This is a genomic window from Pseudonocardia sp. NPDC046786 (assembly GCF_040645415.1).
In the GTDB taxonomy this organism is placed as follows: Bacteria; Actinomycetota; Actinomycetes; order Mycobacteriales; family Pseudonocardiaceae; genus Pseudonocardia; species Pseudonocardia kongjuensis.
In genome coordinates this window covers 57,672-115,342 of sequence record NZ_JBEYYF010000007.1, presented here as the reverse complement: position 1 = coordinate 115,342, position 57,671 = coordinate 57,672, and the positions used below count along the sequence as shown (strand labels likewise).

Genomic DNA, 57,671 nt, shown 5'->3' with positions numbered 1-57,671 from the left:
CGGTGCCCGGCGGAATGCCGCTGTCCGGGTCGCCCTCGTCCGGGTCGTAGATGAACCCGCAGGGCTCGCAGACCCACTGCCGGGTCTCCGCAGCGGCCTCCGCCGCGCCGACGCTCACGCCGACGCCGCCGGATCCCGGGTCTCGCCCGGCCGGGGTCTCGCCCGGTGGCCGGGGACGGGTGGTGGCGGGTGCACGGCGGCATCCTCGAGCGTCGTCATATGACTCCCACGGCTCCATCGCCTCGTCGCGACGCGCACGACCCGTCGCACAAGGAAGGGGTCGTCGCCTTTCTCAGGGAGCCATACCCCGCGGTCCGATCGCAAGGGGAAGTCGAAACACGTGTTTCGCCCTCGGCGGGCCCGGCCACGTGCGAGGCTCGTGACCATGGCCGATCCCGTCCCACCCGGCACGGACGACCCGGCACCGGTGACCGTCGGGCCGTACCGGCTCGGGAAGCTGCTCGGCTCCGGTGCCTCGGGGCGGGTGCACGCCGCCGTCGACGGCCGGGGGCGCGAGGTCGCGGTGAAGATCGTCCGCCGGGAGCGCGCGACCGAGCCGGGATTCCGCACCCGGTTCCGCCGCGAGATCGGGGCGGCCCGCCGGATGCCCGCCCGCTACACCGCCCCCGTCGTCGACGCCGATCCGGACGGCGACCCGCCCTGGGTGGCCACTGCACTGCTGCGCGGGCCGACCCTGGACCGGCGGATCCGGGACGGCGGCCCGCTGCGCGGCCGCGAGCTGACCCGGCTCGCGACCGGGCTGCTCCGGGCGCTGGTCGCGATGCACCGGAGCGGGCTGGTGCACCGCGACCTGAAACCGGCGAACGTCGTGCTCACCCCGCGCGGGCCGATGGTCGTCGACTTCGGTATCGCGCACACGCCGGGCGACACCCGGATGACCCGGACCGGGGGCACCCTCGGCACGCCGGCGTACCTGGCGCCGGAGCAGGTGGACGGCACGGTGCCGGAGCCGGGCCCGGCCGCCGACGTCCATGCGTTCGGCGCAGTCCTCGTGTTCGCCGCGACCGGCGCCCCGCCCTACCCCGGCGACACGGTCCCGGCGGTGTTCTACCGGCTGCTCCACGGCACCCCCGACCTGGGGGCGACGCCGGAGCCACTGCGTGCGGTCGCGGCGGCGTGTCTGCGCCGCGATCCGGCCGAGCGGCCGTCCGCGACGGCGCTGCTCGCGCGGGTCCGGCGCCGCGGGCGGGCCGTCGCGGTGGCGGTCGCGGCGGCCGTCGCGGTCGCGGTGGGTGTCCCGGCGGTCGTGCTGCTGCGCCCGGACGGTCCCGCCACGGCTCCGGATCCGGTCCCGGCCGCGGAGCGGGCGGACGTCCCCGGGGCCGGGCCGGCCGCCACCGCACCGGGCCCGCCGCCGACCACCGTGGGGCCGGTGGTGGACCTGGGGCACCGGGCGGACCGGGTGGTGGCCGCCGCGGGACGGATCCACGTCGCCGATCCCGACGGGCGTGCGGTGACTGTGCTCGACCCGGCGGGTGCGGTGTTGGGCCGGGCCGACGTGGGCGGGTTCCCGGCGGCGCTCGCCGTGGCCCCGGACGGCCGCCGGCTCTACGTCGCGTTGAGCAGCACGCCGACCCGGGTCGTCGCGGTCGACACGCAGAGCCTGACGGTCACCGCGAGCGCCGAGATCGGCACCGGCGCCGGCGCGGAGATCGTGTGGTCGCCGGACGTCGTCGCCGGGCCGGACGCGGTGGTCGTCACCGATCCGCGGTCGTCCACGGTGACGGCGCTCGATCCGGCAACGCTCCGCCCGCTCGGCACGGCCGAGCCTGCCACCCGCCCGGTCGCGGCGGACGCCGCGGGCGACGCGATCGTGGTCGCCGGGTCGGATCCCGCGGGTGGCAGCCGGATCGAGACGGTGCGCCCGCCGTGGACGGCCGCCGCGACCGTCGTCCCGGGACCGGACGACGTCCTGGACCTGGTGGCGCTGCCCGGTGGTGCCGTCGTGCCGGCCGTCGCCGGGACCGCGGACGGGGTGCCCGGGCTGCGGTTGCTCGGGCCGGACGGCACGGTCCGGGCGACCCGCGCCGACGTACCGGCGTCACGGCTGGCCGCGGCACCGGGACTGGTGTACGCGCTGGACGCCTCGACCGGCACGGTGACGGTGCTGGACGCGGGCACCCTCGCGACGGTCGCCGAGATCCCGGGTGCCGGTGCCGCCGCCGATCTCGCCGTCGCACCGGACGGGCGGGCGCTCTACCTGACGGCGGGGCGGACGCTGCGGATCGTCACGGCTCAGTAGACCCGGTAGGACGCCCTGGCCACCGCCATGCCGTGGCCGGTGGTGGTGTTGCGGCACTCCACCCCGGTCGTCCGGCTCACGCAGGTGATCTCGTCGCTGCGCAGCACCCGGTCGAACTCCAGCACCGGCAGCGTCGGATCGGCGATCGTGTCGCCGACGCAGGTCAGCTCGCCGGGGGCGGCGCCGGCGAGCCGGGTCCCGGTGCCGTACGCCTGCCGGCAGGACGCCGGGACCGGCGGCACCTCCCAGGTCCGTTCGAGCACGTCGCAGCGCACCTCGAAGGGCTCCAGCGCGCAGGCGATGTTCCCGCTGGGGGAGCGGAACCGCAGCGCACCCGACGGGTCGACGTAGCGGACGTCCTGTGCGGTGTCGACGACGGTCGCACCGGCGAGCAGGTCGGTGGTGTCCCCGGCCGGGGTGGTCGGCGGCGGCCCGGTTGTCGGTTCGGTGGTCGGCGCGGGTGCGGTCGTGCTGGGCTCCGGTCCGGACGCGTCGCCCTCGGCGGCCGGTTCACCGGAGCCCCGCAGCAGCAGCGCCAGGACGACGAGCAGCGCGAGCGCGACGGCGATCCCGCCCGCCACCAGCGGCCACCGGCGCCGGCGCCACGGTTCCGCGGCGGCCGGTGGTGCGCCGAGCAGGGTCGGCGGCGGAGGCGGACCGGCTGCGGCGCCCGACGCCGCGCCGTCGCGCGGGGCGACGGTCCATGGCGGCCCGCCGGCGACCCGGGTGCCGCCCGGCCCGGTCCCCGCGGCGCCGGATCGGGGACCGGGGCCCGGGTCCGGTCCGGCGGTGCCGCCCGGGCCGGGTGGCACCGCGTTCGGCGGGCGGTGCAGCAGCACGGTCCGGTCCTCGCCGGGCGGGCCCGCGGGGGTGCCGCCGGCCAGCAGCTCGGCCGCCCGCTCCGCGGTCGGGCGGGCCGCCGGGTCCTTGTCCAGCAGCGCCCGCAGCACCGGCTCGATCCGGTCCAGGCCGGTCGGCAGGTCCGGCTCGGCGTGCACCACCCGGGACAGCACGGCGGCCGTCCCCCCGCCGCCGAACGGCGTCCGCCCGCTCGTCACGAACACCAGCAGCGACCCGAGCGCGAACAGGTCGGCGGCCGTCCCGGCCCGCGGGGTGCCGGTGATCTGCTCCGGCGACAGGTACTCCGGGGTGCCGATCACCTGCCCGGTCGCGGTGAGCGCCGTCCCGTCGACCGCCCGCGAGATCCCGAAGTCGATCAGCCGCGGGCCGCCGCCGGTGAGCAGCACGTTCGACGGCTTGAGGTCCCGGTGCACCAGGCCCCTGGCGTGCAGGGCGGCCAGCGCCGACGCCAGCCCCACGCCGAGGTCGGCGGCCCGGTCCGGGGACAGGGTGCCGGCGCGGGCGATCTCCTCGTGCAGGGTCGGCGCGTCCAGGAAGGCGGTCGCCAGCCACGGCCGCGGGGCGTCCGGATCGGCGTCCAGGAACGCCGCGGTCCAGCCGGGAGGCGCCTGCGCGGCGAGCGCGACCTCCCGGCGGAACCGGGCCCGGAACCCGTCGGTCTCGACGAGCTCGGGATGCACCAGCTTGATCGCCGCCCGGCGGCCGTCGGGGGCCTCGCCGAGCAGCACCCGGCCCATCCCGCCGGAGCCGAGCACCCCGGTGATCCGGTACCGGCCCACCGTGGGTGGATCGTCTGTTCCGGGCGGGGTCGTCACGATCGTGAGACTAGCCCGCGGTGCCCAGCGCCTCCTGCAGGAAACGGACCTGGAGCAGCAGCAGGTTCTCCGCGACGACCTCCTGCGGCGTCATGTGGGTGACCCCGGACAGCGGCAGCACCTGGTGCGGGCGTCCGGCGGCGAGCAGCGCCGAGGACAGCCGCAGGGTGTGCGCCGCGACGACGTTGTCGTCGGCCAGCCCGTGCACGATCATCAGCGGCCGGTGCGGCGCCCGGTCGGTCGGCGGGGTCGCCGCGTCGTCGATCACCGAGGAGCGCCGGTACGGCTCGCCGCCCGGCAGTCCCAGGTAGCGCTCGGTGTAGTGGGTGTCGTAGAGCGCCCAGTCGGTCACCGGGGCGCCCGCGATCCCGGCGTGGAAGACGTCCGGGCGGCGCAGCACCGCGAGCGCGGCCAGGTACCCGCCGAACGACCAGCCGCGGATCGCGACCCGGGTCAGGTCCAGGTCGGGGTACTCCTGCGCCGCCGCGTGCAGCGCATCGACCTGGTCGGTGAGCACCGGCCCGGCCAGGTCGCCGTGGATCGCCCGCTCGAACTCGGGGCCGCGGCCGGGGGAGCCGCGCCCGTCGGTGACCAGCACCGCGAACCCCCGGTCGGCGAACCAGCGGCTGGTCAGGTGGGCGTTGCGGGACCGGACGACGCGCTGCGAGTGCGGCCCGCCGTAGGGGTCGAGAAGCACCGGCAGCGGGGTGCCCGGGACGTGCCCGGTGGGCAGCAGCACCGCCGTCCGCAGATCCCGCCCGCCGAACGCGTGCAGGGCGACGGCGGGGACCAGCCCGGGATCGGCGGCGTGCCCGGCGACCGGGTGCACGGCGCCGTCCGCGGTGACCAGCTCGGCGTGCGGCGCGACGTCCAGGTCCTGCGAGACGCGGACCAGGGTGCCGCCGGCGACGGTCCCGGAGTGCAGGCCGGTGGTGGGGGACAGCGCGACCGGGGCGGTGCCCGGCGCGGCCGAGTACAGCGCCGTCGAGGTCGGCTCCGGGGACGCCCGGAACAGCACCGTCTCGCCGTCGATCCCGAGGACCTCGCGGACCTGCAGCTCCGGGCCGGTCAGCTCGGTGTCACCGACGACGAGCCGGCGGGCCCCGCCGGTGTCGACCGCCCGGACCAGCGCGCCGGACGCGGTCCGGGCCGGGACGCCCGGCACGTTCTCCACCCACACCGGGTCGGTCTGCGAGTGCAGCGCCGTCGTCGCCCCGGTCCGCGGGTCGACGGCGAGGACGAGCACCTCGCGCTGGTCGCGCGGCTGCACCGAGAGCAGCGGGCCGTGCGCGTCCCACCGGGCGGTCGCCAGGTACTCGTAGCCCGCGGTGTCCCGGGTGACCGGCGTGCGGGCGCCGTCGACGGTGACGATCTCCAGGCCGACGACGGCGTTCGGGGTGCCGGCCGCGGGATACCGCACCTCGGTGGGGACCCGGTCCGGATGCGCCGGGTCGGCGATGTACCAGCGCGCGACCGGCGACTCGTCGACCCGGGCGACCAGCAGCGACCCGCCGTCGGGGGACCACCAGAAGCCGCGGGTGCGGCCCATCTCCTCGGCGGCGGCGAAGTCGGGGAGCCCGTAGGAGACGTCGTGGCTCTCCGGGGTGAGCAGTGCGGTGGTGCTCCCGGCGGCGAGATCGTGCAGGTACAGCGCCCGGTCGGCGACGAACGCGATCCGCCGGCCGGTCGGGTCGATCCGCGGGTCGACGACGGCCTCGATCCCGCCGATGTCGAGCGGCGCGACGTCCGGGGCGCCGGTCAGCGAGACGGTGAAGGGGCGCCCGGAGAGGGCGAACACGGCCCGTTCGACGGCGTCGTCGCAGGTGTAGCCGACCACGCCGCCGGCCTGCTCACGCACCCGTTCCCGGCGCGCCCGCTCCGCGGCGGGCAGGTCCTCCTCGCCGGGCAGGCCCGGGACGTCGGCCGGGTCGACGAGCAGCCGCTCCGCACCGGTGGCGGCGTCGACCGACCACAGGCAGGTCACCGGGTCGGTGCCGGAACGGCTGCGCTGGAACACCGCCCGCGAGCCGTCCGGGGCGACGGTGAAGCCGCGCGGGACGCCGAGGGTGAACCGCCGGGTGCGGGCGTGCAGGCGGGGGAACGAGTCGGTCACGGGGTCCTCTCCGGGGTGTGCACTTCGCGTGGGCGCCGGCCGGCGGCCTCCGCGCAGCCCTGCGCGGCGAGCCGGTCGGCGCGTTCGTTCTCCGGGTGGCCGGAGTGGCCCTTCACCCAGAACCAGGTGACGTCGTGCCCGCGGACGGCGGCGTCCAGCTCGCGCCACAGGTCGTCGTTCTTGACGGGCTCGCCGGCTGCTGTCCGCCAGCCCCGGGTCTTCCACCGCGGCAGCCACTGGGCGATGCCGTTGCGGACGTAGGTGCTGTCGGTGTGCAGGTGCACGACGCTGCGCCGGGTCAGCACGGCCAGTGCCCGGATCGGCGCGGTCAGCTCCATCCGGTTGTTCGTGGTGGTGCCGGGCTCGCCGCCGTAGAGGTCCCGCTCGTGGGTGCCGTAGCGGAGCACCGCGCCCCAGCCGCCCGGACCCGGGTTGGGGACACAGGCACCGTCGGTGAAGATCTCCACGACCACCGTCACGGGCCGCGACGTTATCCCCTCGGTGATCTCCTCAGTAGAGCCGGTACGACGCGCGGGCGACCGTGAACCCGTGCCTGGTGCCGGCGTCCCGGCACTCGACGCCGGTGCGGCGGCTGACGCAGGTGAGGTCGCCGCGGGTCAGGTGGGTGCCGTAGTCGAGCACGGCGTCGCCGGTCGCGCCGGGTGCCGGGTCGCAGCTCGTGCGGGCGCCCGCCGCCCCGCCGACGACCAGCCCGGCGTCGGAGGTGCAGCCCTCGGCCGTCCAGTCCCGGCTGGTGACGTCGCAGCGGGCCTCGCCGGCGCCGATCGAGCAGGCGATGTTGCCCGACGGCGAGCTGAACGCGGCCGGATCGCCGAACCCGGCCGGATCCGCGGGCGTGCTGTCCGCGACGAGATCGGCCGGCACCGCCGCCGGGGCCGCCACCTGCGCTGACCGGGTGGTTCCGGCCTCGTCCGGACCGCCGGCGCCGGTGGTGAGCGCACCGACGACGGCCAGCACCAGGGCCACGACGACCGCGACCGCTGCGACCCGGTGCGGCACCCGCTCCCGGACCGAACCGGCGACCGCGGCGATCCGGCCGGTGTCGACCCTGCCGATGGCGCCGATGGTGCCGAGGGCGCGCCGCCACGCCGGGCGTGCGGGCGGTGCGGTCGGGAACACCGACGGCACCGGGGCCCGGCCCGGGGGCGGGCCCGGTGGTGGGACGGCCTGCCACGGCATCGGCGGGGTGCGCGGGCCGGGGTCGTGCACGGGGCCGGTCAGCTCGACCGTGCCGGGGCCCGCGGTGGCTGGTGCTGCGGTGGCCGCTCCCTGTGCGGCCCCCCGGACGGTGGGCTCCGGTTCCGTCGCCCGTGGCGGGCGGGGCTGCGGTACGGACGGCCCGTCCAGCACGGTCGCGATGGGGTGCCCGTTGCGTGCGGTGTCGGGTGGGACGGAGGATCGGTCGTCGGCGTGGGGAGCGCTCATCGGAGCAGGACCGTAGATCGGGATCGTGGTCCGGCGCAGCGGCCGATCGGAGCAGTAACGACGGCCGGTCGACCCGTTACGGCGACCGCCCGCCTCGGGCGCCGAGCGGCCGATCGGATCGCCGGAGGGCCGGCAGCGGTCGGCGGCCGGTGGTGCATCCTGGCCCGCGTGAGCCAGGCCCTCTACGAGATCACCGTGAACGCACTGCTGGACCGGGACCGCCCGCTCACCGCCGCGGAGTGGGACGCCGCCGTCGCCCGGGTCGGCGGGAACCGGGTGCCGCAGCTGCTCGACGAGCTGGACGACGCCGGGCTGATCGGGCCGGAGCTGGCGGCCCGCGCGGTGCCCGAGGCGTGGGCGGGCGCCGACCGGCCGTGGGAACGGTTGCCGGTGGAACGGTGGCGGGAGCTGTTCGCCGGGATCGGGCGGGAGTTGCCGGGGTGAGCCGGCGGCGGTCCGCGGGGACTGTCGGGGCCGGGCGCTAGCCTCTCGAACATGCGATCGAACGGTGTGTGCCGCCCGCGGCTGGGCGATGACCTCGCTGCGGGAGGAGGCCGAGCGTGCCCCGGAAGGTTGCGGAGATCATCCGGATGATCGAGGCGGACGGCTGGTATCTCGTCGTCACACGCGGTAGTCATCGTCAGTACCGGCACCCGACGAAGCCGGGTCGTACGACCGTCGCGGGACGACCGAGCGACACATTGCACCCGAGAACCGAGCGGAGCATCCTGAAGCAGTCCGGCCTGTATCGGGGGGAAGCGTGAGCGGGTACGTGGTGGTGGTGGAGCGCGACGACTCCGGCGGCTACAGCACGTGGAGCCCCGACCTCCCGGGTTGTGTCGCCGCGGCGGCCGGGTACGACGAGTGCGTGCGGCTGATGACCGAGGCCATCGATCTGCACCTGGCCGGGCTGCGTGCGGACGGCGATCCGGTGCCGCCGCCGACCGCCCTCGCAGCGCTCGTCGTTCCGGCGGCCTGACCTGCGGCTGCGGTCAGTCGCGCAGCCGGAACCGATACCAGCACGGCGAGGTCCGGTTCATCGGCCAGCCCAGGCCCGTCGTGTCCGCCGGCTCGACCGCGACGAGGTCCCACCCCGCGAACGCCTCCTCGACCTCGGCCCGGGAGACGCCGCCGATCACCGACCGCAGCCGGTTCGGTCCGAAGGCGAGCAGCAGCACGGTCGCCCCGGGATCGGCGAGCGCGGTCACTCCGCGGGCCTCGGCGAGCCGCTGGTCGCGGTCGAGGCACTGGAAGCAGCCGATGTCGAGGAAAAGATCGAAGGTGCCCAGCCCGGCCGTGGCCAGATCGGTGACGTCGCCGACGACATAGGTGACGCCGGGCCGGGCGCCACGGCGGGCCGTGTCGTCGGTACCGCGGCGGGCCGTGTCGTCGGTACCGCGGCGGGCCGTGTGTACGGCGCCCCGGCGGGCCGCGTCGACGGCGCTCGGCACGTTGTCGATCCCGACGGCCTCCCAGCCGCGGCTCGCCAGCTCCGGGGTGAACAGGCCGCGGCCGCATCCGAGGTCCAGGGCCCGGCCGGGCCGGCCGTCGCGTTCGGCGAGCTCGCGGTCCAGGTGCGCCCGGGTGGCGGCCATGGTGGCGCGCCCGGAGCGTTCCCAGGGCGTGATCCCGAACTGGTAGAGCCGCTCGTAGCTGGTCACGATGCCGCCTCCGCACCTCGCCGCGTCCGGAGGTCGCGAACCTACCCGGATCGCAAGATCACGGATCGGGAACCGCGGCGGTCGCGCACCGGCCGTTTCGGTTCCCGAATGCGGATCAGCGGGCCGGGCCGGTGCGGGCGGCTCCGGTGCCGGATCATCCGCGGGAGCCGGCCGGACGGTCGTCCTCGGCGAGGTCCTGCCCCGTCAGGCTGGGGAAGAGCAGGCGATGGCGCGCCGGGGGACCGGGTCCCGAGCCAGGGGCGTGGCGCCCGGTCGTCGCCGTGCAGGGCACGCGTGGGCCGCGCGATTGCCACGCGTCGGACAGCGGAGTGAGATGCGGCCAACCATCGTTGACCCGGCGGGGGTGTGGGTGTGCGGAGCCGGTGCCGGCGGGACCGGGGTGGCCTGGCAGCCATGACGACGGGGGCGAGTCGTTGACATCGTTCGAGCGGGACCGGCCGGGTGCCTGCGCCGGCCACGGGTCGTCGCACTGGTCGCGGTGGCCCTCGTGCTGGCGGCCTGCGGTGGTCCGGCGCCGGCGGCGACCGAGCCGGAGACCAGGACCGTCAGCCATCCGCTCGGTGAGGTGCAGGTCCCGGAGGAGCCGGCGTCGATCCTCGCGACTGACGAGTACGCCGCACTGAACCTGCTGGCGCTGGGGGTGGAGCCCGCGGTGGTGTACGGCTCCTCCGGGTCGGAGGTGGGCCGGATCGTCCTCGAGGACGCCGGGGTCACCGTCGCCCCGGGCGCGACGTTCTCCGAGAGCCCGCCGATCGAGGAGATCATCGGGCACGCCCCGGACATGATCGTGATGACCGGTGGGGCGGAGATGCAGGAGACCTACGACGCCCTGTCCCCGGTAGCACCGGTGGTGGCCGTTCCGTACTACGACACGACCTGGCAGGAGTCGCTGACCGCGGCGGGCGCGGCGGTCGCGCGCACCGATCAGGCGGAGTCGATGATCAGGACGTTGGCGGGCCGGATCGGCGCGGTCCAGGCCGCGTCGGAGCCCGGGCCGACCTCACTGTCGGTGGTCGCCGAGACCCACGGCGACTGCTGTTTCTCCGCGGCCCGCGGCACCCCGCTCCAGGCCATCCTGCAGGCGGCGGGATTCACCCGTCGATACCGCGGTCGGAACCAGGTGCCGTCGGGCAGCTACGCGTAGTCCCCGGTCGCCGGGCCGCACGGCAGGGGCGTCGCGGGGTGGGCGACACGATCGTCGGCTCTGTCCGCTGGGCAAACCGGCTCGCTGGCTCGAAGCTCTCCTTCGCAGCCGAGTCCAGGATCCGCAGACCGGAGCACCGACCGAACGTTGCTTGACGTGGCACCAGGTGTGTTCGGCCAAGACGTTGGTGTAAGCGCGGACGACTCTGTTGCTCGATCCACGTCCGGGTAACGGAGTCGCCTGGCGGGTACCGCCCTAGTGAGGCGGTCCCGCAGCCGACCGGGCGCGGGGTCCGAACCGAGGGGTGTCTCGGATGGTCGGCGACGACTCCGCCCTGATCGGGCGTCGACTGTGCGAGGCCCGGGTGTGGCGTGGGCTGTTACGAGCCGCCGCCGAGCCACTCGGCCCCACGGTGTCGACAACGTGTCAACTCCGGGGTCGGTCGGGTTCGTAGCGTGCTCGGCCATGCCCCCTGCGCAGCGCCCGGCCGAGCCGCCGATCCACGAGGTCGCCGACGACTACGCGCTCGCGTTCCTGCTCCACCAGCCGGGCCTGCTCGACGCCCTGGTCGCCGAGCACGTGGACGACGGCCGCGGCGACTGCGCGGCGTGCCCCGGGCCGCAGTCCGGCAGGCGCCGCTGGGCCCGTTCCTTGGCCGGCGTGCAGGTGTTCGTGGATCGCGGCGCCGATCCGGTCCAGGGCGCTCACCGGGCGACCAGCGACAGGAAGGCGAGCAGGACCCCCGCGCAGAGCAGGGCGGCGCCGGCTCCGTAGCCGAGGGCGACCAGCAGCCGGGGCGGGCTAGGCAGGTGGCCGGTCGGGGGCCAGGTCTGCGGCGTGGCGCGGTGGCGGCCGGGCCGGGGTCGGTGGGGGAATCGGGCAGGATCGTGCACGGGCCGGACCTACTTCCGGTCAAGGCCCCGGCGTGCTGCTCACAACAGCCGTCGGGGCCGCCCACATGACGTAGGCGGCCCCGAACGCAAACGGTGGTGCGGCTACCAGCCGCGCGCCTTCCACTCCGGCAGCCCCGGACGCTGCTCGCCGATGGTCGAGTCGTCCCCGTGCCCGGGGTAGAACCAGGTGTCGTCGGGCAGCACGTCGAAGACCCGCTCCTCCAGGTCGGCGAGCAGCTGCACGTTGTCCTCCGCCGACCAGGTCTTGCCCGGCCCGCCGGGGAACAGGCTGTCCCCGGTGAACAGGTGCGGCCGGTCGTCGCCGCGGTAGAGCAGCGCGATCGAGCCGGGGGTGTGTCCGCGCAGGTGGATGACCTCCAGCTCGATCTCGCCGAAGGCGATCCGGTCGCCGTGCCCGACCAGCTCGTCCATCGGCGCGGGGAGCTCGGGGGCGTCCTCCGGGTGCGCGATCAGCCGGGGCTCGAACATGCCGGCGATCGCGCCGAGCGCCTGCCAGTGGTCGTGGTGCCGGTGCGTGGTCACCAGGTGCCGCAGGTCGGGGCGCTCGTCGGTGGCGCCGATCAGGTCGGCGATCCGGCTCGGCTCGGCCGCCGCGTCGACCAGCAGCGCCTCGCCCGAGGACTTGCAGACGAGCAGGTAGGCGTTGTTGTCCATCTCGCCGACCGAGATCTTGCTGATGCTGAGCCGGTCCAGGTCGCGGCGGATCGCGGCGCCGCCGGGATCGGTGTGACCGGTGTAGTTCTCCAGGACGTCCACGGCGCGAGGGTAGCGGCCTGCACCGTCCGCCGCGGTGGGGCGAACCCGCCGGTGCCTGCTGCGGCCCGCCCGACGCCGTCCGGGGGCCGTCCCCCGCCCGTCCGGTCGAACATGCGTACGAGTATCGTGCATGGTGTACCGACCGGCGCGTGGCGGCGTGCATCCACCGAGGGACGGCCGCTGCGAGGCCCGCTCGCCGCGTTCCTGTCGGGGGTGCGGCCTAGCATCGGATCCGGAACTGGGACGACCCTCGCCAGCCAGGAGGCGCGCATCGTGAGCGACCACAGCACCGACCGCCCGGACGTCGGCGGCACCCTGTCCCCGGGTGCGTCGCCGGTCCCCGGCGGTCCACGGCTGGTCGTCCGCGGCGCCCGCGAGCACAACCTGCAGGGCGTCGACATCGACCTGCCCCGGGACAGCATGATCGTGTTCACCGGGCTGTCCGGCTCCGGCAAGTCCAGCCTGGCGTTCGACACGATCTTCGCCGAGGGGCAGCGCCGGTACGTCGAGTCGCTCTCGGCCTACGCGCGGCAGTTCCTCGGCCAGATGGACAAGCCCGATGTCGACTTCATCGAGGGGCTCTCGCCCGCGGTGTCGATCGACCAGAAGTCGACCAACCGCAACCCGCGGTCGACCGTCGGCACGATCACCGAGATCCACGACTACCTGCGTCTGCTCTACGCCCGCGCCGGCATCCCGCACTGCCCGCAGTGCGGCGAGCGGATCGAGAAGCAGACCCCGCAGCAGATCGTCGACCAGGTGCTGGAGATGGAGCAGGGCAGCCGGTTCCAGGTGCTCGCGCCGGTCGTGCGGACCCGCAAGGGCGAGTTCGTCGACCTGTTCTCCACCCTGCAGTCGCAGGGCTACTCGCGGGTGCTGGTCGATGGCACGGTGCACCAGCTGTCCGACCCGCCGAAGCTGAAGAAGCAGGAGAAGCACGACATCTCGGTCGTCGTCGACCGGCTCTCGGTCAAGGCGACGGCCAAGCAGCGGCTCACCGACTCGGTCGAGACCGCGCTGCGCCTCGCCGACGGCCTGGTCGTGCTCGACTTCGTCGATCTCCCGGCCGACGACCCGGTCCGCGAGCGGCGCTTCTCCGAGCGGATGGCCTGCCCGAACGGGCACACCATCGCGGTCGACGACCTGGAGCCGCGCACCTTCTCCTTCAACTCGCCCTACGGCGCCTGCCCGGCCTGCACCGGTCTCGGCATCAAGAAGGAGGTCGATCCGGAGCTCGTCGTGCCGGATCCGGACCGCTCCCTGGCGGACGGGGCGATCGCACCCTGGTCGGCCGGGCACAACGCCGAGTACTTCGGCCGGCTGCTGTCCGGGCTGTCGACCGCGATCGGGTTCCGGATGGACACGCCGTGGCGCAAGCTGCCGGCCGCCGCGCAGAAGGCGGTGCTGCAGGGCAGTGAGGACCAGGTGCACGTGCGGTACCGGAACCGGTACGGCCGGGAGCGCTCGTACTACGCCAACTTCGAGGGCGTCATGCCGTTCCTGGAGCGCCGCCTGGAGCAGACCGAGTCGGAGTCGCAGCGCGAGCGCTACGAGGGCTACATGCGCGACATCCCGTGCCCGGCCTGCGGCGGCTCCCGGCTGCGGCCCGAGGTCCTGTCGGTCACGATGCCGCACCGCGACCTGGGGGAGCGGTCCATCGCCCAGGTCTCGAACATGTCGGTCGCCGAGTGCGCCGACTTCCTCAACGGCATGGTTCTCGACGACCGCCAGGCGATGATCGCCGGCGCGGTGCTCAAGGAGATCCAGGCCCGGCTCGGGTTCCTGCTCGACGTCGGTCTGGAGTACCTGTCTCTGGACCGCGCCGCCGGGACGCTCTCCGGCGGGGAGGCGCAGCGGATCCGGCTGGCCACCCAGATCGGGTCCGGCCTGGTCGGGGTGCTCTACGTGCTCGACGAGCCGTCGATCGGGCTGCACCAGCGGGACAACCGCCGGCTGATCGACACCCTGACCCGGCTGCGCGACCTCGGCAACACGCTGATCGTCGTCGAGCACGACGAGGACACCATCCGGGCCTGCGACTGGGCGGTCGACATTGGTCCCGGCGCCGGCGAGCACGGCGGGTACATCGTGCACTCCGGCCCGGTCGCCGATCTCGAGTCGCACGACACCTCGCTTACCGGCGCCTACCTGTCCGGCCGGCGGTCGATCCCGCTGCCGCAGCGGCGCGAGCTCGACCACTCCCGCAAGCTGTCGATCATCGGGGCGCGCGAGCACAACCTGCGCGGGATCGACGTCGACATCCCGCTCGGCGGGCTGGTGTCGATCACCGGGGTGTCCGGCTCCGGGAAGTCCACCCTGATCAACGACATCCTCGCGACGGTCCTGGCGAACCGGCTGAACGGCGCCCGTCAGGTCCCGGGTCGGCACACCCGGATCAACGGGATCGACGAGCTCGACAAGCTGGTGCGGGTCGACCAGTCGCCGATCGGGCGGACCCCGCGCTCCAATCCCGCCACCTACACCGGCGTGTGGGACAAGGTCCGCAAGCTGTTCGCCGCGACCACGGAGGCGAAGGTCCGCGGCTACGCCGAGGGCCGGTTCTCCTTCAACGTCAAGGGCGGCCGCTGCGAGGCGTGCACCGGCGACGGCACGATCAAGATCGAGATGAACTTCCTGCCGGACGTCTACGTCCCCTGCGAGGTCTGCAAGGGCGCCCGGTACAACCGGGAGACCCTGGAGGTCCACTACAAGGGCAAGACCGTCGCCGATGTGCTCGACATGCCGATCGAGGAGGCCGCCGAGTTCTTCGAGCCGATCACCTCGATCGCCCGCTACCTGCGGACCCTGGTCGACGTCGGCCTCGGCTACGTCCGGCTCGGGCAGCCCGCCCCGACCCTGTCCGGCGGCGAGGCGCAGCGCGTGAAGCTGGCCAGCGAGCTGCAGAAGCGCAGCAACGGCCGGACCGTCTACATCCTCGACGAGCCGACCACCGGCCTGCACTTCGAGGACATCCGCAAGCTCCTCGCGGTGATCCAGGGCCTGGTCGACAAGGGCAACACGGTGATTGTCATCGAGCACAACCTCGACGTCATCAAGACCTCGGACTGGATCATCGACATGGGCCCGGAGGGCGGGTCCGGCGGTGGCACGGTGGTCGCCCAGGGCACGCCCGAGCAGGTCGCGGCCCATCCGGACAGCCACACCGGCCGGTTCCTGCGCGATCTCGTGACCCCGGACGCCACGCCGGCCAAGCCGGCCCGCAGGCGCACCGCGGCCGCCGCGAAGGGCACCAAGGGCGCGGCGTCCTCCGCGCCGGCGGTGTCCCGGCGACGGGCGGCCTCCGCGGCGAGTTGAGCGGCCCGGCCGAGCCGGGCCCGCCGAGCGGGGCACCGGCGCACCCCGCGCCGCTCGTCAGGCGTGCTGGCGGGCGCGGGGCGGGACGCGGCGGCGCAGGTTCCCCAGCACGAACAACCCGTACCGGCGGACGAGCGCCGCATAGCAGCCGGCCACTCCGACCACCCGGTCTCGGCGGCGGATCACCGGCTCGGCCTCCCGGATCAGCTGCCGGGTGAAGGCCCGCTGCACCGCGAACTCCGCGCGGGTCGCGGCCGCGGACGCCGAGCCGGGATGGATCCGGAACGACGCGGCGGTGCCGGCGGAGCCGTGCAGGCCGCCGTGCCGCAGCAGCCGGACCCACAGGTCGAGATCCATCGTGAACAGCAGGCGGCCGTCCACCCCGCCGACGGCGTCGTAGTGCGCCCGCCGGAACGTCACCGCGGCGGACGGGCCGATCGGGTTGCCACCGTGCCGCACGACCGCCCGCAGCACCTCTGCCGCCGGACGGGTGCCGAGCAGCGACCGGGGGACGTGCCGGTTCGGGAACAGTGTCCGGCCGTCGGCGTCGATCATGTCGGTGCGCCCGACGACCAGTGCCAGCGACGGGTCCGCGGCCAGCGCGTCGATCTGCACCCGCAGCGCGCCGGGGGCGACCAGGTCGTCCGCGCAGAGGATCTTCACCAGGTCCGCCCGGGCCAGCTGCACGGTGCGGGCCCAGCTCTCGGCCATCGACACCGTCTCCTCGACCCGGACCAGCCGGATCCGCGGATCGTCGAGACCGCGCACGATCTCGGCCGACCCGTCGGTACTGCCGTTGTCCCGGACCACCACCTCGAGATCGGCGTCCTGGTCGAGCACGCTGCGCAGGGTCCGTTCCAGGTACCGGGCGCCCTGGTGGACGGGGACGCACACCGACAGCGCGGGTCGGCTGGCCACCGCGCACCTCCCTCCAGCAGCTCCGTCGACGGCCGTGACCGGCCACGACGGACCGTACGAGACGACCGCGGAAGAACCGGGCAGGCCCGGACGCGACACGGTCGGCGGTACCCTCCGTGCGGTCACCGTCTCCCCGTCGGTGGGCCCCGCCCGACCGGATCCGGACCGGGCTGCTACTCTCGGGAATGCGACCACCCGGGATCGCGTTGATTCGCGTGTTCCGGGCGTCAAGTGGAGCCCCGCTCCCACCCACGCCGTGATCGTAGCGGTGTCCGGGTCCATGGTCCGGCCTCACGGCACAGGTGTGTGCCATCGGCCGATCAACGGGTCTTCGCTTGTCGTCGCCGGCGCAACAGCAGGTAGTAGCGACACAGCGAGTTACTCAGGAGACCCCATCAGCACAGAGCCCCGCATCAACGACCGCATCCGCGTGCCCGAGGTCCGTCTCGTCGGCCCGAACGGTGAGCAGGTCGGGATCGTGCGCATCGAGGACGCCCTCCGGCTGGCGCAGGACGCCGACCTCGACCTGGTCGAGGTGGCCGGTCAGGCCCGCCCGCCGGTCTGCAAGCTCATGGACTACGGCAAGTTCAAGTACGAGAGCGCGCAGAAGGCCCGGGAGTCCCGGCGCAACCAGCAGCTCACCGTGATCAAGGAGCAGAAGCTCCGGCCGAAGATCGACAAGCACGACTACGAGACGAAGCGCGGCCACGTCCGCCGCTTCCTCGAGGGCGGCAACAAGGTCAAGGTCACGATCATGTTCCGTGGTCGCGAGCAGTCCCGGCCCGAGCTGGGCTACCGGCTGCTGCAGCGCCTGGCGGAGGACATCGGCGACATCGCCGTCGTCGAGGCCGCGCCGAAGCAGGACGGCCGCAACATGACGATGGTGCTGGCGCCGACCAAGAAGCCGGCGCCGCGCAAGACCGCGGCGACCGCCACCACCGACGCCCCGGCCGAGGCCGAGGCGTGAGGGTCTCCCCGCCCGGTGCGCGGGCGGGGAGGACACGCAGTACCCGCAACGACCCCCGGTCCGCCGGGGGCCGACACCGAACGGATACGTCATGCCCAAGAACAAGACGCACAAGGGGACCGCGAAGCGGATCCGCACCACCGGCTCCGGCAAGCTGCAGCGTCAGCAGGCCGGCCTGCGGCACCGCCTGGAGGTCAAGTCCCGCAAGGAGAAGCGTGACCTGTCGGGCGTGGTCGACGTCGCCAAGCCGGACGTGAAGCGCATCAAGAAGCTCCTCGGCCGCTGACTTTCCGCCCCCATTCTTCAATCCGGCGACCCGCGCCCCGCGCAGGACGTCGCCGCACCACCCCAGGAGATACCCATGGCACGCGTGAAGCGCGCGGTGAACGCCCAGAAGAAGCGCCGCACCACGCTGGAGTCGGCCGCCGGCTACCGCGGGCAGCGGTCGCGGCTGTACCGCAAGGCCAAGGAGCAGATGCTCCACTCCATGAACTACGCCTACCGGGACCGTCGCGCGCGCAAGGGCGACTTCCGGCAGCTGTGGATCACCCGGATCAACGCCGCGGCCCGCGCCAACGACATGACCTACAACCGCTTCGTGCAGGGCCTCAAGGCCGCCGGGGTCGAGGTCGACCGCAAGAACCTGGCCGAGATCGCCGTGAGCGACCCGGCTGCGTTCGCCGCGCTGGTCAAGATCGCCAAGGAGAACCTGCCGTCGGGCACCGAGCAGGGCTCCGCGGCCTGAGGTGACCGACAGCGGCTCCGGTGAGGGCCCGACGCCCGGTACCGAGCGCACCCCGCGCGTCGCAGCGGCCCGCAAGCTGCTGCGCCGCGCCGGGCGCGACCGGGCCGGGCGTTTCCTCGTCGAAGGGGCGCAGGCCGTCCGGGAGGCGCTGGCCGCCGGTCCGGTGCACGAGCTGTTCGTCACCGCCGGGGCCGCCGAGCGCCATCCGGAGCTGGTCGCGGCCGCCCGGGACGCCGGCGTCCGCGTCCTGCCGGTCACCGACCGGGCCGCCGCCGGACTGTCCGAGACGGTCACCCCGCAGGGCCTGGTCGCGGTCTGCGACCTGCTCGACGTCGGGGTCGCCGAGGCGCTCGCCGGCGCTCCCGGATTCGTCACGGTGTGCGCGGGCATCTCCGATCCCGGCAACGTCGGCACGGTGATCCGGGTCGCCGACGCGGCCGGCTGCGACGCCGTGCTGCTGGCCGGCGACACCGTCGACCCGCACAACGGCAAGGCCGTCCGGGCGTCCACCGGCAGCGTGTTCCACCTGCCGCTGGCCCGTGACCGGGACGCCGCCGGGGTGCTGGCCGCCTGCCGGGCCGCCGGGCTGAGCACGCTGGTGGCCGACGGCCGCGGCGAGCTGGACCTGCACGACCCGGCCACGACACCGCTGCTCGCCGGCCCGGTCGCCTGGGTGCTCGGCAACGAGGCGCACGGTGCCGGGCCCGAGCTGCTGGCCGCCGCCGACCACCGCGTCCGGGTGCCGATCCACGGCCGTGCCGAGTCGCTGAACCTCGCCACCGCCGCGGCGATCTGCCTGTACGCGACGGTCGGCGCCCGGGCCGGTGTCGCGCCTGCCCTGGACCGGCCGACCGGCGTCGCCGGGACCTGAGCCGGTCCGGGCCCGAGCCCCCGGCGACCCGTCGACCTGCGGGAAACCGGGTGGTGGCCGCCCTCTACGATCGGGACACCATGAGTGACGACGCCGTGAACGAGAGCCCGCTGGACCCGGACGTGCTGAAGGCCGCCGTCGAGGCCGCGCGCACCGCGTTCGACGCCGCCGCCGACCTGGAGGCGCTGGCCGCCGTCAAGCCGGCCCACCTCGGGGACCGGGCACCGATCCCGATGGCCCGCCGGTCGCTCGGGCAGCTGCCCGGCCCGGAGCGCGCCGACGCCGGGAAGCGGGTGAACGCCGCCCGCCAGGAGGCCCAGGCCGCGTTCGACGAGCGCCGCGCCGTGCTGCTCGACGAGCGCGACGCCCGGGTGCTTCGCGAGGAGACCGTCGACGTCACGCTGCCCACCGACCGCCGCCCGCGCGGCGCCCGGCACCCGATCACCCAGCTGTCCGAGCGGATCGCCGACATCTTCGTCGCGATGGGCTGGGAGATCGCCGAGGGGCCCGAGGTCGAGGCGTCCTGGCTGAACTTCGACGCGCTCAACTTCGGCAAGGACCACCCGGCCCGCACCATGCAGGACACCTTCTACCTGGGCGACGCCGAGCGCGGTCAGGGCTCCGGGATGGTGCTGCGCACACACACCTCGCCGGTGCAGGTCCGCTCGCTGCTGGACCGCGAGCTGCCGGTGTACGTCGCCTGCCCCGGCCGGACCTTCCGCACCGACGAGCTGGACGCCACGCACACCCCGGTGTTCCACCAGGTCGAGGGCCTGGCCGTGGACCGCGGGCTGACCATGGCGCACCTGCGGGGCACCCTGGACGCGTTCGCCCGGGCCATGTTCGGCCCGGAGGCGGGCACCCGGATGCGTCCCTCGTACTTCCCCTTCACCGAGCCGTCCGCCGAGGTGGACCTGTGGTTCCCCCAGAAGAAGAACGGGCCCGGCTGGGTCGAGTGGGGCGGCTGCGGGATGGTGAACCCGAACGTCCTGCGCGCGAGCGGCGTCGACCCGGAGGAGTACTCCGGCTTCGCCTTCGGCATGGGCATCGAGCGGACCCTGATGTTCCGCAACGGGATCCCGGACATGCGGGACATGGTCGAGGGCGACGTCCGCTTCTCGGCCGCGTTCGGCATCTGAAACCGATCCTTCCGACCGAGGAGTTCTGAGCAGTGCGAGTGTCCGCGTCCTGGCTCGCCCGGCACATCGACCCGGCGGCGCTGCCGGCGCGCCCCGAGGACATCGGCGAGGCGTTCGTCCGGGTCGGGCTGGAGGTCGAGGAGATCCACCCGGCGCCCGAGGTCACCGGCCCGCTGACCGTCGCGCGGGTCGCCGGGATCGAGGAGCTCACCGGGTTCAAGAAGCCGATCCGGTACTGCCGGGTCGACTTCGAGGACCAGGGTGACGGCACGCCGCGGCACCGGTATGTCATCTGCGGCGCGCAGAACTTCGCGGTCGGCGATCTCGTCGTCGTCACCGAGCCGGGCGCGGTGCTGCCCGGCGGATTCGCGATCTCCCGGCGGGAGACCTACGGCCGCACCTCCGACGGCATGATCGCCTCGGCGAAGGAGCTCGGCCTCGGCGCCGACCACACCGGCATCCTGGTGCTGCCGCCCGGCACCGCCGAGCCCGGCGCCGACGCGCTCGAGGTGCTCGGCCTGACCGAGCCGGTCGTCGAGCTGGCCGTCACCCCGGACCGCGGGTACTGCTTCGCCGTGCGCGGGCTCGCCCGCGAGCTCGCCACCTCGCTGGACCTCGACTACACCGACCCGGCCAGCCGGGTCGCCGTCGCCGACGCCGACGGCGACGCCTGGCCGGTCCGGATCACCGACACCGAGGGCTGCGCGCGGTTCGTCGTGCGCCGGGTGGACGGCGTCGACCCGGCCGCGCCCAGCCCCTGGTGGATGCAGCGGGCGCTGCTGTCCGCCGGGATGCGGCCGATCTCGCTGATCGTCGACGTCACCAACTTCGTGATGCTCGATCTCGGCCAGCCGCTGCACGGCTACGACGCGTCCCGGGTGTCCGGCCCGATCGAGGTCCGGCGGGCCGCGGCGGGGGAGAAGCTGGAGACCCTCGACGGGCAGACCCGCAGCCTCGATCCCGACGACCTGCTGATCACCGACGACTCCGGCCCGATCGGGCTGGCCGGGGTGATGGGCGGTGCGTCGACCGAGATCCCGGCGCCCGGTGATCTCCCGCCGGCCGCGGACGGCAGCGCGCCCCGGGTGGACGTGCTGATCGAGGCCGCGCACTTCTCGTCGCCGGTGATCGCCCGCGCCGCGCGGCGGCACAAGCTGCCCAGCGAGGCGTCCCGGCGGTTCGAACGGGTCGTCGATCCGGCGCTGCCGCCGGTCGCCGCCGAGCGGGCCGCGCAGCTGCTGGTCGAGCTGGGTGGCGGCACGATCGCCGGGGGCCGCACCGACGAGGGCCGGATCCCGCCGGTGCCGTCGGTCCGGATGCCGCTGTCGCTGCCCGACCGGGTCGCCGGCGTCGCCTACCCGAGGGGTGCGACGGTGCGGCGGCTGACCCAGGTCGGCTGCACCGTCGAGCTGGACACCGGCGACGACGGCCAGGGCGTCGTCGTGGCGACGCCGCCGACCTGGCGTCCGGACCTGCGGATGGCCGCCGACCTGGTCGAGGAGGTGCTGCGGCTGGAGGGCTACGACACGATCCCCTCGGTGCTGCCCACCGCACCGGCCGGACGCGGCCTCACCCCCGCCCAGCTGCGGCGCCGCGCGGTGTCCCGGGCGCTGGCCGAGGCCGGCCACGTCGAGGTGCTGCCGTTCCCGTTCGTCTCCGACACCGTCTGGAACGATCTCGGGCTGCCCGTGGACGACGACCGCCGGCGGACCGTCGCGGTGACCAACCCGCTCGACGCCGAGCGCTCCCGGCTGGCCACCACGCTGCTGCCGGGGCTGCTGGACATGCTGGTGCGCAACCGGTCCCGCGGCAGCGAGGATCTGGCGCTGTACGCGATCGCGCAGGTCGTGCAGCCGCAGGAGAACCCGCCCCCGATGCCGGACCCAGCCGTCACCGGGCGCCCCTCGGACGAGGAGTACGCGGCGATCCGGGCGGCGTTGCCCGCCCAGCCGGTGCACGTCGGCGTGGTGCTCGCCGGGAACCGGGAGCCGCGCGGCTGGTGGGGCCCGGGCCGGCCGGCGACCTGGGAGGACGCCGTCGAGGCGGCCCGGCTGACCGGCGCCGCCGCCGGGGTGGAGCTGCGCCCGCGCCGCGCCGAGCGGGCACCGTGGCATCCCGGGCGCTGCGCGGAGCTGGTCGTCGCGGGCACCGGGACCGTCGTCGGGTACGCCGGCGAGCTGCACCCGAAGGTCGTCGAGGCGTTCGGGCTGCCGGCCCGCACCGCGGCCGCCGAGATCGACCTGGACGCGATCGAGCTGCGGGAGGACCTGCCGGTGCCGCGGGTGTCGGCGTTCCCGCCGGTGGCGGTGGACGTCGCGCTCGTCGCCGACCGGGCGGTCCCGGCCGCGGATCTCGCCGAGGCGCTCACCGCCGGGGCGGGGGAGCTGCTGGAGTCGGTGCGGCTGTTCGACGTCTACACCGGCGACCAGGTCGGCGAGGGCAAGCGGTCGCTGGCGTTCTCGCTGCGGCTGCGCGCCGACGACCGGACGCTGACCGGCGAGGAGGCCAACGCGGCCCGGGACGCCGCGGTCGCCGAGGCCGGCGCCCGGCACGGGGCCGTGCTGCGCTGAACCCCGCGCCCGGGCGGGGGAGATGAGGCTGACCTTGCCCGGGCCCCGGCCCGGTCGATGTGCTGCGGGCATGATCAGTGCGCTTGCCTCTGCCCCGGTGACCGCGGCGACCCGCCGGGAGTTCCTCGCCGTGCTCGCCGGTGCCGGGCTGCTGTCCGCCTGCGGCACCGGCCAGGGCGGCCCGGGCGCCGACCGGATCGTCGAGACGGCGGAGGGGCCGGTCACCGTGCCCCGGATCTCGTCCTGGTCGAGCGGTCTGCCGCCGAGCACCTGCGGGAGCTGTCGGCGATCGCGCCGACGGTCGTCGTCGAGCGGGCGTCGAACGCGGCCTGGAAGGCGGCCTTCGACGCGACCGTCGACGTGGCCGACCGGGCGGCCGGGGCCGAGCAGGTCCGGGAGCGGTACCGGTCGGCGCTGGCCGCGGTGCCGGACGCCGCCCGCGGACGGTCGGTGACGTTCCTGCGCGGGCAGGGCGACGGTGCGTTCCGGATCGACGGCTCCGGTGCCTTCGGCGGGAGCGTGGCCGCGGAGGCCGGACTGACCGTGCGCGACGGCGCCGGCCGCGGCGAGCCGTCCGAGCACGGCCACATCAGCTTCGGCGTCGAGGAGCTGCCGGTCGCCGACGGTGACCTGCTGGTCGTACCGGACCGGGCCGGCGGCCCCAGCAGCGTCGGGAACCTGATGGCGAACCCGCTCTGGGAGCGGCTGCCCGCGGTGCGGGCGAACCGGGTGCTCCCGCTGCCCAACGCCGTCTACAACGGCGGCACCTACCTCGGGGCCGAGCTGCTGCTGCGCGAGCTGAGCGCGGCGCTGGGCTGATCACCGGTCGCGGTCCGCGACGGCGGTCCGCAACCGGTCGATCGACTCCTCCCGGGACAGCAGCGGGCAGGTCGCGCAGTACACCTCGCCGTGCACCCGGGACTTGTAGTAGAGGCAGCACACGGCACGCCTGCGGAACAGCTCGACGGTGCCCTCGTGTTCGATCTCCAGCCAGTCCGGCCGCAGCCGCAGCGGCCGGATCCCGGTGTCGCCGAGGGTCGTCTCGATCTCGGCGCGGGCCGCCGGGAGCTGCCCGCTCGCCCGCCCGGACATCAGGAAGCCGTTCCCCAGCCGGTCGGCGACCACCTGCCACAGCGCCCGCCGCCCGCGCCGGGACAGCACCACCGCGGTCTCGACGACCGGGCCGAACGCGTGGTGGGTCCACTCCACCAGCCGGTCGCGGAGCCGGTCGCGGTCCGGCACCGTCTCGGTGCCGGCCGCGCCGGCCAGCGGATCATCGGGCAGCACCAGCACGACGGTGCCCGGATCCAGGACCAGCTGCGGCGCCGTCCGGGCGCCGCCGGTTCCGGTCACGAACCACATCCGGGCCGGATCGGGCACCGGGACCCGGCCGGACCGGAACAGCAGCTCCGCGGGGACGCCGGCGGCCGGGCCGGCCAGCCGGGCCAGCAGGGTCTGCGCGGCGAGCGCGGCGCCGCCGTCGAGCTCGGCGTCCATCGCGGCGATCGCCTCGCCGAGCAGGTCGGCGCCGGCCAGGTCGGCCAGGCTGGGCCCGGGCCGCTCACCGGGGCTCCCCACCCGGACCGGCCAGTACGGCGCGGTCCCGGGGGTGTCCGCGAGGACCGTCGTCAGGACGGAGGACGTGCTGGTCACGACGATGATCGTAGGCCCGGCCGCGGGTGACGCGGGTCGCACCGAGCGTCACAGTCAACTCTGACTGTTTTCTGCTAGCGTCCTGGCCGGGGCGCCGGAGGGCGCCGGATCCACCACCCGAAGGAGCGTGGGACGTGCGAGATGCAGTCATCGTCGAAGCGGTGCGGAGCCCGGTGGGCCGGCGCAAGGGCGGGCTGGCCGGGGTGCACCCGACCGATCTCTCCGCCCACGTCCTGCGCAGCCTGGTCGAGCGGGCCGGGATCGACCCGGCGCAGATCGACGACGTCGTCTGGGGCTGCGTGTCCCAGGCCGGCGAGCAGACCTTCGACATCGGCCGCAGCGCCGCGCTGGCGGCCGGGTTCCCCGAGTCGGTCACCGGGGTGACCGTCGACCGGCAGTGCGGGTCCAGCCAGCAGGCGGTGCACTTCGCCGCGGCCGGGCTGATCGCGGGCCAGTACGACGTCGCCGTCGCCGGTGGCGTCGAGTCGATGTCCCGGGTCCCGATGGGCGCGGCCATGATGGAGCAGAACCCGTTCGGCGAGGCGTTCATGGAGCGCTACGGCGCCTTCCCGAACCAGGGCGTCGGCGCCGAGATGATCGCCGAGAAGTGGGGCTTCTCCCGCACCCGGCTCGACGAGTTCGCGCTGCTCTCGCACGCCCGCGCCGCGGAGGCGCAGGACGCGGGCCGGTTCGAGGGCCAGATCGCCCCGCTCGCCGGGGTGACCGCCGACGAGGGCATCCGCCGGGGCGGCACGCTGGAGAGCCTGGGCCAGCTCAAGACCGTGTTCAAGGACGCCGACCAGGGCGGCGTCATCCACGCCGGCAACTCCTCGCAGATCTCCGACGGTTCCGCCGCCCTGCTGATGACGACCGGCGAGAAGGCGAAGGAGCTGGGCCTCACCCCGATCGCCCGGGTGCACACCGCCGTGCTCGCCGGCGCCGATCCGGTGATCATGCTGACCGCGCCGATCCCGGCCACCGAGAAGGCGCTGAAGCGCTCCGGGCTGTCGTTGTCCGACATCGGCGCCTTCGAGGTCAACGAGGCGTTCGCGCCGGTCCCGCTGGCCTGGCTCGCCGACATCGCCGCCGACGACGCGGGCGTCGCCGGGCGCACCAACCCGCTCGGCGGCGCGATCGCGCTCGGCCACCCGCTCGGCGGGTCCGGTGCCCGGATCATGACGACCCTGGTGCACCACATGCGGGACAACGGCATCCGCTATGGACTGCAGACCATGTGCGAGGGCGGCGGGCAGGCCAACGCCACCATCCTCGAGCTGCTGTAGTAACGCTCCCGAGAGCAACACCGGAAGGACACACATGGAGATCAACGGAGCGGTGGCCGTCGTCACCGGCGGCGCGTCCGGGCTCGGCCTGGCCACCACGGAGCGGTTCGTGGAGGCCGGCGCCAAGGTCGTGATCATCGACCTCCCGTCGTCGCAGGGCGAGGCGGTCGCGGACAAGCTGGGCGACGCCGTCCGGTTCGTCGCCGCGGACGTCACCGGCGAGGAGCAGGTCGGCGCCGCGCTGGACGTGGCGGAGGAGCTCGGCACCCTGCGGATCGCCGTCAACTGCGCCGGGATCGGCGACGCGGCGAAGACCTTCGGCAAGAAGGGCGCGTTCCCGCTCGCGGCGTTCACGAAGGTCGTCAACGTCAACCTGATCGGCACCTTCAACGTGATCCGGCTGGCCGTCGAGCGGATCGCGAAGGCCGAGCCGGTCGACGGCGACCGCGGCGTCGTGATCAACACCGCCTCGGTGGCGGCGTTCGAGGGGCAGATCGGGCAGGCCGCGTACTCGGCGTCCAAGGGCGGCATCGTCGGCATGACCCTGCCGATCGCCCGGGACCTCGCCGATCTCGGCATCCGGGTGTGCACGATCGCGCCGGGCCTGTTCGAGACCCCGCTGCTCGCCGGGCTGCCCGAGGACGTCAAGACCTCGCTGGGCAGGCAGGTGCCGCACCCGTCCCGGCTGGGACAGCCCGCCGAGTACGCCAAGCTGGCCGCGCACATCGTCGAGAACCCGATGCTGAACGGTGAGACGATCCGCCTCGACGGCGCGATCCGGATGCAGCCCCGCTAGGAGGCGCGATGAGGCGCACGCTCTACGAGTCCGATCACGAGGACTTCCGGGAGGCGTTCCGGTCGTTCGTCGAGAAGGAGATCGTCCCGCACGAGGCGCGGTGGGAGCGCGAGGGCATCGTCTCGCGCGAGCTGTTCACCACGGCTGGGGCGAACGGCTTCCTGGGCATCGACGTGCCCGAGACCTACGGCGGGGGCGGCGTGCCGGACTTCCGGTTCAACGCCGTCATCGCCGAGGAGCTCATGCGCTCGGGTGCCGCGGCGGCCGGGCTGGGCCTGACCCTGCACAACGACATCGTGCTGCCCTACCTGCTCGCCTACTGCACCGAGGAGCAGAAGCAGCGCTGGCTGCCGGGCGTGGTGAGCGGGGAGCAGATCCTCGGCATCGCGATGACCGAGCCGGGCATCGGCTCGGACCTGGCGTCGATGTCGACGACCGCGATCCGGGACGGCGACCACTACATCGTCAACGGGGCCAAGACGTTCATCACGAACGGGATCAACGCCGATCTGATGGTCGTCGCGGTGAAAACCGACCCGTCGCAGAAGCACAAGGGCATGAGCCTGCTCGTGCTGGAGCGAGGCATGGCCGGCTTCGAGCGCGGCCGGAACCTGGACAAGCTGGGCCAGCACGCGCAGGACACGGCCGAACTGTCGTTCACCGACGTGCGGGTGCCGGTGGCGAACCTGCTCGGGCCCCAGGAGGGCCAGGGGTTCACCCAGCTGGTCAGCAACCTGCCCCAGGAGCGGCTGTCGATCGCGATCGCGGCGGTCGCCGCGGCCCGCACGGCGCTGACCCAGACGCTCGGCTACGTCAAGGAGCGCACGGCGTTCGGCTCGCCGATCGGGTCGTTCCAGAACTCGAAGTTCGTGCTCGCCGAGCTGGACACCGAGATCGACATCGCCGAGCACTACGTCGACGACTGCGTGCGCGCGCTGAACGCGGGCGAGCTGACCGCGGTCGACGCGTCCAAGGCGAAGTACTGGTGCACCGAGCTGCAGGGCAAGGTCGTCGACCGGTGCCTGCAGCTGCACGGCGGCTACGGCTACATGACCGAGTACCCGATCGCGAAGGCCTACGCCGACGCGCGGATCACCCGGATCTACGGCGGCACCACCGAGATCATGAAGGAGGTCATCGGCCGGGGTCTGGGACTCTAGGCTGCACCATGACCTCCGAACGGAGCACCACCACCAGGACCCGGGCGCAGCGGTCGCAGGACAGCCGCGCCCGGATCCTGGACGCCGCGGTGGCCTGCCTGATCGAGGGTGGTTACTCGGGCTCGACGACGCTGGTCATCCAGTCCGAGGCGGCGGTGTCCCGGGGGAGGCTGCTGCACCACTTCCCGTCCCGGGACCGGCTGCTGGTCGCCGCGGCGCAGCACCTCGCGGTGAAGCGGGTCGCCGACACCGAGGAACGCGTCCGCCGGGTGGTCGAGCAGAGCCCGCCGGCGGACGTGTTCGAGCGTGCCGACCGGGTGATCGAGCTGCTCTGGGAGAGCTTCTCGGAGCCGCACTTCTGGGCGTCGATCGAGCTGTGGACGGCGGCCCGGGTGAACTCCGAGATCGCCGATGTGCTGCGCCCGGAGGAGAAGCGGCTCGGAGCGGCGATCCGGGCGTCGATGGCCCGGATGTTCGGCGACGAGCTGGCGTCCCGGCCGCGCTTCAAGCAGCTGCGCGACCTGCTGCTCACCTCGATGCGCGGGACGTCGATGACCTACACCTTCGACCGGCGGGATCCGCGCGAGGACGCGATGCTCGACCAGTGGAAGGACCTGGCCCGGCTGCTCCTGGCGGCGTGACCGCCGGCCGGGCTCAGGCCCCGCCGGTGCCGAAGTGCAGGCCGAACGGTGGCGTCGCGGTGCCGGTCCGGCCGGCCGGCTCGGGATGCCGGACCCGCACCTGGTCCCGGCCGCCGCGCTTGGCGTCGTAGAGGGCGGCGTCGGCGGCGGCGAGCAGCGCGTCGAGCTTGCCGCCGTGCTCGCTCGAGGTCGCGACGCCGATCGACACCGACAGCCCGCCGACCCGGCCCGCGGTGGCGGTGTCGACCTCCAGGGCCCGGACGCTGCGCCGGATCCGCTCGGCGACCTCGCGGGCCCGGCCGAACACCACGTCGTCGGGCCGCAGGCCGCCGAGCGCGACCACGAACTCCTCGCCGCCGAACCGGCCCGCCAGGTCGTTGTCGCGGACCTCGGCGGTGAGCACCGCGGCGACCGCCTGCAGCACGTCGTCACCGGCGAGATGGCCGTGCCGGTCGTTGACCGCCTTGAAGTGGTCGAGATCGAGCAGCAGCACCGCGGTCTCGCGGTCGGTGCGCGCGCAGCGCTCGATCATCTGCTCGGCGCGCCAGCGCCAGGCGGCCGGATTGAGCAGCCCGGTCTTGGTGTCGGTGTCGACCTGGTTCTCCAGCTGGCGGACCAGGGTGGTCTGCTGCAGGACGAGCAGCGGGAGCACGGCGAGCAGCACCAGCCACGGCGAGGTGTTGGCGATGATCACCGCGACCAGCCCGCCGAGCGACAGCGTCGCGAACTCGAGCAGGAACTCCGCGCCGAGCAGCACGGACAGCAACCGGGTGCCCGGCCGGGTCAGCCGGACCGCGCAGGCGAGCAGCAGCGTGGTGACCGCGGCGTAGGCGAGCAGCGATGCGAGGACGACGGTCGCGTCGCCCGGCCCGTCGCCGGGCGACGGCAGGACCCCGGCGGCGAACCGCACCGCGGCGACCGCGAGCACGGCCAGCACCACGGTCGCGGCCTGGAACAGGTGCCGGTGCGCCGGTGTGCCCGCGGCGCGGGCGACCCGCAGGTAGAGATGGGTGTGGACGGCGACGACCACGGCGGTGGCGAGCAGCGGCGGCAGGAGCAGCGCGCCGGAGAACGTCCAGACCGAGGTCATGTTGGCGTGGTGGATGTGCGCGACCCGGCGCCGGATCCGTTCGGAGTGCAGCGACAGCTCGGTGTGCGCGACCGGGACCAGGGTCAGCAGCACGGCCAGCAGCAGCTGATCGCCGGTCGGCAGGGACGCCCGCAGCGCGGAGGTGGCGAGCAGGCCGGCGGCGAGCACGTCGACCGCGAGCACGAACACCAGTGCGGTCGCCGGCAGCGCGCCGAGCTGCCAGGAGCGGAACGGGAAGCGGCGGCGGGCCGCGTGCCGCGGTGCCGCCTGGTGAGAACTCACGTGGTCCACTCACCCGCCCGTCCGTCCGTGGCCGATCGGGGGAGAGGCTACCGCCGGGTACCGGGCCGCTCCGCGATGATCGTTCCGGTGGTCGGTTCGCACGGTGAACGGTGCCGTCCGGGCGACGGGCGCCTTATGTGTTCGTCAAGTTGTGACCCTGGGTGGCCGGATCCGACCGTCGACGCAGCCGACTGGACCGAACGGAGCACTCCCTAAGGGGGTGGTCGTCACCCCGGGCTGACCCCGCGCGGGGTGCCGTCACGGGATCGGCGGATCCGGCCACCGGCATCAGCGGTTGCGCCACTGCGGGCTGCGGCGCTCGCCGAACGCGGTGACCCCCTCCCGGAAGTCCGCGCTGCCGTACACCCGGGCCAGCAGGTCCTCGGCCGGGTCGAGTCCGGCCGCGCCGCCGACCCGCCGGTCCAGCTCCTTGAGCGCCGCGAGGGTCAGCGGGGCGCCCGCGGCGATCCGGCCGACGACGTCGGCGACCTTCTCCTCCAGCTCGTCGGTGGTGACGACGGCGTGCACGAACCCGGCAGCGGCCGCGTCCGCAGCGGAGAGCAGGGTGGCGGTCAGCAGCATCGCCGTGGTCCGGCCGGCGCCGAGCCGGTCGCGCAGCCGGTGCACCGTGGCCGGGGTGATCACATTGCCGAGGGTGCGGGCGATCGGGACGCCGAACCGGGCGTCCTCGGTGGCGACCAGGACGTCGCAGCTCGCGGCGATGGCCAGGCCGCCGCCGATCGCCGGGCCCTCGACGACGCCGACGACCGGCACCCGGACGGCGAGCAGCGCGTCGATCACCGCACCGATCCGGCGCTCGTAGGCGATGCCGTCGTCGCCGTCGCGGAAGTCGGCGAACTGCCCGATGTCGGTGCCCGCGGCGAACGACCCGCCCGCGCCGCGGACCACCACGACCCGCAGATCGGGATCGTCGTTCGCGGCGGTGCTCAGCCGCTGCAGCTCGTCGTACATCCGCCAGGTCAGGGCGTTGCGGCGGCCGGGATGGGACAGCTCCACCCACAGCACGGAGCCGTCCCGGCGGTGGGTCACCCGGTCCTCGCTCATGATCCGAACACCTCATCGGTGTGCTCCCCGAGCATCGGGGGATGCCGGTGCACGGTGGCCGGTGTCGTCGTCAGCCGGATCGGCGAGGCGATCACCGGCACCGTGCCGTCCAGCGGGTGCTCGAAGGAGGTGACCATGCCGCGGGCCCGGACGTGCGGGTCGGAGTCCAGGATCTGCCGGTAGTCCTGGATCGGGCCGGCCGGCACGCCCGCGTCCAGCAGGGTCTCGACCCAGGTGTCGGTGTCGGCGTCGGCGAGCCGCTCCTCGAGCACCGCGACCAGCTCCGGGATGTGGTCGAGCCGGTCCATGTTGGAGGCGAAGCGGGGATCGTCGGCGAGCCCGTCCATCCCGAGTGCGCTGCACATCCGCCGCCACAGCCGCTCGTTGTTGGCGCCGACCGTGATGTGCCCGTCCCGGGTGGCGAGCGCCTGGTAGGGCGCCGACATCCGGTGCGCCGACCCGAGCGGCTCCGGCACCTTCCCGGTGCTCCAGTACTCGACGGACTCCCACACCGACAGCGCGAGCACCGACTCGAACAGCGAGGCTTCCAGGTACTGGCCCTCGCCGGTGCGCCGGCGCCAGTTCCAGGCGGAGAGGATACCGATCGCGGTGAACAGGCCGGCGCCCAGATCGCCGAGCGGGAGACCGCACTTGACCGGCCGTCCGCCGGGCTCGCCGGTGATGCTCATGACGCCGCCCATCGCCTGGGCGATCAGGTCGTAGCCGGGCCGGGTCGAGTAGGGACCGTCCTGCCCGAAACCGGAGATGCTGGCGTAGATCAGCTGCGGGTTCAGCGCGGACAGCGTCGGATAGTCCACGCCGAGCCGGGCGGTGACGCCCGGCCGGAAGTTCTCCACGACGACGTCGGCGTCCCGGACGAGCCGGTGCAGCCGGGCCAGCCCCTCCGGGCTCTTGAGATCGACGGTCACGCTGCGCTTGTTCCGGTTGAGCGCCATGAACCCGCGGCTGTCCCGGCCGGCCTCCGGCCGTCCCCACGACTGCCGGGTCTGGTCGCCGGAGTCCGGGTTCTCCACCTTGATGACGTCCGCGCCGAGATCGGCGAGCACCATCGTGCAGTAGGGCCCGGCCATCACCTGGGTGAGGTCGAGGATCGTCATGTCGGCGAGCGCCCGCGCCTGCGGCGCGCCCTCGGCTGCTGCCCGTGCGGTCACGGTACCTCCTGGGTTGTCGTCTGCGGATGGGTGTCCGGGGTGCTCACCCGTCGAAACCGATCATCTGGCGGACCGCGGTGCCGCCGGCCAGGTTGTCCATCGCCCGGTTCAGGTCGCCGAGCCCGATCGTGTCCGAGACCAGCCGTTCCACCGGCAGCCGGCCGCTGCGCCACAGCTCGACGAACCGGGGGATGTCGCGGGCAGGGACGGCGGACCCCAGGTAGGAGCCGACGATGCTGCGCGCCTGGGCGGTCAGGCCGAGCGGGGCGATGGTGGCGATGGCGTCCGGCGCGGGCAGCCCGACCGTCACGGTGCTGCCGCCGGGCCCGGTGAGGCGGACCGCGGTCTCGAAGGCCGGTGCCGAACCGGCGGCCTCGACGACGACGGGTGCGGTCAGGCCGCGCTCCAGCGCCTCCTCGGGGGACAGCGCGTCCGCCCCCAGCGAGCGGGCGAGCTCCCGCTTGCCGGGGACCGGATCGACCCCGATCACCCGGCCGTGCTCCAGCGCCAGTGCAGTCAGGACGGCGGCCAGGCCGCCCCCGCCGAGCCCGACCACCACGACGTCGTCGCCGGGGCCGGGCCGGGCCGCGTTGACCACGGCGCCGCCGCCGGTCAGCACCGCGCAGCCGAACAGCGCGGCGACCTGCGGGGGGACGTCGTCGTCGACCGGGACGACCGAGCGGCGGTCCACCACCGCGTGCGTGGCGAAGGCGGAGACGCCCATGTGGTGGTGCACCGGCTCCCCGCCGCGGCGCAGCCGCCGTCCGCCGCCGAGCAGGGTGCCGTCGGTGTTCGAGGCGCTGCCCGGTGAGCACGGCAACCGGCCACCGGTCCGGCAGCCCGCGCAGTCGCCGCAGCGCGGGAGGAAGGTCATCACCACCCGGGTGCCCGGCTCCAGGTCGCCGGGTCCGGGCCCGACGGCCTCGATCCGTCCCGCGGCCTCGTGACCGAGCAGCATCGGGACCGGCCGGGCCCGGCTGCCGTTGACGACGGAGAGATCGGAGTGGCACAGCCCGGCGGCCTCCATCCTGACCAGGAGCTCCCCGGGGCCGGGCGGGGCGAGCTCCAGCTCGGCGATCGACACCGGCCGGCTGCGGTCGTACGGGGCGGTGTCGCCGATCCGTTCGAGCACCGCACCGCGGATGGTCGTGGCGGACGGGTCAGGCATGCAGGTCCTCGCTCTCCGGGGTGCGATTCGCCGCCGCGGCCCGGCGGCGGGAGATCTCCTTGAGCAGCGGCGGTCCGACGAACGCGAGGATCGCCGCGACCGCGAAGACGGCCGAGATCGGCCGCTCGAACACGACCAGCAGGTTCCCGCCGCTCATCGACGACGTCTGGTCCAGCGCGCGTTCCAGCAGCGGCCCGAGGACCAGGCCGAGCACCAGCGGCGCGACCGGGAACCCGAACCGCTTCATCAGGTAGCCGAGCATCCCGGCGACGAGCACCACCCACAGCGTGAAGGTGTTGTTGCCGACCGCGAAGGCACCGACGAACCCGAGGAACAGGATCAGCGGATAGAGGTAGCTGTAGGGCAGCCGCAGCACCTGCGCGAACACCGGGGCGAGCGGCAGGTTGAGCACCAGCAGCAGCAGGTTGCCGAAGAAGAACGACACCAGCAGGCCCCACACCAGCGCCGGATGCTGCTCGAACAGCAGCGGTCCCGGCTGCAGCCCGAAGATGACGAACGCGCCGAGCAGGATCGCGGTCGTCCCGGAGCCCGGGATGCCCAGGGACAGGGTGGGGATGAAGCTCGCGTTGGCGGCGGCGTTGTTCGACGCCTCCGGGCCGGCGACGCCCTCGACCGTGCCGCTGCCCAGCTTGCGGCGGTTCGGCCCGACCCGGCCCTCCAGGCCGTAGGCCATGAAGCTGGCCAGGGTCGCGCCCGCCCCGGGCAGCACGCCGAGACCGAAGCCGGTCGCGGTGCCGCGCAGCGTCGGGGCGACCGAGCGGCGCAGCTCCGAGCGGGTGAGCAGCAGGTCGCGGAAGCGGGCCCGGATGGGCGCCTCACCGCCGCGGTGGATCTGGTGCAGCACCTCGCCGATCGCGAACAGGCCGATCATGACGGCGACGAACTCGAAGCCGCTCAGCAGGTTGACACTGCCGAAGGTGAACCGGGCGACCGGGAACCCGGCGGCGATGCCGACCATCGAGATCAGCAGCCCGACGGCGGCCATGATGATGCCGCGCAGCACCTTGTCCCCGGCGAAGGTCACGATCGTCGCGAGCCCGAGCACGATGATCGCGAGGTTCTCCGGCGGCCCGAAGTTGAGGGCGAACGCCGCGATCGGCTGGGCGAGCAGGAGCAGCCCGACCAGGGTGATGATCGAGGCGACGAACGAGGAGATCGCGGAGATGGCCAGCGCCGCACCGGCCCGGCCGTTGCGGGCCATCTGGTAGCCGTCGAGGGTGAGCACCACCGACGACGAGTCGCCCGGCGTGGCCAGCAGGATCGAGCTGGTGGACGCGCCGTACTGGGAGCCGTAGTAGATCCCGGCGAGCATGGTGAGCGCGGTGATCGGCTCCATCGCCAGGGTCACCGGCAGCAGGATCGCGACCCCGGTCGCCGAGCCGAGACCGGGCAGCAGCCCGATCACGGTGCCGAGGAAGACGCCGACGAAGCACCAGAGCAGGTTGGTGGGGGAGAGCGCGGTCTCCAGCCCGAGCTGCAGGTTCTCGATCACGGCGGCCTCAGACCAGCCCGAGCAGGCCGGTCGGTGTGGGCACGCCGAGCGCCACGACGAAGATCAGGTAGGCGGCCGCGACGACGCCGACGGTGGTCAGCGCGGCGGGCAGGACCGGCTTGCGCTCCACGCCGAGCGTGATGGCGAGGACCATCGCGCCGAGCGCGAGCAGCAGGCCGATCACCGGTACCAGCAGCAGCGCGCCGAGCAGGATCGCGAACACCGTGACGATCGCCCGGCCGCGCTGGCGCGCGGTTCGGCCGAAGGTGTCCCGCTGCTCCTCGTGCGCGGCGGCGGTGGCCCGGGCGGCCCGCTGCTCGATCCGGTCGACGCCCTCGAGCAGCGACCCGGTGCCTGCGGGTGGCGCCGCGAGGTACATCCGGGCGATCTCGGCGAGCGCCGTGACGAGGATGAAGGCGCCGGTCACCGTCGGCAGGAAGCCGGCTCCGACGTGCCCGTCGTCGTCGACCATGCCGTAGCCGTGACCGAGCACGGTGGCGGCGGCACCGATAGCGGCCAGCAGCGCCGTCCCGACGACGTCGGAGCGGGTCGGCCGGGTGCGGCGCGGCTGTACCGCCTGCTCAGCCATTGTCCAGGACCGACGCGACGTCGGCGTGGTACTCGTCGAGGTAGGCGCCGAACTCGTCGCCGTAGGACGCCGAGGCCTGGAGCAGGTTGTCGGCGACGTAGGTCGAGTAGGCGTCGGATTCGGCGAACTGCCGGCCGGCGTCGATCCAGTAGTCGCGCGCCTCGGCGGGGACGTCGCCCGGCGCGACGATGCCGCGCCACTGCGCGAACTCCACCGGGATGCCCTGCTCGGCGCCGGTCGGGATGTCGGCGAGCGCCTCGTACTCGTAGCGCTGCGGGGCGAGCACGCACAGCGCCCTCGCGTCGCCCGACTCCAGCTGGCCGAGGATCTCGCCGGGGTTCATCCCGGCGGCGTCGATGTGCCCGCCGAGCAGCGCGGCGGTCACCTCGCCGCCGGACTCGAAGTTGACCCGGTCGAAGCTCGCGCCGGTCTCCATCTCGACCATCCGCCAGGTGATGAACTCCGGGCCGGAGGTGCCGGCGACGCCGATCGAGGTCTCGTCGGCGGCCTCGACGACGTCGGTGCAGGTCTGGTGCGGCGAGTCGGCGCGCACGGTGATGACGTTGTAGTCCTCGCCGACCTTCATGATCGGCGTGAAGTCCTGGTAGCTGAACGGGACGTCCTGCACGATCGGCAGGGTCACCAGCGAGGTCTCGGCGGCGAGCAGTGTGGTGGCGTCGCCCCGGCTGCCGACCAGCTGGGCGTAGCCGACGGCGCCCGACCCGCCGACCAGGTTGTCGACGGTGATGGTGGCGCCGGTGATGGGTTCGAGGCCGCCGGCGATCGCCCGGCCGGCCAGGTCGGACCCGCCGCCCGCGGCGAACGGGACGAGCATCGTCACCGAGTCGCCGGGGGAGTAGACGCCGTTCTCGTCGGTCCCGCCACCGCCGCCCGCGCAGGCGGTGAGGAGCAGGGCGGACGCGCCGACGGCCGCGGTGAGCAGCGCGGATCGGCGGGTGGATCTCCACGGTCGGTTCATGAACTCTCTCCTCGTTGAGACGGTTCCTCGTCGACGTGCAGGGGGCCCGGCCGGCGGGACGGCCGCGCGGTCAACTCCGGTGCGGGTCCGGTCCGGTGCTGTCGGTTCGCGGGCGAGGGGACGGGCGGAACGGCCCTGCGGCGGCCGCTGTGGCCTGCCGGAGCCGGCCCGCCGGAGGGGCCGGAACGTGCCGGCGCGGTGACCGGAGCTGAACTATTGTCTACAGTATTCCGTAGTGTGGGGCAAGTCTCGCGCGGCGCCTGAAGCGACTATTGTCTACAGTCTTCAGCGAGGCGGCAACGGTTGTGGCGCGGGATCCGCGCCGCGGAGGAGGCAGTCGTGCAGGATCAGGACGTCGCCGGGGCGGCGCCGGGCCGGGGCGCCGGGACCGGGCGGGTCGAGCAGCGGAGCCTGGTCGCGCTCGCCCGCGACGCGATCCGCCGCGAGATCCTGGCCGGTGAGCTGGCGCCCGGCTCCCGGCTGATCGAGGAGCGGCTGACCGAGCGGCTCGGGATCAGCCGCCCGCCGCTGCGCGAGGCGCTGCGCCTGCTGGAGGGCGACGGTCTGATCGAGATCCGGCCCCGGCGCGGCGCGGTCGTCGCCACGATGGACGAGCGCGACGTGCACGAGGTCATGACGCTGCGATCCGGCCTGGAGCGGATGGCGATCGAGCAGGGGGTGCCGGTCCGCAACCCGCGGGTGCTCGAACCCGTGCACGCGGCGCTGGCGGGGATGGAGCACGACGCGCGCACCGAGGACCGGGCCTCGCTGGTGCAGCACGCCTACGCGCTGCACGCCTCCATCGTCGACATCGCCGAGCACCGGCGGCTGAGCGCGATCTACCGGTCCGTCCAGGAGCAGATCCTGCTCTGCATGTCCCGCAACCTGATCGCCCGGGAGCGCTACTTCGAGACGCTGGTCGAGCACGCCGCCCGGCACCGGTACCTGGTGGAGCTGATCGAGGCCGGTGACCCGGCGGCGGTGCTCGCCGAGCTGGCCGTGCACGGCGAGCGGTCGTTCACCGCATACCCGGACGGGCCGCCGCCGGCCTGACCGGCACGGGGGCGGCGGCCAGCACGGTTACGGAGCGGACTCCCGCTCCAGCCGCAGCAGCTCCAGGTGCTGCTCGTACTGGTCGAGCAGGTCGTCGACGAGCTGCCCGTAGCTGTAGCCCATCACGTTGTAGCCCTGGCCGCCGCCGTGCAGGTGCACCTCGACCCGGTGGTGGTCGGTCCAGGACGCCCGCTCGGCCGGATCGGCCCCGTCCGCGGCACCGGGATCGAGCTCGTAGCGGGGCAGCCCGGTGATCCGCGGGACCAGCCGGTAGACGAACGGCAGGCTCTCGTGCACGTCGGCGACGAGCTCGAGGGGCTGCATGCCGTCCGGGCGCTCCTCGCCCGGCTCGATCTCCGGGGCGTCCTCGTCCGAGCAGCGCTGGACGACGGTCGGCACCCCTTGGCCGCGCAGCTCGGCGGCGACCTCCTCCAGGACCGAGGTGGCGGTCCCGGACAGGAACAGGTCGGCGCCCTGGCTGTCGGCGTGCCCCATCGTGCGGCGCAGCCGGACCCGCCAGTCCCGGCCCGCCGCGTCGCCGTCGCCGTTGGTCGATCCGCCCGGCCGGCTCCGGCCGGACAGCAGCGCGGGCAGGCTGGACTGCTTGCTCTGCGAGCGGTACCGCTCCAGCCGTAGTGCCTTGAACAAGCCGAACATCACCAGCACCATGACGAACGCGAACGGCAGACCCATGATCACCGTCGCGTTCTGCAGGGTGGTGATCCCGCCGACGAACAGCATGCCGAGCGTCAGCAGGCCGGTCGCGGCCGCCCAGAAGATCCGGTTGGCCGGCGTGCCGTCGTCCCGCGGCGTCTTGCGGTAGGAGGTCAGGTTCGCCATGACCAGCGCGCCGGAGTCGGCCGACGTCACGTAGAACAGCAGCCCGGTCAGGGTCGCCAGGCCGGCCAGGAACGGGAACCACGGGTACTGCTCGAGCAGCATGTAGAAGCCGGTCTCGGGGGCGTTCACCGCCGCGTCGGCCAGCTCGGTGTTGCCGCCGCGGACGCTCTCCAGGGCGGCGTTGCCGAAGATCGAGATCCAGAACAGGATGTAGAAGAACGGGATCACCAGGGTGCCGACGACGAACTGGCGGATCGTGCGGCCGCGCGAGATGCGGGCCAGGAACAGCCCGACGAACGACGCCCAGGCGATCCACCAGGCCCAGAAGAACAGCGTCCACAGGTTCAGCCACTCGGCGACGTCCGGGTTCGCCTGCTCGAACGCGAAGGTCTCCATGGTCAGCGCCGGGAAGCTGGACAGGTAGTCGCCCAGGTTCGTCACCAGCGCGTTGAGCAGGAACGAGGTGTTCCCGGTGACCAGGATGAACAGGGCGAGCAGCAGCGCGGCCGCCACGTTCAGCTCGGAGAGCCGCTTGATGCCCCGGTCGACGCCGGACACCGCGGAGATCGTCGCGATCACCACGGCCACCGCGACCAGCGCGATCTGCGCGCCGAGCCCCTGCGGCACGCCGAACATCACGTTCAGCCCGACGTTGAGCAGCACCACGGCGATGCCCAGCGACGTGGCGATCCCGAAGATGGTGCCGAGCACGGCGGCCAGGTCCACCGCGTGCCCGACCCGGCCGAAGACGCGCTTGCCGATCAGCGGGTAGAGCGCCGAGCGGATCGACAGCGGCAGCTCGCGCCGGTAGGCGAAGTAGGCCAGCGCGATGCCCATCAGCGCGTACATGCCCCAGCCGGTGAGGCCGTAGTGGAACAGCGTCCACACGGTCGCCTCGCGGGCCGCGGCGATCGTCTCGGGATCGCCGACCGGCGGCGCGGTGAACTGTGTGATCGGCTCGGCGACCGAGAAGAACATCAGGTCGGTGCCGATCCCGGCGGCGAACAGCATCGCAGCCCAGGAGAGGTTCGAATAGTCCGGTTTCGAATGGTCCGGCCCGAGCCGGATCGAGCCGTACGGCGAGAGCGCGAGGAACAGCACGAACAGCAGCACCACGGAGGCGACCAGGATGTAGAACCAGCCGAAGCTGGTCGCGATCACCCCGACCAGCGCACCGATGACGGCGTCGGCGTTGTCCGGCAACAGGATCGCCCACAGCGCGACGACGAGCACGCCGATCGCCGAACCGTAGAAGACGGGCTTGTTGAGCCGGACGCTCGGCTCGTCCGGGCGTGCATCACCGGATCCGGACTCCGTCTCGACGGACGGGCTGTCGCTCATCGGGTCGAACCTCCTCGGATGGACAAACGGACCGACCCTATTCACGTCGAAAGGTGTCTGCCATCCGATCCGGGTAACGAATGGGACGCATCGTTAAGCGATGACCGGACGCATGACCGTCTGCGCCCGGTCGCTCGCTCAGGGGTGCTCTCGGGGGCGGGCCGGGGACGCCCCCGATACGCGGGCGCCGCGCGCGGGGCGAGGGTGGATCACCGACGCCGTGCACCCACCGAGGAGACCGATGACCATCCCGACCCGCCGGAGCCGTGCAGGCCGCCCGGGCCGCCGCCCGGCCGGTGTCGCTGCTGTGCCGCTCGTCCTGGTCGCCGCCACCGTCGCCGTCGCCCTGGCTCCGGCGGCGGTGCCGCAGACCGCTGCTGCGCCGGCCGGTCCGGGGCCCCGGGCCGCGGTGCACGCGTACGCGGATCGGTTCGCAGTGCCCGCGACGGTCGCCGTGCTCGTCGACCGGGAGGGTGCCGTCACGACCGTGCCGCACGGCGTGACCTCGGAGGGTGCCCCGGTCACCGCCGACACCCCGTTCCGGATCGCGTCGATGAGCAAGGCGTTCACCGCGGTGGCGGTGCTGCAGCTGGCCGAGGCGGGCAGGATCGACCTGGACGGGCCGGTCGCCGCGGCGCTGCCGGAGTTCGCCGTCGCGGACCCACGCGCGGGGGACGTCACCGTGCGGCACCTGCTGGCGCACACCTCGGGGCTGTCCAACCAGGACGTCGACGAGTTCGCGCTGCCCCGGCCGCCTCGGCGGCCGCGCTGGTCGAGCGCCTGTCCCGGGTCCCGCTGGCCGCTGACCCCGGCACCGTGCACCAGTACCTGAACGCCAACTACGTGGTGGCGGCGCGACTGGTCGAGGTCGTCACCGGACGGCCGTTCGGGGATCACCTGCACGCCGCGGTGCTGGCGCCGCTCGGGATGAACTCGACCGTCGCGACCGACCGGTGCGACGCCGCGGTCCCCGGACTGGCCCGCGGGCACGTGGGCGCGCTCGGCGTGCAGGTCGCGGCGCCCGAGATTCCGTCGTTCTGCGCCGGGGACGGCGGCGTCGTCAGCACCGCGGCGGACCTGACCCGGTGGGTGCGGTTCCAGCTCGGCGACGGCACGGCGGCGGACGGCACCCGGCTGCTGTCCGGCGCGGCACTGCGCGGGGCGCACACACCGTCCCCGGGAACCGACGGCCGCTACGGGCTGGGCTGGTCGGTGCGGACCGCGGACGACGGCCGCACCCGGGTGCTGCACGGCGGCGCGCTCGCGACCTGGTCCAGCGGGATCGAGCTGTCGTCGGCCGGGTCCGCGGCGTTCGTGCTCACCGACGCGTCGGGCGGGAACCCGGGCGCGCTGGCCGCGGACCTCGTGGCCCGCGCCGACGGTGCCCCCGGGATGCCGATCGACGACCCGTACCGGCCGCTGAACCTGGCGCTGCTCGGGCTGACGATCCTGGCCGCGGCGCTGCTGGGCACGGCGGTGCTGCGGGCCCGGCGGCGGGCCGCCCGGCTCGGCGGGCGCCGGCGGGTGGTGGCGCTGCCCGCGCTCGCGGTCGGCGCCGGGATCCTGCTGCTGCCCGCGCTGTCGCTGCTCGCGGGCCCGCCGAGTGCGACGGCGTGGACGCTGGTGCTGTGGGTGCTGCCGCTGAGCGGGGTGCTGGCGCTGGTCCTGATGGCAGGTGGGACCGCCGCGCTGGTAGCCCGCTCAGGGGCGGCGAGGGCGGAGCGCGGGCGGTCGCCGGAACGACCCGGCCCGCCCGGGATCACGGCGCGGCGGTGAGCTCCCGGACGATCTCCGCGACGGCGCCGGGGGCCTCGTGCACCGCCGCCTCACCGACCCCGGGCAGCACCCGCACGCCGGAGCCCATGAGCGCCTCCACCGGGCGGGCGATCCGGTCGTGACGGTGCATCGCATCGTGCTCGCCCACGAGCACCCGGTGCGGGGTGTCGCGCCAGCGACGCCGCACCGCGTTCGGCAGCAACGCCGGCGGCTCGCTCGGCCAGATCGTGCGGGCCAGCAGCATCGTCCACTCGAGGAGCAGATCGTGGTCGGGCGGCAGGGCGGTCCCGTAGAACGGGCGCAGCAGCCGGTCCGCGTTCGCCTCGGTGGGCGAGAGCCCGAGCCGGAGCTCGCGCAACGCGTAGCCGAGATCGCCCGGGTACTCGTTGACGCCCGCCGGGGAGACCGCGACCAGACCGCGCACCCGGTCGGTGGTGGAGCAGAGGGCGACCGTGGCGCCGAGACCGTCCGCGACCAGCACGACGGGCTCGTCGGTGACCGCCGCCACGACCTCGGAGACCCAGCTGTCGAAACGCCCGACGAGGTCGTCGTGGGGTGGCTCGTCGTGGCTGAGCCCGGGCTCTCCGGGCAGGTCGGCGACGGCGACCCGGTGGCTCTCGGCCAACGCGCCGGTCAGCCCACCGAGAACCGCCGCGCTCTCCGCGGCAGCGGGGAGGACGAGCACCCACGGCCCGGCCGTACCGGCCAGCGTGACGTGCGTGGCACCGAGCGTGGTGGCCACCACGCTCCGGTCGAGGACGGCGCCGTCGGCGGTCAGGCGCGCGGTGCACCAGTCGCGCACCTCCCGCCCGGCGGCTTCATCGTCGTAGATCGACACCTCGGTCCCCCTCGCTCAAGCCGGTCCGCCGCCGAGGCTACCGGCGGCCGCCTCCGGTCAGCTCCCGGCCGGGGTCCCGGCGAGCGCCTCGGCGAGCTTCGGCGACACGTCGTCGATGGCGTACGGCAGCGACAGCGGGCTGGAGTAGCCCAGCGCGGCGGCGAACTCGGTGTCGAACGCGCCGAGGTAGACGATCCGGCCCTGCTCGACCGCCGGGACGGCACGGAGCACCGGATCGGCCTCGGACTCGGCGCGCGAGCGGCCCAGCACGGTCAGCACGTCGGCGTCGAGCAGGCCCTGCTCCTCCAGCGAGAGGGTCTGCGAGTCGGGCCGGACGTCGAAGCCGAGGCCCTGGAACAGCTGGGCGCGCAGGTCGTCGGTGCCCATGTCGTACGGGGTGCCCTCGATGTAGAAGCCGAGCTTGAGCGTCTTGCCGGCGAACTCGGGATTCGCCTGGATCGCCTCGTCGAACCGGGCCTGGGTGTCGGCGATGACCTGCTCGGCCTCCGCGGTGCGGCCGGTGGCCTGCCCGGTGATCCGGGTCTGCTCGTCCCAGGTCGCCGGGTTCGTGCCGTCCACGGTGCCCTGCGCGACGGTCGGCGCGATCTGCGACAGGGCGTCGTAGGTGGCCTGGTCCATGAACGAGTAGACGCCGAGGATCAGATCGGGCTGCAGCGCGGCGACCTGCTCGACCGGGATGTCGGTGCCGGAGAGCAGCTGCGGGGCCGGACCCCGGGACAGCGCCTCCTGCGCCCACGGGCGCTGCTCGTAGTCGTAGTCGCCGAGGTTCTCCCGGACCCCGACCGGCTGCACGCCGACGGCGAGGGCGAAGTCGGCGTCGTTGAAGCCGACGGTGACCACCCGCTGCGGCTGCTCCTCGATGGTGGTGGAACCGAAGGCGTGCTCCAGCGTCACCGGGAAGGACCCGGACGGCGGGGTGCCGCCGGCCTCGGCGGGCTGCTCCTCGGTGCCCGACGAGCAGCCCGCGAGGGCGAGCAGCAGGACCGCACAGGCAGCGGCCGTGCGGAGCAGTGAACGGGGCATTACCGGTCCTTTCCGACGATCCGCCCGGTGCGGATCACGTCTGTGTGGGGTCGCCCGGGGCACCGCCGTCCCGGCCGCGGGCGCCGGACCAGGCGTCCCACAGCCGGGCGTAGCGGCCGCCTGCGGCGACCAGCTCGTCGTGCGGGCCCTGCTCGACGACCCGGCCGTCGTCGAGCACGACGACCCGGTCGGCGGCGGCGGCCTGGCTGAGCCGGTGCGCGACGACCAGCCCGGTCCGGCCGGACAGCGCCGCCTCGGCCGAGTCCTCGAGCACCCGGGCGCCGGCGCTGCCCGCCTCGGCGGTGGCCTCGTCGAGCACCAGCAGGCGCGGACCGGCGAGCACGACGCGGGCCAGCGCCAGCTGCTGGGCGGCGACCACCGGCAGCCGGTGGCCGCCGTCGCCGACGACGGTGTCCAGCCCGTCCGGCAGCGCGCGGGCCCAGGCGCCTGCGCCGACCCGGTCGAGCGCGTCGAGCAGCTCGGCCTCCCCGGCGTCCGGCCGGACCAGGCGCAGGTCGTCGGCCAGGGTCCCGGCGAACACGTGCGACTCCTGGGTGACCAGCACGACGGCGTCCCGCCGCCGGTCCGGCGCGATGTCGGTGAGCCGGACGCCGCCGATCTCGACGGTGCCCGCGGCGGGGGAGTGCACCCCGGCGACGATCCCGGCCAGCGTCGACTTGCCGGCACCGCTGGCCCCGACCAGCGCCACCCGCTCGCCGGGCGCGACGTCGAGATCGACGCCGGCGAGCACCGGATGACCGTCGACGTAGTGGTGGGTGAGCCCGCGGACCCGCAGCCCGGAGCCCTGCGGGACGGCCGGCGTCGCCGGATCGGCGGGCCGGTCCAGGTCGGCGACGCCGACGATCCGGCGCAGCCCTGCCATCGCGGTCTGCGCCGCGTCCAGCTGGAACAGCACGATGTTGATCGGGGTGAACAGGTTCACGAAGTACAGCGCCGCGGCGCTGGCCGTGCCGATCGTCGCGCCGCCGGTCGACACCAGCCAGAACCCGGTGACCAGCACCGCGGCCAGCCCGATGTACTCGGCCAGGTTGAGCCGGGCGAACAGCCGGGTGTGCATCCGGACGACGGTGACCACCAGCCGGGCCACCTCGGCGGCCCGCTCGGCGACCGCGCCGGCGTGCCGCTCGTGCAGCCGGAACGCGCGCACCGTGGGCAGCCCGGCCGCGGTGTCGAGCAGCATCTGCTGCTGGGCGCCGCCGGCGATCCGCTGCGCGGTGTAGACCGGCGTGGAGCGGCCCAGGAACGACCGCGCGGTCCACACCTGCACCGGGACGGCGAGCAGTGCGGCGAGCAGGAACCGCCAGTCCAGGACGGTGAGCGCGACCAGGGTGAGTGCGACGAGCAGCGCGGCGCGGGCCAGCGCCGGGACGGCCTCGCGGACGGCCTCGCCGACCACCTGGACGTCGTCGGTCACCCGGGAGGTCAGGTCGCCCGAACCGGCCGCCTCCACCCGGGCCTGCGGCAGGTGCAGGGCGCGGTCGACGAACCGTTCGCGCAGACCGGCGAGCAGCGTCTCGCAGAACCGGGCGGCCAGCGCCACTCCGAGCGCGGCCAGCACACCCTGGACGACGGCGATGGCGGCCAGTCCGAGGACCGGCGGCAGGATCGTGGCCGCGCCGCCGGACCCGCCGGCGTCGGCGACCCGGTCGACGATCTCGCCCAGCAGCGGTGCGGCCAGCAGGCTCGCCGCGGCGCCGGCCACCAGCACGGCGAGCGCGAGGACCGCGGTGCCGCGGTGCGGGCGGCCCAGTTCGGCGAGGACCGCGCGGATCCGCCGGCCGGACGCGATCGGCAGCAGCACCTGGCTCATGCCGTCACCACCGCGCGGTAGTCCGGATCGGCCATCAGCTCGGCGTGCGTGCCGCGGGCCCTTACCCGGCCCTGCACCAGGAAGGCGACGCTGCCCGCCCGGGCCAGCAGCGCCGGGCTGGTGGTGACCAGCAGCGTGCTCCGTCCGGCGCGGTGCGCGGCGAGGCCCTCGGCGACCCGGGACTCGGTGACGGCGTCCACCGCCGTCGTCGGGTCGTGCAGGACCAGCACCGGGGCGTCCGCGGCGAGCGCCCTGGCCAGCGCGATCCGCTGCCGCTGCCCGCCGGACAGCGAGCGGCCGCGGGCGGCGACGTCGGTGTCCGCACCGGCGGGCAGGGTGGCGGCGACCTGGTCGGCGGCGGCCGCCGTCATCGCCCGCCGCGGATCGGTGCCCGCCGGTGCGCCGGCCACCACGTTCTCGTGCAGCGACCCGGCGAACAGGTGCGCGTCGTGTGCCGCGACCAGCACCGCCCCCCGGGCGACCTCGGCCGGCCAGGCGTCGAGCGGGACACCGTCCAGGGTGATCCGGCCCGTCGCGGGCTCGGCCTCGCGGGCCAGGCAGCCGAGCAGCCGCGCCGCGTCCTCCGGATCGGCCGCGACCAGCGCCGCCGGGGCGCCCGGGCTGACGTCCAGGTCGATCCCCGCGGTACTGCTGCCGTCGGTGTTGCTTCCCGGTGCCGGGTCGTCGAGCCGGACCCCGCGCAGCGAGAGCACGCCGGGCCCGGCGTCCGGGTTCGCATCGGGGAGCCCGGCGGCGGCGTCGCCGACCGCGGCGGGCGCGGACAGCACCGCGGCGATCCGGGCGGCGGACGCCCTGGCCTGGGCCAACCGGGCGCTGACGAAGCCGAACATCTGCAGCGGGCCGACCAGGAACTGGGCCAGCCCGACGGCGGAGACGAGCTGGCCGACGGTGATCGAGCCGTTCAGCGCGGACAGCCCGCCGACCAGGGCGATCACCGCCAGGAACAGCCCGTTGGTGAGCTGGACGGCGCCCAGGAAGCCGGCCTCGGCGCGGGTCGCCCGCAGGGTCGCGGCGAGCGCGTCGCGGGAGGAGCCTCGGTAGCGCCGCACGGCGGCCGGGCGGGCGCCGATCCCGGTCAGCACCCGCAGCCCGGACACCAGGTCGGCGGCGGTACCGGCGGCCCGGGCGGCCCGCTCCTGTTCCGGGCCGGAGCGCCGCTCCAGCGGCCGGACGACCAGCTGCACCAGCCAGAGCAGCGGCGGCGTGCCGAGCAGGATCAGCAGCCCGAGGGAGAGATCGATGGTGAGCAGCGCGACCGCGGCGACGGTCACCGCGGCGATCGCGGCCAGCCCGAGCGGCAGCGCCGTGTTCAGCTCGGCGACCCGCTTGCTGTCCGACACCGCGATCCCGGTCAGCTCCCCGGGCAGCCTGCCGGACTCGCCGCCGCCGCGGGGATGGAGCAGCCGGCCGGCGACCAGCCGGCGCAACCGGGCGTCCGCCCAGGCGTCGGCGTGCCAGGCCTGTCGCGCGCCGAGCCGGTAGGAGAAGGAGAGCAGCAGGAAGTCCAGCGCCAGGGCGGCGAGCCAGCCGGCCAGGGCCACCGGATCACCGGTCGCGACCGCCCGGTCGATGATCACCCCGACCAGCAGCGGCACCAGCGCCTCGCCGGCCTGATGGGTGCAGAACAGCGCCGCGGCCACGCTGATCCGGCCCCGGAACGCCCGCAGCGACCCACGGAGGACGTCCTTCCCGGAGACCGCTCCGAGCGGGGACTGTTGCGCCGACCCGATCACCCGGAGAGGGTAACCTTGCCTTCGCAACCACCTGGTTACCGGGCGGTCAGGTACTCCCGGTGAGGATCTGCCAGAGCACGTCGAGATGCACCGAGGTGGTGCCGACGGCGCCGAACGCCACCCGGATCACCTGCCGGCCGTCGAGCTCGGTGCCGGAGAGGAACACCCGGCCGTCGGCGTTGACCCGGCCGAGCAGCGCCGCGGTCGCCGAGCCGTCCCGGTCGCCGGCGACCCGCAGGCAGACCAGCGACAGCACCGGCTCGCAGGCCAGCTCCAGGTCGTCGTGCCCGCGGACCCGGCGGGCGAGCTCCCCGGCCAGCGCGACGTGCCCGCGCAGGTGGTCGCGCAACCCGGACAGCCCCTGGCCGTGCAGCACCGCCCACAGCTTCAGGGCGCGGAACCGGCGCCCCAGCGGGACCTGCCAGTCCCGGAAGTCGACCACCGCACCGGAGTCCGACGCGGAGTCCCGCAGGTAGGCCGGGGTGATCGAGAGCGCGGCGGGCAGGGCACCGGCGTCGCGCACCCAGAGCAGCGACGCGTCGAACGCGGTGAGCAGCCACTTGTGCGCGTCGGTGCAGAACGAGTCGGCGCCGGCCACGCCGTCGAGCACCCAGCGGTGCTCGGGGCACAGCGCCGCGACGCCGGCCCAGGCGGCGTCCACGTGCACCCAGGCGCCGTGTGCGGCGGCGACGGTGACGACGTCGCCGACCGGGTCGCTCGATCCGGTCGAGGTGGTCCCGACGGTGGCGCAGACCAGTACCGGGACCAGGCCCTCGTCGACGTCGGCGCGGATCGTCGCGGCCAGCGCGGCCGGGTCCAGCGCGCCGGTGCCGGGCGCGCAGGGCACGGTGCGCAGCCCGGTCGCGCCGAGGCCGGCCACCCGGACCGCCTTCGCCAGCGAGGAGTGCGTCTCGGGGGAGACGTAGACGCGTTCCCGGCCGGTCACCCCGCGGGCCCGCCAGCCCGTCCCCGGATCGGGTGCGGTGCGGTGCAGGGCGGCGGTGAGCGCGACCAGCGCGGCGGACGACGCCGAGTCCTGGATCGAGCCGCCGCCCCCGCCGTCGTGGGTGAAGGTCTCCGGCAGCCCGAGCGCCCTGGCGAGCTGGTCGGTGATCGCCTGCTCCACCTCGGTGCAGGCGGGCGAGGTCGACCAGAGCATGCCCTGCACCCCCGCGCCGCCGCTGAGCAGGTCGCCGAGCAGCGAGGTCAGCGAGGCGTTCGCGGGGAAGTAGGCGTGGAACCCGGGATGCTGCCAGCGGGTGTCGGCGTCGCCGGTGACGGACTCGACCAGCGAGGGGAACCCGGCCAGCGGGGCGGGCGCCTCGGCGGCCTCGCGCGGGAAGCGGGCCCGGACCGTGCCGGGGGCCACGACGTCGCGCACCGGATGCCGCTCGATCCCGGCCCGGGAGTCGGCGACCGCGTCGACGAACAGGTGGCCGAGGGCGCGGAACTCGTCCGGGGTCAGGTCGGGCACGCAGCGGGACGCTACCCGGGGTGCACGTGCAGTGCCGTGAGGTCCCATTCGGGCAGCGGATCGGGCATCTCCCGCCAGGCCCGCGGGCCGGCGAGCAGCTCGTCGTCGGTGAGCAGGGCCGGATCGAGCCGTCCGGTGACGTCGGCGCGGCTCAGGCCGAGACCGATGAACACGAGCTCCTGCCCGCGCGGCCCGTCGAACGACGACCAGGGGGCGGACGGATCGAGCGCCATGTTCGGCCCGGCCTGCGACCACAGCCCGGCGACGTCCGGCCGGGTCGCGATCCAGCAGAAGCCCTTGCTGCGCAGCAGGCCGGGCCAGTCGCCGAGCGCGTCCAGCAGCCGGGCCGGGTGGAACGGCCTGCCGGACCGCCAGGTCACCGAGGCGATGCCGTACTCAGGGGTCTCAGGGGCCTCTGGGGTGTGCGGGCCGGCGAGCTCCTGGGCCCAGCCCGGTGTGCGGGCGGCGGCACCCGGGTCGTAGCGGCGGGTGTCGAGCAGCTCGGCGACGGGCACCGCGCCGCGCACGGCCCGCACGACCCGGGCGCCCGGGTTCATCCGGCGCAGCAGCGACTCGATCCGGCCCAGTCGGTGCGGCGGCACCAGGTCGGTCTTGTTGAGCACCAGCAGGTCGGCGAACTCGACCTGGTCGGCGAGCAGGTCCGACAGCGTCCGCTCGTCGCCCTCAGCCGCCTGCAGGCCGCGGTCGAGCAGCGAGTCCTCGCTGGTCAGATGGGTCTCGAAGGTGGCGGCGTCGACGACGGTGACCATCGTGTCGAGCCGGGCGACGTCGGACAGCGCGGTGCCGTCGTCGAACTCCCACTCGAAGGTCGCGGCGACCGGCATCGGCTCGGAGATCCCGGTCGACTCGACGACGATGTGGTCGTAGCGGCGCTCGGCGGCCAGCTCGCCGACCGTGGTGAGCAGGTCCTCGCGCAGGGTGCAGCAGATGCAGCCGTTGGTGAGTTCGACCAGCCGTTCCTCGGTGCGGTGCAGCGTGCCCTGGCCTGCCACCAGCGCCGCGTCGATGTTGACCTCGCTCATGTCGTTGACGACGACCGCGATCCGGCGCCCGTCCCGGCCGGCCAGCAGCCGGTCGAGCAGGGTCGTCTTCCCGGCGCCCAGGAAGCCGGACAGGATCGTGACGGGGACGCGCGGATCGGCCATGACCATAATGATAACGACATTCATTTAGTGGTGGGTGTCGCGGGCCCGGTGCGGGGGGCGGCGGGGGCGCCGGGCAGGGTGCAGTGGTGAGCACCCCACCCACCGACGCGGTCGCCGACGGTCCCCGGCGGTTGCGGCTGCTGCAGCTCGCCGCCCTGACCAGCACCTGCGACCGGTTCGCGATCGCGCCGCTGCTGGTGCCGATCGCGGTGTCGTTCGGCGTCCCGCTCGCCGCGGCCGCCGGCGCGGCGGGCGGCTACTTCCTCGCCTACGGGCTCATGCAGGTGGTGTGGGGAGTGCTGTCGGACCGGATCGGGCGGGTCCGGGTGATGCGGATCGCGCTGGTCGGTGCCGTCCTCGGCGGGATCGCGTCGGTGCTGGCCCCGACGCTGGCCGTGCTGGTCGTCGCCCGGGTGCTCACCGGGGCGTGCACCGCGGCGCTGATCCCGGCCACCCTGGTCTACGTCGGCGACTCCTGGCCGGCCGCCGTCCGGCAGCGCCCGCTGTCCGACCTGCTCGCCGCGACCGCGGTCGGGACGGCGCTGGCCACCGCGGGCGCCGGGCTGCTCGCCGATCTCGCCGGCTGGCGCGCGGTGTTCGCGACGACGGCCACCGCCGCCGCCGTGCTGCTGGTCGCGCTGCGCGCCCTGCCCGAACCGGTCCCGGCCGAGCCCGGTCCGGCCGCCGGCGCGGGCACCGGTGAGCCGGGCGACCGGCGCTGGTGGACGATCCTGCGTCCGGTCGGCACGGTGCTCGGCAACCGGTGGGCGCTGGTCGTGCTGGCGCTCGCCTTCGTCGAGGGCGCCGTCGTCCTGGGCGTGCTCACCTACCTGGCGCCCGCCCTGCAGGCGGGCGGCAGCACGGCCGCGCTCGCCGGGATCGCCGCGGGCGGCTACGGCGTCGGCGCCCTGCTGTTCTCCCGGGTGGTGCGACGGCTGGTCGGCCGGGTCCCGGCCCCCGCGCTCGCCGGGACCGGCGGCGGCTTCCTGGCGGCGGCCTGGATCGGCCCGATGCTCCTGGTACACCCCGTGACGGTCGCCGTGGCCGGTCTGATGCTCGGCGGATGCTGGGCGTTCCTGCACTCCACCCTGCAGACCTGGGCGACCGACGTCGTCCCGCAGGCACGGGCGACCGCGGTCGCGCTGTTCGCCACCGCCCTGTTCCTGGGCAGCTCGGCCGGGACCGCGCTGGGCGCCCCGCTCGCCGACGCCGGCCGGTTCCCCGCGCTGTTCCTCGCCGCGCTGGTGGTGTCGGTGCCGCTGGGGATCGTCGCGGCGCTGGCCCGCGGCCGCTACCCGCGGCGCCGGCCGCCCGGCGCTCAGACGTAGCGGTCGCGCAGCTCCCGCTTGACCAGCTTGCCGGTCGGCGTGCGCGGCAGGAAGTCGGTGAAGTCCACCGACGCCGGCGCCTTGTAGTGGGCGATCCGGCCGCGCACGAACTCGATCAGCTCGCGCTCCAGCTCCGGCCCGGTCCCGATCCCGTCGGACGCCTGGACGACGGCCTTGACCTGCTCGCCCATCTCCTCGTCGGGCACCCCGATGACCGCGACGTCGAGCACCTTCGGGTGCAGCGCCAGGGCGTCCTCGACCTCCTGCGGGTAGATGTTCACCCCGCCGGAGATGATCGTGAACGCCTTGCGGTCGGTGAGGAACAGGAACCCGTCGTCGTCGAGGAAGCCCAGGTCGCCGGTCGTCGTCCAGTTCTCGTGCTCGGGATGCTGCGCGGCGAGCGTCCGGCCCGGGTCGTTGTGGTACTCGAACGGCCGGACGTCCCGCTCGAAGTAGACCGTGCCGACCTCGCCCGGCCCGAGCTCGGAGCCCTCGTCGTCGCAGATCCGGATGGTGCCCAGGCCGGCCCGGCCGACCGAGCCGGGCCGGTCCAGCCACTGGGCCGAGTCGATGAAGGTGATCCCGATGGCCTCGGTGGCGGCGTAGTACTCGTGCAGCACCGGGCCCCACCAGTCGATCATCGCCTGCTTGACCTCGACCGGGCACGGCGCGGCGGCGTGGATCGCCACCCGCAGCGACGACAGGTCGTACGCCGAGCGGACCTGCTCGGGCAGCTTCAGCATCCGCACGAACATCGTCGGCACCCACTGCGAGTGGGTCACCGAGTGCCGCTCGACCAGCGCCAGCGCCTGCTCCGGATCGAAGCGCTCCATCACCACGACGGTCCCGCCCAGCGCCTGCACGGTGGCCGAGAACCGCAGCGGCGCGGCGTGGTAGAGCGGCGCGGGGGAGAGGTAGACGGTGTCGGTGTCGAACCCGTACATCGGCCCGAACAGCGCCTGGTAGGTGTCGCCGGCCTCGTCGACCCGGCGGCCCGGCAGCGCGGGCTTGATCCCCTTCGGACGCCCGGTGGTGCCGGAGGAGTACAGCATGTCGGCGCCGCGCGGCTGCTCGGCCGGCGGCTCCGCGGACACCCCGGCCAGCTCGGCGTCGTAGTCCGCGTAACCGCTGGCGCCCGGGATCTCACCGCCGAACGCGAGCCGGACCGGCACCTCGACGTGCTCCTCGACCGCGGCGGCCAGACCGGCCACCCCGGCCGACACGATCAGCGCCTTCGCCCCGCAGTCCCGCACGATGTAGGCGGTCTCCGGGGCGGACAGGTGATGGTTGACCGCGGTGACGTAGAGCCCGGACCGCTGCGCGGCCCAGTAGACCTCGTACAGCCGCGGGGTGTTGTCCGAGATCAGCGCGACGACGTCGCCCTCCCGCAGGCCCGCCGCACGGAAGTAGTTCGCGAGCCGGGCCGAACCCTCCTCCAGCTCGGCGAAGGTGAGTGTCGCGCCCGATCCACCCATGATCACGGCCGGCTTGTCGGGAGTGGTCGCGGCGTGCGTGCCAGGGAACATCGGGGCCTCTCGTCGTCGGTCGCGCGGTGTCGCGCGGACTCTCCGCCGCCGATCCTGCCATCCGGCGCCCCCGGGCCGGCACGCGCCGATTCCCGCGCCGCGGGCCGGTGGCCCGCGGAAGCGGTCAGTGCGCGTTCTGATACGCCTGCAGAACCGACGACGGGATACGCCCGCGCTCCGAGATCTTCATACCCTGGGCGATCGCCCATTCGCGCACGGCCCGGTTCGCGGCGCGTTCGGACGCACTGGATCCGTTCGACGACGACGCCGCGGGCGCCGCGCTCCGGCGACCGCCCGCGCGGCGCGCCGCAGCGACGAAGGGGGCGAGCGATTCGCGCAGTCGCTCCGCATTCGCGGCGGACAGGTCGATCTCGTAGGCGCGGCCGTCGACGGCGAACTCCACCTGCTCGTCGGCCTCGGAGCCGTCGATGTCGTCGATCAGCGTGATCGTCGTCTGCTGCGCCACGTCGTCATTCCTTCCGGGGGAATCTCGGGCATCCGAGCGGATGAATCGTCACCGCTGGTGCGAGTCGGTATCCCGCCGGGAACCCCCGGAACCGCGGTGAAGTGTTTTCCGAGCAGAACAGTAAGGGATGCCGATGTGCCCTGTCGAACCCCTCGCGGAAAAGCACCGGAGTTGTTACCGGCCGAAGTGTGGATACGGCGTGCGGGTGAGGTGGAATCGGCGGAAAGGTGCAGGCGCCGGGGGTGCCGGAGGGGTCCGGGAGGCCTGCCCCGATCAGCGCGGCGTCGGCCACCACGGCTCGGTCGGGACCGTGTCGCGCAGCGTACCGGCCGGCCCGGACAGGTCGATCCGCCGCCCCGGCTGCGGCAGCGCCAGCAGCACGTCCTGCGCGGCGGCCGCCTTGCGGGCCCGCTCGGCGGGCTCGTCCCACGGGTGGAAGCCCAGGTTGAATGTCGCCCAGTGGATCGGGAGCAGCACCCGCCCGCGCAGGTCGCGATGCGCGGCGACGGCCTGCTCCGGATCGGCGTGCACGTCCGGCCACAGATCGGCGTAGGCGCCGATCGGCAGCACGGTGAGATCGAACGGGCCGTGCCCGGCCCCGGTGCGGGCGTGCACCCGGCTCGGCCCGGTGTCCCCGGCGAGATAGACCGAGTGCTCCGGGCCGGCCACCTTCCAGGCCGCCCACAGCGTGGTGTTGCGGCGGATCCCGCGGCCGGAGAAGTGCCGGGTCTCCAGACAGGTCAGGGTCAGGCCGCGGACCTGCACCACGTCGTCCCAGTCGCGCTCGACGACCCGGTGTCCGGGGATCCCCCAGGCGCGCAGGTGCGCGCCGACGCCGAGCGGGCCGACGAACACCGCCCGGGTGTCGCGGGCCAGCCGGAGCACCGTCGGCCGGTCCAGGTGGTCGTAGTGGTCGTGGGTGAGCAGCACCAGGTCGAGCTCGCCGAGCGCGGAGAGCGGGGCGACCGGTGGGTGCATCCGGCGCGGGCCCAGCCGGGGGACCGGGGTGGCGTACTCCGACCACACCGGATCGACGAGCACCCGCGCCCCGTCGATCTCCAGCAGCACGCAGGCGTGCCCCAGCCAGGTGGCCGCGAGCCCGGCCGGCTCGGCGACCTGCTCCAACGGGGCGATCGGCACCGGGCCCGGCGGCACGCCCTCGGTGGTCCGGCTGCGCATCATGTTGAGCAGCATCCGGAGCGACGCCTTCGCCCGGGGCAGGCCCGGCTCGGTGTTGGCGAAGATCCCGTCGACCGCGTTCGGCGATCGGCCGGTGACCCGGCGCAGCTGCGCGCGGGAGGCGCCCATGTTCCGCCGCACGCGCAGGCCGAGCCCGGCCAGGGCCAGCAGGGGAGCGGTCAGGGCGGTCGCCGTGGTCAGCGCCCGGGCGGTGGCGGTGCGGGAGTGGTGGGAGTTGCGGGACACGATCACCACAGTACGAACACCGCGGCCGCGACGCCCGGGGCCCGCCCGCGCCTACGCTGCCGGACGTGACGGACGTGACGGAACCGCGGGTGCGGACGGAGCGGCACGGGCACGTGCTGCTGGTCCGGATGACCCGGGCGGGCAAGCGCAACGCGGTGGACGCGGCGATGACGGCGGCGCTCGACGAGGCGCTCAACGAGCTCGACGACGACCCGGACCTCTGGTGCGGGGTGCTCAGCGGGGACGCCACGGCGTTCTGCGCCGGGACCGACCTGGCCGCGGGTTCGGGCGGGCCGACCCCGCGCGGCGGGAACTACGGCGTCGTCCGGCGGGACCGGCGGCGGCCGCTGATCGCCGCCGTCGAGGGCGTCGCGTACGGCGGCGGGTTCGAGATCGTGCTGGCCTGCGACATGGTGGTGGCCGGCACCGGGGCCCGCTTCGGGCTCCCCGAGGTCGCCCGCGGGCTGGTCGCGAACTGCGGGGCGCTGTTCCGCACGCCGCGCCCGCTCCCGCTGAACGTCGCCAAGCAACTGCTGGTCACCGGACGACCGATCGGCGCGCGGCGGGCGCACGATCTCGGCCTGGTCAACGAGCTGGTCGAGCCGGGAACGGCGGAGGCGGCCGCGCTGGAGCTGGCCGGGCAGGTCTGCGAGAACTCGCCGTTCGCCGTGTCGGTGACCCTGCGCGCGCTGGAGCGGGTCGTGTCGGAGCCGGACGCGCGCGGCTGGTCGGCGACCGACGTCGCGACGGCCGCGATCGAACGATCCGAGGACCGGGCCGAGGGGGTCGCCGCGTTCCTGGAGAAGCGGCCGCCGCGCTGGACCGGCCGCTGACCGGGGCCGGATAGGCTTCGCGGCATGGCGGCCCGGGCCCGACGCGACGAGCTGGTCGCACTGCTGCAGGACTACGCGGGCGAGTCCGGGCTGCTCGGCCAGGTGTTCGCCGGCCGGCACCGGCTGCACCCCACCGATCTGCACGCGCTGCTCGCGATCATGCGGGCCGACTCGGCGGGCGACCCGCTGACGCCGGGCGTGCTGAGCGCCCGGCTGGGCCTGTCCACCGGGGCCACCACCGCGCTCGTCGACCGGCTCGAACGGGTCGGTCACGTGCGGCGCGGGCGGGAGTCGGCGGACCGGCGCCGGATCACCCTGCGGCAGTCCGGTGGCGCGGCCGGGATCGGCGCCGCGTTCTTCGGGCCGCTGGGCAGCCGGATGGATGCGCTGCTGGCCGACTTCGACGACGCCGAGCTCGACGCCGTCGCCCGGTTCCTGGTCGCGATGACCGACCTGGTCCGCGAGCACCGGGCCGCGATGGGCACCGGCTCCGGCTGACCCCCGGGCGCCCGGTGCGTGACACGGGGACGCGACGACCGGCCGATTGCGCACCGGTTCCCCGCCGGGGGAAGGTGCTGTCATGAACGACAGCGCCGTCAGCATCCCCCATCCCGCCGGTGTCCCCGCCGATCTCACCGGGCTGTCGTTCGAACCGCTCACCCCGACGTCGTTCCTGGACCGGGCCGCGGCCGCGCACGGCGATCGGATCGCCGTCGTCGACGGGGACCTGCGGTTCAGCTACGCCGAGCTGCACGAGCGGTGCCGCAAGCTGGCCGGCGGGCTCGCCGCGATCCACGGCGGCCGCCCGGTGGCGGTGCTGGCGCCGAACACGCACGTCGCGCTGGAGGCCACCTACGGCGTGCCGTGGTCGGGCGCCCCGCTGGTCGCGGTCAACACCCGGCTCTCGGCGGGCGAGGTCGGCTACATCCTGCGCCACTCGCGGGCCTCGGTGCTGGTGCACGATCCGGTGTTCGACGAGCTCGTCGCCGAGGCGCTGGCCGGGCTCGACGAGCCGCCGCAGGTGGTGCGGGTCGGCGACGACTACGAGCGGTTGATCAGCTGGGGCGAGCCCACCGCCGTCACCCCGGACGACGAGCGGTCGCTGCTGTCGATCAACTACACGTCCGGGACGACCGGGCACCCCAAGGGCGTGATGTACCACCACCGGGGCGCCTACCTGCAGGCACTGGCGATGGTCGGGCACACCGGGCTGACGCCGTCGTCGGTGCACCTGTGGACGCTGCCCATGTTCCACTGCAACGGTTGGTGCTTCCCGTGGGCGGTGACGGCGGCCGCCGCGACGCACGTCTGCCTGCCGAGGGTGGAGCCGACGCGGATCTGGGAGCTGGTCCGGGAGCAGGGCGTCACCCACCTCAACGGCGCGCCGACGGTGCTGTCGATGATCGCCTACGCGCCGGAGGCGGCGCCGGTGTCGACCCCGGTCCGGGTGGCGACCGGCGGCGCGCCGCCCAGCCCGGCGATCCTGCGCCGGATGGCCGAGCTCGGCTTCGACGTCACCCACCTCTACGGGCTGACCGAGACGTTCGGCCCGGCGATGCTGTGCGACTGGCGCCCGGAGTGGAACGACCTCGACGGCGACCGGCAGGCCCGGCTCAAGGCCCGCCAGGGCGTCGGGAACCTGATCTCGCAGGTCGTGCGGGTGATCACCGACGACGGTGGGGACGCGCCGGCCGACGGCACGACCGCCGGGCAGATCGCGTTGCGCGGCAACAACGTCATGCTCGGCTACCTGGACGACGAGCAGGCCACCCGGGACGCCGCGCCGGACGGCTGGTTCCGCACCGGCGATATCGGCGTGATGCACCCGGACGGCTACGTGGAGCTCCGGGACCGCTCCAAGGACGTCATCATCTCCGGCGGCGAGAACATCGCGAGTGTGGAGGTGGAGCAGGCCATCGCCGATCATCCGGCGGTGCTGGAGGTCGCGGTGATCGCGATCCCGGACGAGCGCTGGGGCGAGGTGCCGGCCGCCTACGTGACCCTGCAGGACGGTGCGTCGGCGACCGAGGAGGAGATCGTCGAGCACGTCCGCGGCCGGTTGGCCCGGTTCAAGGCGCCGAAGCGGGTCACCTTCACCGAGCTGCCGAAGACGTCCACCGGCAAGATCCAGAAGTTCGTGCTGCGGGACGCGGCGTGGGCCGGCCAGGAGCACCGGATCGGCTCCTGACCCGCGGCGGGGCTCAGGAGCCGGACCGCCACTCGTCCCACGGGATGGTCCAGTCGTGGTAGAGGCCGTCCCGTGCGGTGAGCGGCTCGGAGCTGCCGGTGACCTCCACCGGGTCACCGAAGGTGGCCATCGCGAAGAACTCCTTCGCGTCCGCGGTGGACAGGTTGATGCAGCCGTGGCTGACGTTGCGGTTGCCCTGCGCGTAGGCCGACGCCGGATTGGCGTGGATGAACTCGCCGTTGTTGGAGATCCGGACCGCCCAGTACTGCGGCTGGTCGACGTAGCCGTACGCCTCGTTGGTCATCAGGACCTTCTCCGACTTGGCCATCACCACGTGCACGCCGGAGCGGGTGACCCGGTTCGGATCGGACTCCAGGCCGTAGGAGGCGTCGTAGCGGGCGATCTCGCGGCCGTTCTCGACGACGGCGATCTGGTGGCTGCGGGTGTCGGCCTTCACGATCCGGCCGGTGCCGATGGTGAACGACCGGTCGACGTCGGCGGTGGCCCAGCCGGCGTCGCCCAGGTCGAGCCCGCGCAGCGAGGCCCGCACCCGCACCTGGGTGCCCGGGGGCCAGTACTCCTTCGGCCGGTAGTGCACGCGGGAGCCGTCGGCGTCGTCGGGCATCCAGCGCCAGGCGCCCTCCACCGGGGTGGACGTCTCCACCGAGAGGGACTGTGTGACGGCGGCCTTGGCCTCGTCGGACAGGTCCGCCGGGAAGCTGAGCGCGACCGGCGCGGCGATGCCGACCTCGGCGCCGTCGCGGATGTTGAGCCGCGCCTCGATCTCGTCGTCCGGGTCGACCGTGCTGAACGCGTCCTCGGCGAGCGGACGGCGCGTGCCGTCGTCGAGCACCCAGGTGCCCGACCAGCGGTAGCTG

The 57,671-nt window shown here is 74.4% G+C and carries 50 protein-coding genes and 1 pseudogene (2 of these 51 cut by a window edge); 24 read left to right on the top strand and 27 right to left on the bottom strand.

Going from position 1 to position 57,671, the window contains the following annotated elements; genetic code table 11:
• Positions 1-118, bottom strand: the 5' portion of a protein-coding gene (locus ABZ881_RS11135) for a rubredoxin (RefSeq protein WP_344026222.1). Its footprint begins 92 nt before the window's first position; 118 of the gene's 210 nt are visible here — the first part of the coding sequence; it begins with the start codon at positions 116-118; the stop codon falls past the left edge of the window.
• A 267-nt stretch (positions 119-385) separates the two neighbouring features.
• Here ABZ881_RS11135 and ABZ881_RS11130 point away from each other — a divergent pair, with 267 nt between their 5' ends.
• On the top strand, positions 386-2,263 hold the full coding sequence (locus tag ABZ881_RS11130; protein ID WP_358483740.1) for a protein kinase: 1,878 nt from the start codon (positions 386-388) through the stop codon (positions 2,261-2,263).
• On the opposite strand, the gene ABZ881_RS11125 is transcribed toward ABZ881_RS11130, so the two are convergent.
• From ABZ881_RS11125 to ABZ881_RS11110, 4 genes are read right to left on the bottom strand one after another with little or no spacing between them, the layout of a single operon-like run.
• The gene (locus ABZ881_RS11125; protein ID WP_358483738.1) at positions 2,257-3,939 is read right to left on the bottom strand and encodes a serine/threonine-protein kinase; all 1,683 of its coding nucleotides are present in this window, start codon (positions 3,937-3,939) and stop codon (positions 2,257-2,259) included. The two genes, ABZ881_RS11130 and ABZ881_RS11125, sit on opposite strands and share 7 nt — an antisense overlap.
• A 10-nt stretch (positions 3,940-3,949) precedes the next feature.
• A complete protein-coding gene (locus ABZ881_RS11120) occupies positions 3,950-6,052 on the bottom strand; it encodes a prolyl oligopeptidase family serine peptidase (protein ID WP_358483737.1) in 2,103 nt (700 codons plus the stop codon).
• Entirely contained in the window at positions 6,049-6,525 is a 477-nt protein-coding gene (gene rnhA / locus ABZ881_RS11115; RefSeq protein WP_358483969.1) for a ribonuclease HI, read from the bottom strand. Before rnhA ends, ABZ881_RS11120 begins: the two co-directional genes overlap by 4 nt.
• Positions 6,526-6,562: 37 nt before the next feature.
• Positions 6,563-7,498, bottom strand: a complete 936-nt coding sequence (locus ABZ881_RS11110) for a hypothetical protein (protein ID WP_358483735.1) — start codon at positions 7,496-7,498, stop codon at positions 6,563-6,565.
• Between the two features lie 168 nt (positions 7,499-7,666).
• On the opposite strand from ABZ881_RS11110, the gene ABZ881_RS11105 reads away from it, so the two are divergent.
• The 3 genes from ABZ881_RS11105 (at position 7,667) to ABZ881_RS11095 (ending at position 8,477) form a co-directional block, all read left to right on the top strand.
• Positions 7,667-7,942, top strand: coding sequence for a hypothetical protein (locus ABZ881_RS11105; protein WP_358483734.1), 276 nt, complete (start codon positions 7,667-7,669; stop codon positions 7,940-7,942).
• Between the two features lie 116 nt (positions 7,943-8,058).
• Positions 8,059-8,262, top strand: a complete 204-nt coding sequence (locus tag ABZ881_RS11100) for a type II toxin-antitoxin system HicA family toxin (RefSeq protein ID WP_344026210.1) — start codon at positions 8,059-8,061, stop codon at positions 8,260-8,262.
• Positions 8,259-8,477, top strand: a complete 219-nt coding sequence (locus ABZ881_RS11095; protein ID WP_344026208.1) for a type II toxin-antitoxin system HicB family antitoxin — start codon at positions 8,259-8,261, stop codon at positions 8,475-8,477. The genes ABZ881_RS11100 and ABZ881_RS11095 overlap by 4 nt, the downstream gene beginning before the upstream one ends.
• Before the next feature lie 13 nt (positions 8,478-8,490).
• Here the strand turns inward: ABZ881_RS11095 and ABZ881_RS11090 are convergent, their stop codons facing one another.
• Complete coding sequence (locus ABZ881_RS11090; protein WP_358483731.1) at positions 8,491-9,159, bottom strand: class I SAM-dependent methyltransferase; 669 nt, start codon at positions 9,157-9,159, stop codon at positions 8,491-8,493.
• A gap of 499 nt (positions 9,160-9,658) precedes the next feature.
• Here ABZ881_RS11090 and ABZ881_RS11085 point away from each other — a divergent pair, with 499 nt between their 5' ends.
• Entirely contained in the window at positions 9,659-10,324 is a 666-nt protein-coding gene (locus ABZ881_RS11085; protein ID WP_358483730.1) for an ABC transporter substrate-binding protein, read from the top strand.
• Positions 10,325-10,789: 465 nt separating this feature from the next.
• Entirely contained in the window at positions 10,790-11,098 is a 309-nt protein-coding gene (locus ABZ881_RS11080; RefSeq protein WP_358483729.1) for a hypothetical protein, read from the top strand.
• 221 nt (positions 11,099-11,319) lie between these two features.
• Here ABZ881_RS11080 and ABZ881_RS11075 read toward each other — a convergent pair whose 3' ends face one another.
• Positions 11,320-11,994, bottom strand: coding sequence for an MBL fold metallo-hydrolase (locus tag ABZ881_RS11075; protein ID WP_358483727.1), 675 nt, complete (start codon positions 11,992-11,994; stop codon positions 11,320-11,322).
• 315 nt (positions 11,995-12,309) lie between these two features.
• On the opposite strand from ABZ881_RS11075, the gene uvrA reads away from it, so the two are divergent.
• Entirely contained in the window at positions 12,310-15,309 is a 3,000-nt protein-coding gene (gene uvrA / locus ABZ881_RS11070) for an excinuclease ABC subunit UvrA (RefSeq protein WP_358483968.1), read from the top strand.
• Between the two features lie 57 nt (positions 15,310-15,366).
• On the opposite strand, the gene ABZ881_RS11065 is transcribed toward uvrA, so the two are convergent.
• Positions 15,367-16,227, bottom strand: a complete 861-nt coding sequence (locus ABZ881_RS11065; RefSeq protein WP_358483725.1) for a glycosyltransferase — start codon at positions 16,225-16,227, stop codon at positions 15,367-15,369.
• 394 nt (positions 16,228-16,621) lie between these two features.
• Between ABZ881_RS11065 and infC the strand changes: the two genes are divergently transcribed.
• From infC to ABZ881_RS11030, 7 genes are all read left to right on the top strand, one after another.
• On the top strand, positions 16,622-17,194 hold the full coding sequence (gene infC, locus ABZ881_RS11060) for a translation initiation factor IF-3 (RefSeq protein WP_344026365.1): 573 nt from the start codon (positions 16,622-16,624) through the stop codon (positions 17,192-17,194).
• Positions 17,195-17,285: 91 nt separating this feature from the next.
• Positions 17,286-17,480 carry a 50S ribosomal protein L35 gene (gene rpmI / locus ABZ881_RS11055; protein ID WP_344026198.1) on the top strand — a complete coding sequence of 65 codons (195 nt, stop codon included), beginning with the start codon at positions 17,286-17,288 and terminating at the stop codon, positions 17,478-17,480.
• A gap of 75 nt (positions 17,481-17,555) precedes the next feature.
• Complete coding sequence (gene rplT / locus ABZ881_RS11050) at positions 17,556-17,939, top strand: 50S ribosomal protein L20 (protein WP_085912172.1); 384 nt, start codon at positions 17,556-17,558, stop codon at positions 17,937-17,939.
• Position 17,940: 1 nt separating this feature from the next.
• On the top strand, positions 17,941-18,810 hold the full coding sequence (locus ABZ881_RS11045) for an RNA methyltransferase (protein ID WP_358483723.1): 870 nt from the start codon (positions 17,941-17,943) through the stop codon (positions 18,808-18,810).
• 80 nt (positions 18,811-18,890) lie between these two features.
• On the top strand, positions 18,891-19,949 hold the full coding sequence (pheS, locus tag ABZ881_RS11040; RefSeq protein ID WP_358483722.1) for a phenylalanine--tRNA ligase subunit alpha: 1,059 nt from the start codon (positions 18,891-18,893) through the stop codon (positions 19,947-19,949).
• 32 nt (positions 19,950-19,981) lie between these two features.
• Complete coding sequence (gene pheT / locus ABZ881_RS11035) at positions 19,982-22,519, top strand: phenylalanine--tRNA ligase subunit beta (RefSeq protein WP_358483719.1); 2,538 nt, start codon at positions 19,982-19,984, stop codon at positions 22,517-22,519.
• A gap of 57 nt (positions 22,520-22,576) precedes the next feature.
• Positions 22,577-23,338 carry an ABC transporter substrate-binding protein gene (locus ABZ881_RS11030; RefSeq protein WP_358483718.1) on the top strand — a complete coding sequence of 254 codons (762 nt, stop codon included), beginning with the start codon at positions 22,577-22,579 and terminating at the stop codon, positions 23,336-23,338.
• Here the strand turns inward: ABZ881_RS11030 and ABZ881_RS11025 are convergent, their stop codons facing one another.
• Positions 23,339-24,172 carry a (2Fe-2S)-binding protein gene (locus tag ABZ881_RS11025; RefSeq protein ID WP_358483716.1) on the bottom strand — a complete coding sequence of 278 codons (834 nt, stop codon included), beginning with the start codon at positions 24,170-24,172 and terminating at the stop codon, positions 23,339-23,341. It abuts the gene before it with no gap.
• A gap of 134 nt (positions 24,173-24,306) precedes the next feature.
• On the opposite strand from ABZ881_RS11025, the gene ABZ881_RS11020 reads away from it, so the two are divergent.
• Genes ABZ881_RS11020 through ABZ881_RS11005 form a run of 4 tightly spaced genes read left to right on the top strand, consistent with a single transcriptional unit; the run spans position 24,307 to position 28,052 of the window.
• A complete protein-coding gene (locus tag ABZ881_RS11020) occupies positions 24,307-25,455 on the top strand; it encodes an acetyl-CoA C-acyltransferase (protein ID WP_358483713.1) in 1,149 nt (382 codons plus the stop codon).
• A 34-nt stretch (positions 25,456-25,489) separates the two neighbouring features.
• A complete protein-coding gene (locus ABZ881_RS11015; RefSeq protein WP_358483711.1) occupies positions 25,490-26,251 on the top strand; it encodes a 3-hydroxyacyl-CoA dehydrogenase in 762 nt (253 codons plus the stop codon).
• An 8-nt stretch (positions 26,252-26,259) separates the two neighbouring features.
• On the top strand, positions 26,260-27,411 hold the full coding sequence (locus ABZ881_RS11010) for an acyl-CoA dehydrogenase family protein (protein WP_358483710.1): 1,152 nt from the start codon (positions 26,260-26,262) through the stop codon (positions 27,409-27,411).
• Positions 27,412-27,419: 8 nt separating this feature from the next.
• The gene (locus tag ABZ881_RS11005) at positions 27,420-28,052 is read left to right on the top strand and encodes a helix-turn-helix domain-containing protein (protein WP_344026181.1); all 633 of its coding nucleotides are present in this window, start codon (positions 27,420-27,422) and stop codon (positions 28,050-28,052) included.
• A gap of 13 nt (positions 28,053-28,065) precedes the next feature.
• Here the strand turns inward: ABZ881_RS11005 and ABZ881_RS11000 are convergent, their stop codons facing one another.
• The 7 genes from ABZ881_RS11000 to ABZ881_RS10970 form a co-directional block, all read right to left on the bottom strand.
• Positions 28,066-29,424 carry a GGDEF domain-containing protein gene (locus ABZ881_RS11000; RefSeq protein ID WP_358483709.1) on the bottom strand — a complete coding sequence of 453 codons (1,359 nt, stop codon included), beginning with the start codon at positions 29,422-29,424 and terminating at the stop codon, positions 28,066-28,068.
• A 288-nt stretch (positions 29,425-29,712) separates the two neighbouring features.
• Positions 29,713-30,489 (bottom strand): enoyl-CoA hydratase, encoded by a 777-nt coding sequence (locus ABZ881_RS10995; protein ID WP_358483708.1) that lies wholly within the window; start codon positions 30,487-30,489, stop codon positions 29,713-29,715.
• Positions 30,486-31,661 carry a CoA transferase gene (locus ABZ881_RS10990; protein ID WP_358483706.1) on the bottom strand — a complete coding sequence of 392 codons (1,176 nt, stop codon included), beginning with the start codon at positions 31,659-31,661 and terminating at the stop codon, positions 30,486-30,488. Before ABZ881_RS10990 ends, ABZ881_RS10995 begins: the two co-directional genes overlap by 4 nt.
• A 43-nt stretch (positions 31,662-31,704) precedes the next feature.
• A complete protein-coding gene (locus tag ABZ881_RS10985; RefSeq protein ID WP_358483704.1) occupies positions 31,705-32,829 on the bottom strand; it encodes an alcohol dehydrogenase catalytic domain-containing protein in 1,125 nt (374 codons plus the stop codon).
• The gene (locus tag ABZ881_RS10980; RefSeq protein WP_358483703.1) at positions 32,822-34,342 is read right to left on the bottom strand and encodes a tripartite tricarboxylate transporter permease; all 1,521 of its coding nucleotides are present in this window, start codon (positions 34,340-34,342) and stop codon (positions 32,822-32,824) included. The genes ABZ881_RS10985 and ABZ881_RS10980 overlap by 8 nt, the downstream gene beginning before the upstream one ends.
• Positions 34,343-34,349: 7 nt before the next feature.
• On the bottom strand, positions 34,350-34,931 hold the full coding sequence (locus ABZ881_RS10975; protein ID WP_358483701.1) for a tripartite tricarboxylate transporter TctB family protein: 582 nt from the start codon (positions 34,929-34,931) through the stop codon (positions 34,350-34,352).
• On the bottom strand, positions 34,924-35,910 hold the full coding sequence (locus tag ABZ881_RS10970; RefSeq protein ID WP_358483699.1) for a tripartite tricarboxylate transporter substrate binding protein: 987 nt from the start codon (positions 35,908-35,910) through the stop codon (positions 34,924-34,926). The genes ABZ881_RS10975 and ABZ881_RS10970 overlap by 8 nt, the downstream gene beginning before the upstream one ends.
• Positions 35,911-36,249: 339 nt before the next feature.
• Between ABZ881_RS10970 and ABZ881_RS10965 the strand changes: the two genes are divergently transcribed.
• Entirely contained in the window at positions 36,250-36,963 is a 714-nt protein-coding gene (locus tag ABZ881_RS10965; RefSeq protein WP_358483698.1) for a GntR family transcriptional regulator, read from the top strand.
• A gap of 27 nt (positions 36,964-36,990) precedes the next feature.
• Here the strand turns inward: ABZ881_RS10965 and betT are convergent, their stop codons facing one another.
• Entirely contained in the window at positions 36,991-39,144 is a 2,154-nt protein-coding gene (betT, locus tag ABZ881_RS10960; RefSeq protein ID WP_358483696.1) for a choline BCCT transporter BetT, read from the bottom strand.
• A 100-nt stretch (positions 39,145-39,244) separates the two neighbouring features.
• Between betT and ABZ881_RS10955 the strand changes: the two are divergent.
• Positions 39,245-40,920 (top strand): annotated as a pseudogene (locus tag ABZ881_RS10955) (serine hydrolase domain-containing protein).
• Here ABZ881_RS10955 and ABZ881_RS10950 read toward each other — a convergent pair.
• From ABZ881_RS10950 to ABZ881_RS10925, 6 genes are read right to left on the bottom strand one after another with little or no spacing between them, the layout of a single operon-like run.
• Complete coding sequence (locus ABZ881_RS10950; protein ID WP_358483693.1) at positions 40,904-41,758, bottom strand: alpha/beta hydrolase; 855 nt, start codon at positions 41,756-41,758, stop codon at positions 40,904-40,906. The pseudogene ABZ881_RS10955 and the gene ABZ881_RS10950 overlap by 17 nt on opposite strands.
• Before the next feature lie 57 nt (positions 41,759-41,815).
• On the bottom strand, positions 41,816-42,802 hold the full coding sequence (locus ABZ881_RS10945) for an ABC transporter substrate-binding protein (RefSeq protein WP_358483691.1): 987 nt from the start codon (positions 42,800-42,802) through the stop codon (positions 41,816-41,818).
• 34 nt (positions 42,803-42,836) lie between these two features.
• Complete coding sequence (locus ABZ881_RS10940; RefSeq protein WP_358483689.1) at positions 42,837-44,633, bottom strand: ABC transporter ATP-binding protein; 1,797 nt, start codon at positions 44,631-44,633, stop codon at positions 42,837-42,839.
• Positions 44,630-46,387 carry an ABC transporter ATP-binding protein gene (locus ABZ881_RS10935; protein ID WP_358483687.1) on the bottom strand — a complete coding sequence of 586 codons (1,758 nt, stop codon included), beginning with the start codon at positions 46,385-46,387 and terminating at the stop codon, positions 44,630-44,632. The genes ABZ881_RS10940 and ABZ881_RS10935 overlap by 4 nt, the downstream gene beginning before the upstream one ends.
• Before the next feature lie 46 nt (positions 46,388-46,433).
• Positions 46,434-47,861 carry a pyridoxal-dependent decarboxylase gene (locus ABZ881_RS10930; protein ID WP_358483685.1) on the bottom strand — a complete coding sequence of 476 codons (1,428 nt, stop codon included), beginning with the start codon at positions 47,859-47,861 and terminating at the stop codon, positions 46,434-46,436.
• An 11-nt stretch (positions 47,862-47,872) separates the two neighbouring features.
• Positions 47,873-49,027: a GTP-binding protein gene (locus ABZ881_RS10925; RefSeq protein WP_358483683.1), complete on the bottom strand. Its 1,155-nt coding sequence runs from the start codon at positions 49,025-49,027 to the stop codon at positions 47,873-47,875.
• Positions 49,028-49,113: 86 nt separating this feature from the next.
• Between ABZ881_RS10925 and ABZ881_RS10920 the strand changes: the two genes are divergently transcribed.
• Complete coding sequence (locus ABZ881_RS10920) at positions 49,114-50,355, top strand: MFS transporter (RefSeq protein WP_358483681.1); 1,242 nt, start codon at positions 49,114-49,116, stop codon at positions 50,353-50,355.
• Here ABZ881_RS10920 and ABZ881_RS10915 read toward each other — a convergent pair.
• The 3 genes from ABZ881_RS10915 to ABZ881_RS10905 all read right to left on the bottom strand — a co-directional run bounded on the left by ABZ881_RS10915 (position 50,346) and on the right by ABZ881_RS10905 (position 53,772).
• The gene (locus tag ABZ881_RS10915; RefSeq protein ID WP_358483679.1) at positions 50,346-51,881 is read right to left on the bottom strand and encodes an acyl-CoA synthetase; all 1,536 of its coding nucleotides are present in this window, start codon (positions 51,879-51,881) and stop codon (positions 50,346-50,348) included. The genes ABZ881_RS10920 and ABZ881_RS10915 overlap by 10 nt on opposite strands.
• Positions 51,882-52,005: 124 nt before the next feature.
• Positions 52,006-52,347 (bottom strand): Lsr2 family protein, encoded by a 342-nt coding sequence (locus ABZ881_RS10910; protein ID WP_358483678.1) that lies wholly within the window; start codon positions 52,345-52,347, stop codon positions 52,006-52,008.
• A 273-nt stretch (positions 52,348-52,620) separates the two neighbouring features.
• Positions 52,621-53,772, bottom strand: a complete 1,152-nt coding sequence (locus ABZ881_RS10905; RefSeq protein WP_358483677.1) for an MBL fold metallo-hydrolase — start codon at positions 53,770-53,772, stop codon at positions 52,621-52,623.
• Positions 53,773-53,837: 65 nt separating this feature from the next.
• Here ABZ881_RS10905 and ABZ881_RS10900 point away from each other — a divergent pair, with 65 nt between their 5' ends.
• The 3 genes from ABZ881_RS10900 (at position 53,838) to ABZ881_RS10890 (ending at position 56,793) form a co-directional block, all read left to right on the top strand.
• Positions 53,838-54,605, top strand: a complete 768-nt coding sequence (locus ABZ881_RS10900; RefSeq protein WP_358483675.1) for an enoyl-CoA hydratase-related protein — start codon at positions 53,838-53,840, stop codon at positions 54,603-54,605.
• Positions 54,606-54,629: 24 nt separating this feature from the next.
• Positions 54,630-55,103 (top strand): MarR family transcriptional regulator, encoded by a 474-nt coding sequence (locus tag ABZ881_RS10895; RefSeq protein ID WP_358483673.1) that lies wholly within the window; start codon positions 54,630-54,632, stop codon positions 55,101-55,103.
• Between the two features lie 82 nt (positions 55,104-55,185).
• Positions 55,186-56,793 (top strand): AMP-binding protein, encoded by a 1,608-nt coding sequence (locus ABZ881_RS10890; RefSeq protein WP_358483671.1) that lies wholly within the window; start codon positions 55,186-55,188, stop codon positions 56,791-56,793.
• 13 nt (positions 56,794-56,806) lie between these two features.
• On the opposite strand, the gene ABZ881_RS10885 is transcribed toward ABZ881_RS10890, so the two are convergent.
• On the bottom strand, positions 56,807-57,671 hold the 3' portion of the coding sequence (locus ABZ881_RS10885; protein ID WP_358483669.1) for an Ig-like domain-containing protein. The gene runs 392 nt beyond the window's last position; the window shows 865 of its 1,257 coding nt (coding positions 393-1,257); the start codon falls outside the window, past its right edge — the gene reads right to left on this strand; the stop codon is at positions 56,807-56,809.

Excerpts from the sequence above, each read along its gene's own strand:
- ABZ881_RS11130 (WP_358483740.1), top strand. The coding sequence starts at position 386 with ATGGCCGATCCCGTCCCACCCGGCACGGACGACCCGGCACCGGTGACC.
- ABZ881_RS11110 (WP_358483735.1), bottom strand. The coding sequence starts at position 7,498 with ATGAGCGCTCCCCACGCCGACGACCGATCCTCCGTCCCACCCGACACC.
- ABZ881_RS11080 (WP_358483729.1), top strand. The coding sequence starts at position 10,790 with ATGCCCCCTGCGCAGCGCCCGGCCGAGCCGCCGATCCACGAGGTCGCC.
- rpmI (WP_344026198.1), top strand. The coding sequence starts at position 17,286 with ATGCCCAAGAACAAGACGCACAAGGGGACCGCGAAGCGGATCCGCACC.
- rplT (WP_085912172.1), top strand. The coding sequence starts at position 17,556 with ATGGCACGCGTGAAGCGCGCGGTGAACGCCCAGAAGAAGCGCCGCACC.
- pheS (WP_358483722.1), top strand. The coding sequence starts at position 18,891 with ATGAGTGACGACGCCGTGAACGAGAGCCCGCTGGACCCGGACGTGCTG.
- ABZ881_RS11030 (WP_358483718.1), top strand. The coding sequence starts at position 22,577 with ATGTGCTGCGGGCATGATCAGTGCGCTTGCCTCTGCCCCGGTGACCGC.
- ABZ881_RS11015 (WP_358483711.1), top strand. The coding sequence starts at position 25,490 with ATGGAGATCAACGGAGCGGTGGCCGTCGTCACCGGCGGCGCGTCCGGG.
- ABZ881_RS11010 (WP_358483710.1), top strand. The coding sequence starts at position 26,260 with ATGAGGCGCACGCTCTACGAGTCCGATCACGAGGACTTCCGGGAGGCG.
- ABZ881_RS11005 (WP_344026181.1), top strand. The coding sequence starts at position 27,420 with ATGACCTCCGAACGGAGCACCACCACCAGGACCCGGGCGCAGCGGTCG.
- ABZ881_RS10995 (WP_358483708.1), bottom strand. The coding sequence starts at position 30,489 with ATGAGCGAGGACCGGGTGACCCACCGCCGGGACGGCTCCGTGCTGTGG.
- ABZ881_RS10985 (WP_358483704.1), bottom strand. The coding sequence starts at position 32,829 with ATGCCTGACCCGTCCGCCACGACCATCCGCGGTGCGGTGCTCGAACGG.
- ABZ881_RS10975 (WP_358483701.1), bottom strand. The coding sequence starts at position 34,931 with ATGGCTGAGCAGGCGGTACAGCCGCGCCGCACCCGGCCGACCCGCTCC.
- ABZ881_RS10970 (WP_358483699.1), bottom strand. The coding sequence starts at position 35,910 with ATGAACCGACCGTGGAGATCCACCCGCCGATCCGCGCTGCTCACCGCG.
- betT (WP_358483696.1), bottom strand. The coding sequence starts at position 39,144 with ATGAGCGACAGCCCGTCCGTCGAGACGGAGTCCGGATCCGGTGATGCA.
- ABZ881_RS10945 (WP_358483691.1), bottom strand. The coding sequence starts at position 42,802 with ATGCCCCGTTCACTGCTCCGCACGGCCGCTGCCTGTGCGGTCCTGCTG.
- ABZ881_RS10940 (WP_358483689.1), bottom strand. The coding sequence starts at position 44,633 with ATGAGCCAGGTGCTGCTGCCGATCGCGTCCGGCCGGCGGATCCGCGCG.
- ABZ881_RS10925 (WP_358483683.1), bottom strand. The coding sequence starts at position 49,027 with ATGGCCGATCCGCGCGTCCCCGTCACGATCCTGTCCGGCTTCCTGGGC.
- ABZ881_RS10915 (WP_358483679.1), bottom strand. The coding sequence starts at position 51,881 with ATGTTCCCTGGCACGCACGCCGCGACCACTCCCGACAAGCCGGCCGTG.
- ABZ881_RS10895 (WP_358483673.1), top strand. The coding sequence starts at position 54,630 with ATGGCGGCCCGGGCCCGACGCGACGAGCTGGTCGCACTGCTGCAGGAC.
- ABZ881_RS10890 (WP_358483671.1), top strand. The coding sequence starts at position 55,186 with ATGAACGACAGCGCCGTCAGCATCCCCCATCCCGCCGGTGTCCCCGCC.